This window comes from Achromobacter sp. ACM03 (assembly GCF_014851665.1).
Lineage (GTDB): Bacteria > Pseudomonadota > Gammaproteobacteria > Burkholderiales > Burkholderiaceae_B > Achromobacter > Achromobacter aegrifaciens.
Map to the genome: position 1 here is coordinate 1 of NZ_JACVAD010000001.1, position 56898 is coordinate 56898.

General features: G+C 66.6%; 50 protein-coding genes (1 of these 50 only partly in view). 26 read left to right on the top strand and 24 right to left on the bottom strand.

Features of this window, described 5'->3' with window-relative positions:
• The 5 genes from IB257_RS00005 to IB257_RS00025 form a co-directional block, all read left to right on the top strand.
• The coding region (locus IB257_RS00005; protein ID WP_192491685.1) for an NTP transferase domain-containing protein at window positions 1–502 on the top strand (502 nt) is incomplete at its 5' end.
• A 249-nt stretch (window positions 503–751) separates the two neighbouring features.
• Window positions 752–1714: an amidohydrolase family protein gene (locus tag IB257_RS00010; protein ID WP_059378445.1), complete on the top strand. Its 963-nt coding sequence runs from the start codon at window positions 752–754 to the stop codon at window positions 1712–1714.
• A gap of 20 nt (window positions 1715–1734) precedes the next feature.
• Window positions 1735–2559, top strand: a complete 825-nt coding sequence (locus IB257_RS00015) for an alpha/beta fold hydrolase (RefSeq protein ID WP_054459033.1) — start codon at window positions 1735–1737, stop codon at window positions 2557–2559.
• 30 nt (window positions 2560–2589) lie between these two features.
• Entirely contained in the window at window positions 2590–3639 is a 1050-nt protein-coding gene (locus IB257_RS00020) for a 2,5-dihydroxypyridine 5,6-dioxygenase (protein ID WP_054459034.1), read from the top strand.
• A gap of 30 nt (window positions 3640–3669) precedes the next feature.
• Window positions 3670–4290 carry an N-carbamoylsarcosine amidohydrolase gene (locus tag IB257_RS00025; protein ID WP_119451813.1) on the top strand — a complete coding sequence of 207 codons (621 nt, stop codon included), beginning with the start codon at window positions 3670–3672 and terminating at the stop codon, window positions 4288–4290.
• Window positions 4291–4367: 77 nt separating this feature from the next.
• On the opposite strand, the gene IB257_RS00030 is transcribed toward IB257_RS00025, so the two are convergent.
• The 4 genes from IB257_RS00030 to IB257_RS00045 are packed head-to-tail and all read right to left on the bottom strand — an operon-like array spanning window position 4368 to window position 7847.
• The gene (locus tag IB257_RS00030; protein WP_054459037.1) at window positions 4368–4886 is read right to left on the bottom strand and encodes an aromatic-ring-hydroxylating dioxygenase subunit beta; all 519 of its coding nucleotides are present in this window, start codon (window positions 4884–4886) and stop codon (window positions 4368–4370) included.
• Between the two features lie 17 nt (window positions 4887–4903).
• Window positions 4904–6193: an aromatic ring-hydroxylating dioxygenase subunit alpha gene (locus IB257_RS00035; RefSeq protein ID WP_119451812.1), complete on the bottom strand. Its 1290-nt coding sequence runs from the start codon at window positions 6191–6193 to the stop codon at window positions 4904–4906.
• A 38-nt stretch (window positions 6194–6231) separates the two neighbouring features.
• Window positions 6232–7530: an NAD(P)/FAD-dependent oxidoreductase gene (locus IB257_RS00040; RefSeq protein ID WP_192491686.1), complete on the bottom strand. Its 1299-nt coding sequence runs from the start codon at window positions 7528–7530 to the stop codon at window positions 6232–6234.
• Window positions 7531–7532: 2 nt separating this feature from the next.
• Window positions 7533–7847: a non-heme iron oxygenase ferredoxin subunit gene (locus IB257_RS00045; protein WP_054459045.1), complete on the bottom strand. Its 315-nt coding sequence runs from the start codon at window positions 7845–7847 to the stop codon at window positions 7533–7535.
• A 403-nt stretch (window positions 7848–8250) separates the two neighbouring features.
• Here IB257_RS00045 and IB257_RS00050 point away from each other — a divergent pair, with 403 nt between their 5' ends.
• The 9 genes from IB257_RS00050 to IB257_RS00090 all read left to right on the top strand — a co-directional run bounded on the left by IB257_RS00050 (window position 8251) and on the right by IB257_RS00090 (window position 19023).
• On the top strand, window positions 8251–9354 hold the full coding sequence (locus tag IB257_RS00050; protein ID WP_054459047.1) for a TRAP transporter substrate-binding protein: 1104 nt from the start codon (window positions 8251–8253) through the stop codon (window positions 9352–9354).
• A gap of 185 nt (window positions 9355–9539) precedes the next feature.
• The gene (locus IB257_RS00055; protein ID WP_175163642.1) at window positions 9540–11942 is read left to right on the top strand and encodes a xanthine dehydrogenase family protein molybdopterin-binding subunit; all 2403 of its coding nucleotides are present in this window, start codon (window positions 9540–9542) and stop codon (window positions 11940–11942) included.
• Window positions 11939–12766, top strand: coding sequence for a xanthine dehydrogenase family protein subunit M (locus IB257_RS00060; protein ID WP_119451809.1), 828 nt, complete (start codon window positions 11939–11941; stop codon window positions 12764–12766). The genes IB257_RS00055 and IB257_RS00060 overlap by 4 nt, the downstream gene beginning before the upstream one ends.
• Before the next feature lie 5 nt (window positions 12767–12771).
• Window positions 12772–13992 carry a 2Fe-2S iron-sulfur cluster-binding protein gene (locus IB257_RS00065; protein WP_054459058.1) on the top strand — a complete coding sequence of 407 codons (1221 nt, stop codon included), beginning with the start codon at window positions 12772–12774 and terminating at the stop codon, window positions 13990–13992.
• Between the two features lie 64 nt (window positions 13993–14056).
• A complete protein-coding gene (locus IB257_RS00070) occupies window positions 14057–15082 on the top strand; it encodes an ABC transporter substrate-binding protein (protein WP_192491687.1) in 1026 nt (341 codons plus the stop codon).
• Window positions 15079–15888, top strand: a complete 810-nt coding sequence (locus IB257_RS00075) for an ABC transporter ATP-binding protein (RefSeq protein ID WP_054459062.1) — start codon at window positions 15079–15081, stop codon at window positions 15886–15888. The genes IB257_RS00070 and IB257_RS00075 overlap by 4 nt, the downstream gene beginning before the upstream one ends.
• Entirely contained in the window at window positions 15885–16661 is a 777-nt protein-coding gene (locus tag IB257_RS00080; RefSeq protein ID WP_054459065.1) for an ABC transporter permease, read from the top strand. The genes IB257_RS00075 and IB257_RS00080 overlap by 4 nt, the downstream gene beginning before the upstream one ends.
• A gap of 74 nt (window positions 16662–16735) precedes the next feature.
• Window positions 16736–17362 carry a TRAP transporter small permease subunit gene (locus tag IB257_RS00085; protein ID WP_054459069.1) on the top strand — a complete coding sequence of 209 codons (627 nt, stop codon included), beginning with the start codon at window positions 16736–16738 and terminating at the stop codon, window positions 17360–17362.
• Between the two features lie 2 nt (window positions 17363–17364).
• A complete protein-coding gene (locus IB257_RS00090; RefSeq protein ID WP_054459071.1) occupies window positions 17365–19023 on the top strand; it encodes a TRAP transporter large permease subunit in 1659 nt (552 codons plus the stop codon).
• Between the two features lie 35 nt (window positions 19024–19058).
• Here IB257_RS00090 and IB257_RS00095 read toward each other — a convergent pair whose 3' ends face one another.
• Complete coding sequence (locus IB257_RS00095) at window positions 19059–19856, bottom strand: class I SAM-dependent methyltransferase (protein WP_192491688.1); 798 nt, start codon at window positions 19854–19856, stop codon at window positions 19059–19061.
• 301 nt (window positions 19857–20157) lie between these two features.
• On the bottom strand, window positions 20158–20982 hold the full coding sequence (locus IB257_RS00100) for a class I SAM-dependent methyltransferase (protein ID WP_054459075.1): 825 nt from the start codon (window positions 20980–20982) through the stop codon (window positions 20158–20160).
• A 295-nt stretch (window positions 20983–21277) separates the two neighbouring features.
• Here IB257_RS00100 and IB257_RS00105 point away from each other — a divergent pair, with 295 nt between their 5' ends.
• Both IB257_RS00105 and IB257_RS00110 read left to right on the top strand, forming a co-directional pair.
• On the top strand, window positions 21278–21535 hold the full coding sequence (locus IB257_RS00105; RefSeq protein ID WP_013393124.1) for a helix-turn-helix transcriptional regulator: 258 nt from the start codon (window positions 21278–21280) through the stop codon (window positions 21533–21535).
• A 3-nt stretch (window positions 21536–21538) separates the two neighbouring features.
• A complete protein-coding gene (locus IB257_RS00110; protein ID WP_192491689.1) occupies window positions 21539–22885 on the top strand; it encodes a type II toxin-antitoxin system HipA family toxin in 1347 nt (448 codons plus the stop codon).
• Window positions 22886–22966: 81 nt separating this feature from the next.
• On the opposite strand, the gene IB257_RS00115 is transcribed toward IB257_RS00110, so the two are convergent.
• A complete protein-coding gene (locus IB257_RS00115) occupies window positions 22967–23632 on the bottom strand; it encodes a GntR family transcriptional regulator (protein WP_192491690.1) in 666 nt (221 codons plus the stop codon).
• 11 nt (window positions 23633–23643) lie between these two features.
• Complete coding sequence (locus IB257_RS00120; protein WP_192491691.1) at window positions 23644–25419, bottom strand: IlvD/Edd family dehydratase; 1776 nt, start codon at window positions 25417–25419, stop codon at window positions 23644–23646.
• Between the two features lie 219 nt (window positions 25420–25638).
• On the opposite strand from IB257_RS00120, the gene IB257_RS00125 reads away from it, so the two are divergent.
• Together IB257_RS00125 and pdeR are read left to right on the top strand one after the other, a co-directional pair.
• On the top strand, window positions 25639–26634 hold the full coding sequence (locus tag IB257_RS00125; protein WP_192354110.1) for a tripartite tricarboxylate transporter substrate binding protein: 996 nt from the start codon (window positions 25639–25641) through the stop codon (window positions 26632–26634).
• 287 nt (window positions 26635–26921) lie between these two features.
• On the top strand, window positions 26922–28919 hold the full coding sequence (pdeR, locus tag IB257_RS00130; protein WP_125471618.1) for a cyclic di-GMP phosphodiesterase: 1998 nt from the start codon (window positions 26922–26924) through the stop codon (window positions 28917–28919).
• A 24-nt stretch (window positions 28920–28943) separates the two neighbouring features.
• Here the strand turns inward: pdeR and IB257_RS00135 are convergent, their stop codons facing one another.
• Window positions 28944–29828 carry a crotonase/enoyl-CoA hydratase family protein gene (locus tag IB257_RS00135; RefSeq protein ID WP_054459094.1) on the bottom strand — a complete coding sequence of 295 codons (885 nt, stop codon included), beginning with the start codon at window positions 29826–29828 and terminating at the stop codon, window positions 28944–28946.
• Window positions 29829–30174: 346 nt separating this feature from the next.
• Window positions 30175–30918 carry an SDR family oxidoreductase gene (locus tag IB257_RS00140; RefSeq protein ID WP_119451801.1) on the bottom strand — a complete coding sequence of 248 codons (744 nt, stop codon included), beginning with the start codon at window positions 30916–30918 and terminating at the stop codon, window positions 30175–30177.
• A 114-nt stretch (window positions 30919–31032) separates the two neighbouring features.
• Between IB257_RS00140 and IB257_RS00145 the strand changes: the two genes are divergently transcribed.
• Window positions 31033–31944 (top strand): LysR family transcriptional regulator, encoded by a 912-nt coding sequence (locus tag IB257_RS00145; protein WP_054459096.1) that lies wholly within the window; start codon window positions 31033–31035, stop codon window positions 31942–31944.
• On the opposite strand, the gene IB257_RS00150 is transcribed toward IB257_RS00145, so the two are convergent.
• From IB257_RS00150 to IB257_RS00165, 4 genes are all read right to left on the bottom strand, one after another.
• Window positions 31923–33317 (bottom strand): GntP family permease, encoded by a 1395-nt coding sequence (locus tag IB257_RS00150; protein WP_119451800.1) that lies wholly within the window; start codon window positions 33315–33317, stop codon window positions 31923–31925. The two genes, IB257_RS00145 and IB257_RS00150, sit on opposite strands and share 22 nt — an antisense overlap.
• 86 nt (window positions 33318–33403) lie before the next feature.
• Entirely contained in the window at window positions 33404–34213 is an 810-nt protein-coding gene (locus tag IB257_RS00155; RefSeq protein WP_175163624.1) for an aminoglycoside phosphotransferase family protein, read from the bottom strand.
• Between the two features lie 28 nt (window positions 34214–34241).
• Window positions 34242–35507: an MFS transporter gene (locus tag IB257_RS00160; RefSeq protein WP_192491692.1), complete on the bottom strand. Its 1266-nt coding sequence runs from the start codon at window positions 35505–35507 to the stop codon at window positions 34242–34244.
• An 8-nt stretch (window positions 35508–35515) separates the two neighbouring features.
• The gene (locus IB257_RS00165; RefSeq protein ID WP_192354112.1) at window positions 35516–36940 is read right to left on the bottom strand and encodes an amidase; all 1425 of its coding nucleotides are present in this window, start codon (window positions 36938–36940) and stop codon (window positions 35516–35518) included.
• Window positions 36941–37064: 124 nt separating this feature from the next.
• On the opposite strand from IB257_RS00165, the gene gcvA reads away from it, so the two are divergent.
• On the top strand, window positions 37065–37961 hold the full coding sequence (gene gcvA / locus IB257_RS00170; protein WP_175163620.1) for a transcriptional regulator GcvA: 897 nt from the start codon (window positions 37065–37067) through the stop codon (window positions 37959–37961).
• A 4-nt stretch (window positions 37962–37965) separates the two neighbouring features.
• On the opposite strand, the gene IB257_RS00175 is transcribed toward gcvA, so the two are convergent.
• Complete coding sequence (locus IB257_RS00175) at window positions 37966–38409, bottom strand: NUDIX hydrolase (protein WP_175163618.1); 444 nt, start codon at window positions 38407–38409, stop codon at window positions 37966–37968.
• Window positions 38410–38558: 149 nt separating this feature from the next.
• Here IB257_RS00175 and IB257_RS00180 point away from each other — a divergent pair, with 149 nt between their 5' ends.
• The 4 genes from IB257_RS00180 (at window position 38559) to IB257_RS00195 (ending at window position 42323) form a co-directional block, all read left to right on the top strand.
• Entirely contained in the window at window positions 38559–39434 is an 876-nt protein-coding gene (locus IB257_RS00180; RefSeq protein WP_119451795.1) for a LysR family transcriptional regulator, read from the top strand.
• A gap of 130 nt (window positions 39435–39564) precedes the next feature.
• Window positions 39565–40350, top strand: a complete 786-nt coding sequence (locus IB257_RS00185) for an aldolase (RefSeq protein WP_054459111.1) — start codon at window positions 39565–39567, stop codon at window positions 40348–40350.
• A 45-nt stretch (window positions 40351–40395) separates the two neighbouring features.
• Entirely contained in the window at window positions 40396–41733 is a 1338-nt protein-coding gene (locus tag IB257_RS00190; protein ID WP_082401350.1) for an MFS transporter, read from the top strand.
• Window positions 41730–42323 carry a 2-hydroxychromene-2-carboxylate isomerase gene (locus IB257_RS00195; protein ID WP_119451794.1) on the top strand — a complete coding sequence of 198 codons (594 nt, stop codon included), beginning with the start codon at window positions 41730–41732 and terminating at the stop codon, window positions 42321–42323. Before IB257_RS00190 ends, IB257_RS00195 begins: the two co-directional genes overlap by 4 nt.
• Window positions 42324–42334: 11 nt before the next feature.
• On the opposite strand, the gene hutH is transcribed toward IB257_RS00195, so the two are convergent.
• From hutH to IB257_RS00225, 6 genes are all read right to left on the bottom strand, one after another.
• Entirely contained in the window at window positions 42335–44071 is a 1737-nt protein-coding gene (gene hutH / locus IB257_RS00200) for a histidine ammonia-lyase (RefSeq protein ID WP_192354113.1), read from the bottom strand.
• Between the two features lie 107 nt (window positions 44072–44178).
• Entirely contained in the window at window positions 44179–45258 is a 1080-nt protein-coding gene (locus IB257_RS00205) for an MBL fold metallo-hydrolase (RefSeq protein ID WP_175182220.1), read from the bottom strand.
• On the bottom strand, window positions 45251–46591 hold the full coding sequence (locus IB257_RS00210; protein ID WP_054459118.1) for an MFS transporter: 1341 nt from the start codon (window positions 46589–46591) through the stop codon (window positions 45251–45253). The genes IB257_RS00205 and IB257_RS00210 overlap by 8 nt, the downstream gene beginning before the upstream one ends.
• Window positions 46592–46711: 120 nt before the next feature.
• Complete coding sequence (locus IB257_RS00215; RefSeq protein ID WP_192491693.1) at window positions 46712–48388, bottom strand: urocanate hydratase; 1677 nt, start codon at window positions 48386–48388, stop codon at window positions 46712–46714.
• 10 nt (window positions 48389–48398) lie between these two features.
• Entirely contained in the window at window positions 48399–49490 is a 1092-nt protein-coding gene (locus IB257_RS00220; RefSeq protein ID WP_175182222.1) for a DUF917 domain-containing protein, read from the bottom strand.
• 219 nt (window positions 49491–49709) lie between these two features.
• Entirely contained in the window at window positions 49710–50600 is an 891-nt protein-coding gene (locus IB257_RS00225) for a LysR family transcriptional regulator (RefSeq protein WP_054459123.1), read from the bottom strand.
• Window positions 50601–50699: 99 nt separating this feature from the next.
• On the opposite strand from IB257_RS00225, the gene IB257_RS00230 reads away from it, so the two are divergent.
• Both IB257_RS00230 and IB257_RS00235 read left to right on the top strand, forming a co-directional pair.
• A complete protein-coding gene (locus tag IB257_RS00230; RefSeq protein WP_125473084.1) occupies window positions 50700–52055 on the top strand; it encodes a dihydroorotase family protein in 1356 nt (451 codons plus the stop codon).
• A gap of 11 nt (window positions 52056–52066) precedes the next feature.
• On the top strand, window positions 52067–53329 hold the full coding sequence (locus IB257_RS00235) for a Zn-dependent hydrolase (RefSeq protein WP_192491694.1): 1263 nt from the start codon (window positions 52067–52069) through the stop codon (window positions 53327–53329).
• Between the two features lie 34 nt (window positions 53330–53363).
• Here IB257_RS00235 and IB257_RS00240 read toward each other — a convergent pair whose 3' ends face one another.
• From IB257_RS00240 to IB257_RS00250, 3 genes are all read right to left on the bottom strand, one after another.
• A complete protein-coding gene (locus IB257_RS00240) occupies window positions 53364–54602 on the bottom strand; it encodes an ABC transporter substrate-binding protein (RefSeq protein WP_054453748.1) in 1239 nt (412 codons plus the stop codon).
• Between the two features lie 124 nt (window positions 54603–54726).
• Complete coding sequence (locus IB257_RS00245; protein ID WP_119449196.1) at window positions 54727–55470, bottom strand: GntR family transcriptional regulator; 744 nt, start codon at window positions 55468–55470, stop codon at window positions 54727–54729.
• A 2-nt stretch (window positions 55471–55472) separates the two neighbouring features.
• Window positions 55473–56898, bottom strand: partial view of an AMP-binding protein gene (locus tag IB257_RS00250; RefSeq protein ID WP_370540080.1) — the 3' portion only. 191 nt of this gene lie beyond the right edge of the window; only the last 1426 of its 1617 coding nucleotides appear in the window; its start codon lies off the right edge, out of view — the gene reads right to left on this strand; its stop codon occupies window positions 55473–55475.

Here is a 56898-nt window from a genome sequence, read left to right on the forward strand (position 1 = left end):
GCCGCAGGGCGCGCGCGTGGCGGCGGCCAGCGCGCGCACGCTGCGCGCGGCGGTGGACATGGTCGTCGCCGTGGTGCGGCCCGGCAGCGCCGCGTTGGCCGGATTACTGCGGGCCGAAGACTGCGTGGTGTTGGAGACCGACCGGGCAGAGGAGGGCATGGGCGCCAGTCTGGCCGCGGCGGCGCAGTATTTGCAGGGCCTGCCCGGCACGCCTGCCACGGTGCTGGTCGCGCTGGCCGACATGCCCTGGATCCAGCGCGCCAGCCTGGCGAGCGTGCTGGAGGCGCTGCGCGATGCGCCCATGGCCGCGCCCTCGTACCAGGGGCATCGCGGCCACCCGGTGGGATTCCGCGGAGACCTGCTGGCGCAACTCGCCGCGCTGAGCGGGGACGAAGGCGCGCGGCGGCTGCTCAAAGGGCCAGGCCTGCAATTGGTCCCCGTCGATGATCCCGGGGTGTTGCGCGATGTCGACACGCCTGCCGACCTGGATGAAGACGGCTGAACGCCGCCTGCGGGCAAGGCCGCCGCGGCGGCCTTTTTTTTGCGCTTCGGGATTTCCCTAATTTGTCAGTACGCTGACTATAAAGTCAGTATACTGACGTAAATTCGGAAGCCCTCGCAGGGCTTTTCCCAATGGGAAAGCGGCTGCGCACGATTCCGGTTGTTCCGATGTAATAGTCAGTGTACTGATAAACAATGCTGACGCGCCGTGGCAGGACAGGGTCCGCGCCATCAAACTGGGAGTAGGGGAATGAGCAAAGTACGCAAGATCGCGTTTGAGGAGCACTACACCGCGGTCGGATTCAAGGACTATTCGAAGAGCTTCGCGCAGCACATCGATCCCGCCGTGCTGGCCGACCTGGCCGCGCGCCTGGTGGATTTCGACGAAGTCCGGCTGGGCGAAATGGACCGCGGCGGCATCGACTATGTCATCCTGTCGCAGACCGGGCCGGGCGTGCAGGCCGAAGCCGACGCCGCCGTCGCGCTGCGCCGCGCCAAGGAGAACAACGATTTCCTGGTCGAGCAGGTGGCCCGCCACCCGACGCGCTACGGCGCCTTCGCCACCGTGCCCATGCACGATCCTCTGGTCGCCGCCGCAGAACTGGAGCGCTGCGTCAAACAGCTGGGCTTCAAGGGCGCGCTGATCAACGGCCACACCAATGGCGTGTACTACGACGGCCGCGCCTATGACCCGTTCTGGGAAAAGGTGCAGGAGCTGGACGTGCCCGTCTACCTGCACCCGTCCGATCCCTACGTCATTCCGCAGGCCTACTCGGGCCACCCCGAGCTGGTGGGGGCATGCTGGGGCTGGGGCGTCGAAACCGCCACCCATGCGCTGCGTTTGCTGTTCGGCGGCGTGTTCGACCGGTTCCCCGCCGTCAAGCTGATCCTGGGCCACATGGGCGAAGGCCTGCCGTTCCTGCGCTGGCGCTTCGACAGCCGCTTCGCGGTCTATTCGCACGGCATCAAGCTGGCGCGCGCGCCTTCCGAATACCTGGGCAGCAACATCCTCATCACCACGTCCGGGGTCTGTTCGCCTCCCACGCTGATGGCCGCCATCGCCGAAATGGGCCGCGAGGCGGTGATGTTCTCGGTCGACTATCCCTACGAATCGACCGCGCTGGCCGTGGAATTCATCGAGCAGACGCCGATGGACGACGCGACCCGCGAACTGATCTGCAACGGCAACGCGCGACGCCTGTTCAAACTCTGAGTCCAGCCCGGGAGACCGACATGAGCAACTTCCTGTACGGCGGCAACGTCCATGCCAACGGCATCCGCCAGCATTACCTGCGCTACGGCGGCGAACGTGGGGCGGGGCGCGATCCGGTCATCATCGTGCCGGGCATCACCAGCCCGGCGGTCACCTGGGGCTTCGTCGGCGAGCGCTTCGGGGCCGCCTTCGACACCTATGTGCTGGACGTGCGCGGTCGCGGCCTGTCCGCAGCCGGCGCGACGCTGGACTACAGCCTGGACGCGCAAGCCGCCGACGTGCTGGCCTTCGCAGAGGCGCTGGGCCTGGCGCGCTACAGCGTAGTTGGCCATTCGATGGGCGGACGCATCGGCGTGCGCGCCGGGCGCGGCAAGCCGGCAGGACTGAGCCGCCTGGTCCTGGTGGACCCGCCGGTGTCCGGTCCCGGCCGCCGGCCGTATCCCGCCAAACTGCCCTGGTACGTCGATTCCATGGCGCAGGCGCGCCACGGCATGGACGCCGAGGCCATGCGCGCGTTCTGCCCGACCTGGACCGAGGAGCAGCGCCAGCTGCGCGCCGAATGGCTGCACACCTGCGACGAGCGCGCCATCATCCAGAGCTTCGAGGCCTTCCAGAGCGACGACATCCATGCCGACCTGCCGCGCCTGGACGTGCCGGTGCTGCTGATCACGGCGGAGCGGGGCGACGTGGTGCTGGACGCCGACGTGGCCGAGATCCAACGGCTGGCGCCCGGCACGCAACACCACCGCGTGCCCGCCGCCGGCCACATGATTCCGTGGGACAACGAGGAAGGCTTCTATGCCGCCTTCGGCGATTTCCTGGGCGCGCCGCTGGCGCGCGGCTGAAGCGCGCGACCGTCAAGCAAGGAGGGCATCATGCCTATAAGCGACTATGAAATGGTGAAGGCCTGGCAGCAGGTGCTGACCCTGTCCAAGCTGCAAGCGGGGCAGACCGTCACGGTGCTGACCAGCGCGGCCACCCATCCGCAAACCCTGGCGACGGCGCTGATCGCGACGCAAGCCATGGGCGCCATCGTGAACCGCCTGGACTTGCCGCCCGTCAATGGCGAGCGGGCGCTGAGCCGGGACTCGCTGGCCTACCTGGGCACCACGCCGCTGACCGGCAACAAGGCCGCCATTGCGGCCTTGAAGGAAAGCGACCTGGTACTGGACCTGATGACGCTGCTGTTCTCTCCGGAACAGCACGAGATCCTGGCGACCGGCACCAAGATCCTGCTGGCGGTGGAGCCGCCGGAAGTGCTGGCGCGGCTGGTGCCGACCGAGGCCGACCGTGCGCGGGTCAAGGCGGCCGCCGCGCGCATCGGCGCGGCGCGCGAGATGAGCGTGGTATCCGAGGCGGGTACGGACCTGCGCTGCCCGCTGGGCGAGTTCCCGGCCATCAGCGAATACGGCTTCGTCGACGAACCCGGGCGCTGGGACCATTGGCCCAGCGGCTTCGTGCTGACCTGGCCGAACGAAGGCGGCGCCAACGGCAAGATCGTGATCGACGTCGGCGACATCCTGCTGCCGCAGAAGCTCTACGTGCGCTCGGCCATCGAGCTGACGGTCGAGAACGGCTACGCCACGCGCATCGACGGCGGCGTGGACGCGGAACTGCTGCGCGAGTACGTGGCCTCGTTCAAGGACCCGGAAGCCTACGCGATTTCGCACATAGGCTGGGGCCTGCAACCGCGCGCGCACTGGACCACGCTGGGCCTGTACGACCGCGAGGCCACCATAGGCATGGACGCGCGCGCCTACGAGGGCAATTTCCTGTTCTCGCTGGGTCCCAACAACGAGGCCGGCGGCAACCGGACCACCACCTGCCACATCGACATCCCCCTGCGCGCCTGCACGGTGCGGCTGGACGGGGAGGACGTGGTGCGCCAGGGCAAGGTGCTGGACGGTGCCGGCCTCCAGGCTTAGCACGCAATCACCGTACTAGGAGTTCCCTACATGAATGACGATATCTCGGCCTACGCGCGCCAGGGTTTCGGCACGGCGATGGCGCCCAAGGCGCCCTATGGCCTGCTGATCGTGGACCTGGTCAACGGCTTTGCCGATCCGGCTGTGTTCGGCGGCGGCAACATCCCCCAGGCCATCGAGCAGACCGTAGGCCTGCTGGCGCATGCGCGCAAGCAGGGCTGGCCGGTGGCGCACAGCCGCATCGTGTTCGCCGACGACGACGCGGACCACAACATCTTCACCTTGAAGGTGCCGGGCATGCTGACCCTGAAGGAAGCGGACCACAACAGCGCCATCGTGCCGCAGCTTGCGCCCGCGGCCGGCGAACTGGTGGTGCGCAAGACGGTGCCTTCGGCGTTCTTCGGCACCAGCCTGGCGGCCTGGCTGTCGCAACGCGGCGTGCAGACGCTGCTGGTGGCGGGCGCGGTCACCAGCGGCTGCGTGCGGGCCAGCGTGGTGGACGCCATGCAGTACGGCTTCCGGCCGCTGGTGGTGTCGGATTGCGTGGGCGACCGCGCCATCGGCCCGCATGACGCCAACCTCTTCGACATGCAGCAGAAGTACGCCACCGTGTTGACGCGGGACGAAGCCATGCGCGCTACGCAGGCCTGAGCTGGCGCCGCAGACCGGCACAAAAAAAGGGTTGCGCCCCGTGGCGCAACCCTTTTTTTACATTGCTCTTCCGCGTTCTAGACGGGATAGACCAGGTCGTTGGCCAGGATGGTGGTGTCATACACCACCTGCCGTTCCTTCAGCTTGAGCACGCCGTCCTGCCGCGTGTAGCGGTCGTAGTAGGTGCCGGCCAGGTGCAGGGTGGTGGGACCTTCCACCAGCGTCTGCATCAGCATGAATGCCGCCTGGGACTCGATCTCGCCATCCGCGGATTCGCTGATGACGCGGGTGTTGCTGACCAGATGCAGCATGTAGCGCGGGGCGAACATCTGGGTGCGAGAAATGGCCACGGCGCGGTCATGCATCATGGCGCGGCCTTCGGAGTACACCAGGCCGACGGGCAGGCCCAGTTCGGCGTTCTCGCGCGCGGTGACGCGGTACAGGCCGTCCTCGGTGAAGAAGTCCGGCCAGGCCTCGACCTGGCCCGCGTCCAGGGCGGCGCAGTAGTCGGCGTGGAATTCCTCGATCTCCAGTCGCAGCGCGATGGCGCGCGCGGGATCGATCTTGCGGGGGGAGTATTCGAATCGGGTTCTCATGTTTCCTGGTTCCTGCCTCAGAAGCCCATCACGCTGCGGTAATAGCTGTACATGGAGCGGATCGCAGCTTCCGAGATCAGCGTGTTGGAGGTGCCTTGCTTGCCGGACTCCAGCTTCAGCACGTTGACGTCGGTGCTGGCGCGGCGCACGCCTTCCTGCACGAACTTCATGGCTTCGTTGTCTTCCAGGCCGAGGAAGCCCGCCGGCCCCATCAGGTTGCCCTGGCGCAGACGATGGCGCTCCATCTCGGGCGTGTCGTCCTCGTAGCCGAACATGGTCCATTGCATGATCATGCTGTCGGGCCCGTTGGGCACGATCTGGCGCACGCCCAGCGTGTTCATTTCACGTTGCACGATCAGGTTGGGCCAGACGGTCTGCATGGTGACCGACCAGGGCGAGTCGAATTCCTTGACGAACTCCAGGAAGCGGTCGTCCTGCAGGTGCAGGCCGTCGTGGAAGGAGCGCATTTCCTTCTTGTTCTCTTCGCTGACGTTGGCGTACTTGTCCTCGCTCTTGGCTGAAGCCATGGTGCCATGGCGGCCATGCACCGGATCGACCAGCATGGCGGATTTGTTGCCCGCCACCAGCAGCCCGAACACCACCAGGAACGAATGCAGCAGGGTTGCGTGGTACGGATCCTTCAGGTTCTCGTGATACATCTTCCAGTTGCACGGCAGCTCGTTGCGGTAGTAACCGTGGATCTTGAGCTTCTTGCCCGGGAAGACGGTGTCGAAATCGGCCAGGATTTCGGGTGTCAGGTATTCCTCGATGGGTTCGACCTCATCGCTGTAGGACGCGAAGATGACGCCGTTGCGCGTGGTGACGCGCAGCTTGCGCAGGCCGTGGTCTTCGTTCTTGAAGTCCTTGGGCATGCCGCCCTCGCGGTTCACGCCGCGCTTGAAGGGGATGCCCTGCAGATTGCCCTTCAGGTCGTAGGACCACTGGTGGTAGGGGCAGACGAATTCCTTGGCGTTGCCCTGGCTGTGGCGGCAGAACTCCGCGCCGCGGTGGGCGCAGCGGTTCTCGAACACATTGACCGAGCCGTCTTCGGCGCGCGACACCACCACCGGGGTCGGCCCCACATAAGACCGCTTGTAGTCGCCCGGGTTCGGCAGCTCGGCTTCCAGGGCCACGTAGTTCCAGGTCTTGCCGTGGAAGATCTTTTCCACTTCCTGGTCGTAGACGGCGCGGCTGGTGTAGACCCAGTCGGGGATGTAGTGCAGCGCGTCTTCCGGCCAGACACAGTCGGCCAGGGCGGTGTCCTTGGACGCCATCGTAAGGCCGATGACGGTTTGCGATTGATACATGAAAAGCTCCTGTCGATGCGGGGGCGGTAATGGTGGGGTCAGGACGCGGCGGCGTTTTGCTGGCAGGCTTTCACCAGCGGCTTGAGCGCCACGGTCTCGTCGGCATAGCGCTCGGGATCGATGGCGATGCCTTGTTCGAACAGCACGCGCAGCTGGCGCAGGTCGCCGCCGGCGTTGATGGCGATGGCATGCACCGGCACGCCGTCGCGGTGGCCAAGCCAGATGAACTTGGGCGCCTCGGCCTGCGCCTGGGGCACGCCGCGGCAGGCATAGACCAGGTCCGGCTGGGGCAGGCCCAACATCTGTACGTTGCAGCCATACTGGTCCGTCCAGAACCACGGATAGGGCTCGGCCGGCGCGGGCTGGTCCAGCATGCCGGCCGCGGCCGCGCGCGCCTGTTCGTTGGCGTTCTGCCAGGATTCCAGCCGCAGCGCCATGTTCAGGTGACGCCGGTGCTGGCTGGCGCAATCGCCGGCCGCATATATATTTGGGTCGCTGCTACGGCAGGCGGCGTCCACCGCGATGCCGCCATTGGCGGGATCCAGCGCCAGACCGGCTTGCGCGGCCAGCGATACGTCGGGCACCAGGCCGATGGCCACCACCACGACGTCGGCCTCGATAGAGGAAGCGTCTTGCAGTTCTATATTGAAGCGCGCCTGATGCCGCACAGCGGCATCCGCATGGGGCTGCCAGTCGGTGCGCGCGATGCGCGCGTCCAGGCGCAGGTCCACGCCGGCGTGGCGGGCGCGTTCGGCCAGCCAATCCGACAGGGCCGCGGGCAGCACGCGTTCCAGCAAGCGGGGCGCGCTTTCCAGCACGGTGACTGTGGCGCCCAGGGCGCGCGCAGTGGACGCCACCTCCAGGCCCAGGAAGCCGCCGCCGATGACGGCCACGCGCGCCTGCGGCGCGAGGGCGGCGCGCAGCGCCGCGGCATCGTCCAGCGTCCTGATGTAATGCACGCCCGGCGTGCCGCGCGGCAGGCTGGGCAGTTCGCGCGCCCGCCCGCCGGTGGCGAGCAGGCAGCGGCTATAGGGGAGGCTGCGGCCGTCGGCCAGTTCGACCAGACGGTTGGCAGCGTCGATCCGCAAGGCCTGCATGCCGGTCAGCAGGGTGACGCCTTGCTGCGCATAGAAGTCTTGGGGGTGCACAGCGGTCTGGCCATGCGCGCCGGGGCTTTGCAGCACGTCCTTGGACAGGGGCGGGCGCTCATAGGGCGCGTGCGCTTCCTGGCCGATCAGCGTGATGGGGCCGGCATGGCCCAGGCCGCGCAGCGTGGCCGCCGCCACCGCGCCGGTCTGGCCGGCGCCGATGATGAGGATCGGATCTGCGTCAGCCATGGTCAGCCTTGCAGGTTGGCATAGATGTCCTGGCCTTCGACCTTGACCGGATAGATGCGGATGCCAGTGGTGGCGGGTGCGCACATGGCCTGGCCGGTGCGGATGTCGAATTTGGCCTGGTGGAGCGGGCATTCGATGCAGCCGTCTTCCAGATAGCCGTCGGACAGCAGCGCGTAGGCGTGGGTACAGACATTGTCGGAGGCGTGGAACTCGCCTTCGATGCGATACAGCGCAAGCTGCTTTTCGCCGGCGGCGACGGGGATCACCTCGTCGTCTTCGGTCAGTTGGTCGGTAGAGGCAATGCGGATCCAGTTCATATCAACTCGCTCGTCAGTATGCTGAGTAATTGTCGTCAGTGTACTGCCTAAAAAAACAAGTCAGGAGCTAGGGATTTCCCCGACAGGCGGCGGGTCGAAGGGCGGCGGCGCGGGCCTATTATGCACGGCGTTCGCGGTGCGCAATCGCGACCGTCCGCTATATGTAAGGAGTACCCGCAAATAGCCCTCGGACCCGTGAAAAAAAACCGCCGGAATGAGTGGAAACCCAGGCGTTTCGCGGGCGTCGGCAGTGGGGATTTACCTTGTTGACACTCAAAATTACTGTCAGTATGCTGATCAACAATTCAGTGTGCTAACGTTTTTTTCGGATGTACGCGAGTGGCGTTGGCATGAGTTGAGGCGGGTCCAAGGGGACTCAATCGAACCAGATCGGGAGCAATGAATGCAACGACGCCGTTTCCTCGCACAAGCCGCCGGCGCAGCCGGCGCGGGCCTCGCCACCGTGGGCATGCCCGCCGTCGCGCAATCCGCGCCGTCGGTGCGCTGGCGCATGTCCACCAGCTGGCCCAAGAGCCTGGACACTATCTACGGCTCGGCCGAAGAACTCTGCAAGCGCGTGGCGCAGCTGACCGACGGCAAGTTCGAGATCCGCGCCTTTCCCGGCGGCGAACTGGTGCCCGCGGCGCAGAACATGGACGCGGTCAGCAATGGCACGGTGGAATGCAACCACGTGCTGAGCACGGCCTACATCGGCAAGAACACCGCCCTGACCTTCGACACCGGCCTGTCCTTCGGCCTGAGCGCGCGCCAGCATAACGCCTGGATCGCCTACGGCGGCGGCTTGAAGATGCTGCGCGCGCTCTATAAGAAGTACAACATCGTCAACCACGTCTGTGGCAACGTCGGCGTGCAGATGGGCGGCTGGTATCGCAAGGAGATCAAGTCGGTCGCCGACCTGAAGGGCCTGAACATGCGCATCGGCGGCATCGGCGGCATGGTGCTGTCCAAGCTGGGCGCGGTGCCGCAGCAGATCCCGCCGGGCGACATCTATCCCGCGCTGGAAAAGGGCACCATCGACGCGGCCGAATGGATCGGCCCCTACGACGACGAGAAGCTGGGCTTCAACAAGGTGGCGCCGTACTACTACTCGCCGGGCTGGTTCGAAGGCAGCGCCTCGATCACCAGCATGGTGCACGACAAGGCATGGGAAGCCCTGCCGCCGGCCTACCAGGCAGCGTTCGAGGCGGCGGCCGGCGAGCAGACCATGCGCATGCTGGCCAACTACGATGCGCGCAATCCGCTGGCGCTGCGCAAGCTGATTGCCGGCGGCGCCAAGGTCAGTTTCTTTCCCAAGGAAGTGATGGACGCGGCGTACAACGCCTCGCAGGAACTGTGGGCCGAACTCTCGGCCAAGAACCCGGACTTCGCCGCCATCTTCCCCGATTGGAAGAAATTCCAGGCCGAGCAGGCGGCTTGGTTCCGTGTGGCTGAAAGCCCGCTGGACAACTACACCTTCGCCGCCGTGGCGAAGGCCCAGGCCAAATAACCAGTGTCCTGCCCCGCAGATACGCCCGCACGAAATCCCCCCATGAACGTCAGGGCGTCGTTGCAAATCCTCGCGATACCTTCGGGTATCGCTGCGGTTTGCGCCTAGCCCCGATGCTCGTGGAGGAATTTCGCCAGGCGGGCGCATCTACGGGACAGGACACTAACAGGAGATAAAGGGTAGTCATGACGACAGCAAACGCCGATACGCACGGCCGGCCAGGCAAGCCGCAGGGAGTGGGCGCGCGGGTGCCGCGCAAGGAGGACGCGCGCCATCTGCACGGCAAGGGCAATTTCGTGGCCGACATGGCCATGCCCGGTCTCTGCGAGGTGGCCTTCCTGCGCAGTCCGCTGGCGCATGCGCGCATCGCTTCGGTGCGCGTGGCCGAGCAGATCGCGGACAAGGCGTTTGTGCGCCAGGCCATGGCCGATGCGCGCGACATCGTGGCGGATTCCACCTTGCCCAGCTACCAGGTGTCGGCCCAGCCGCCGCTGGCCTCGGGCAAGGTGCGCTTCGTGGGCGAGCCCGTGGCCATGGTGTTCGCGCCGACCCGCGCCGAAGCCGAGGACTACGCCGAGATGATCGAGGTCGACTACGACGACCTGCCGGTGTATGCGGACGTCGTCAGCGCCCAGGCGGCCCAGGGCGATTTCGTGCACGAGCAGTGGCGCGACAACGTCTTCGTCACCCTCAATGTCGACAAGCAGTTCGATGAGCTGGCAGCGCAGGCGGACGTGGTCGTGCGCCGCAAAATCGACCTGTCGCGGCAATGCATGGTGCCGATGGAAGGCAAGGCGGTGCTGGCCTACTGGGACCACCAGGCCGACCAGCTGGTGGTGGTCAGCGCGACCCAGGTGCCCCATATGATCCGCAGCGTGCTGGCCCAGTGCCTGGACCTGGAGCAGGGCCGGGTGCGGGTGGTGTCGCCGGACGTGGGCGGCGCCTTCGGCTACAAGTGCGTGCTGCAGCAGGAAGAGCTGTGCGTAGCCTGGCTGGCCAAAACCTTCAAGAAGCCGTTCCGCTTCATCGAAGACCGCCGCGAACACCTGACCGCGGGCGCCAATTCGCGCGAGCACCATTATGAAATGGTGGCCTATGCGGATCGCCGCGGCAAGCTGCTGGCGTTGGACGCCAAGATCACCATCGACGGCGGGGCCTATTCGGTCTGGCCGTTCACCATCGGCCTGGAACCGGGCCAGGCCATCGGCAACCTGCCGGGACCGTATGCATTCAAGGGCTATCGCTGCGTGACGCGGGCGGTGGCCACCAACAAGCCGGGCTTCGTGCCGTATCGCGGCGTGGCGCGCACGGGCGTGTGCTTCGCCATGGAATTGACGATGGACGCGATCGCCCGCGAGGTCGGACGCGAGCCTTGGGAAATCCGCCAGGAAAACCTGGTGCAGGGCGAGCAGATGCCCTACGTCAACGTCACCGGCAAGCACCTGGACAGCGGCGATTATCCCGCCAGCCTGCAACAGGCCATGGACATGATAGGGGTGGACGCGATCCGCGAACGCCAGCGCCAGGGCGAGGCCGACGGCCGCCTCATTGGCGTGGGGCTGGCGACGTACACCGAACAGGCCGCGCACGGCACCTCGGTGTTCGCGGCCTGGGGCACGCCCGTGATACCGGGCTTTGACCAAGCCACCGCGCGGGTCACGCCGGACGGCGGGCTGGAACTGCGGGTCGGCGTGCATTCGCACGGGCAGGGCATGGAGACCACCTTCGCCCAGATCGCCAATGAAATCCTGGGCGTGGACGTGGCCAGCATCAAGCTGCTGCATGGCGACACCGGTCAGACGCCGTTCTCCACCGGCACCTACGCCTCGCGTTCGCTGGTGATGTCCGGCGGCGCCGTGTCGCAGGCCTGCAAACGCCTGCTGCCGCGGCTCACGCATATCGGCGCGCATCTGCTGCAGGCCGATCCCGCCAGTGTGACCTGGAACGGCGACCGGCTGGAAGCCGGCGGCAAGTCGGTGTCGGTCAAGGACGTGGCCGACGCCTGGTACTTGCGGCCGCAATTGTTGCCGCCCGACGTGGACGCCGCTGGCCTGGAAGTCACCGTGGGCTACAAGCCCAAGGTCGACACCGGCTGTTTCACCTATGCGACCCATGCGGCGGTGGTGGCGGTGGACCCGGGCACGGGCGGCGTGGAAATTCTGGATTATGTGGTGGTGGAGGACTGCGGGACCATGATCAATCCCATGGTGGTCGAAGGCCAGACCATAGGCGGCGTGGCCCAGGGCATAGGCACCGCGTTCTACGAGGAAACACCTTACGACGACAACGGCCAGCCGCTGGCCTCGACCCTGGCGGACTACATGCTGCCAGGCGCCACCGAGGTTCCGAACATGCGCCTGCACCACTTCGAGACGCCGTCGCCGCATACGGAGTTCGGCGCCAAGGGCATGGGCGAGGGCGGCGCCATCGCGCCGCCGGCGGTGCTGTTCAACGCGGTCAACGACGCGCTGCGGCCATTGGGCGCAGTCGAACTGCTGCGCACGCCGCTGTCTCCAACCCGGGTGCTGGCCGCCATCGCTCAGGGCAGCCGCAAGACCGCAACCGTCGCCACGGAGGTGACGGCATGAAGGCCGCTGCATTCGAATACTCCCGCCCGGACACCCTGCAGGACGCTTTGCGGGCGCTGCGCGGGCACGAGGGCCGCGCCAAGCTCATGGCTGGCGGCCAATCGCTAGGCCCCATGTTGAATCTGCGCCTGGCGCGTCCGCCCGTCGTCATCGACATTTCCGGCCTGTCCGAACTGCGCACGGTGTCGCGCCAGAATGGCAAGCTGCGCGTCGGCGCGGCCGTGACCCATGCCGAGATCGAGGACGGCGTGCACGAACTGCTGCGCGGCACGCCCATGCAGCAGGTGGCGCCGGGCATCGCCTATCGCGCCATCCGCAACCGCGGCACGCTGGGCGGCAGCCTGGCGCATGCCGATCCGGCGGCCGACTGGGTGCTGACCGTGGTCGGCCTGGGCGCGACGCTGGAGATCGCGGGGCCGGACGGCGTGCGCATGCTGCCGGCGGAAGACTACATGCAGGGCGCCTATACCACCGGGCTGCGCGAAGACGAGCTGATCGCCGCCGTGCACATCCCGGAAGCCGGGCCGCAGGCGCGCTGGGGCTACTACAAGTTCTGCCGCAAGACCGGCGAGTTCGCCGAGGCCAGCTGCGCCGCGTGGTTCGATCCGTCCTCGAAGACGGCGCGCATCGCGGTGGGGGCCCTGGACGGCGCGCCCAGATTGCTGCCCCAACTGGCCGCGCGCATCGCGCAGCAGGGGCTGGCGGGCCTGGATGAAGCGCTGCTGGCCAGCGAGCTGGCCGGGGTCATGCAGGACAAGGATGAACACCATCGCAAGCTGCACGGGACCGCGGTGACGCGCTGCCTGGCGCAGGCCTTGGGTTGACAGGAATGAGCATGGTTCAGGTGACATTGGAAGTAAACGGCAAGCGCGTATCGCACGAGGCGCCCGCGCGCATGCATCTGGGGGATTTCCTGCGGGATCAGGCACGCCTGACCGGCACCCATCTTGGCTGCGAGCACGGCGTCTGCGGCGCCTGCACGGTGCTGGTGGATGGCGCACCGGTGCGCTCCTGTATCTCGTTCGCGGTGGCCTGCGAAGGCCGGCAGGTGACCACCATCGAAGGCTATGACGCCGATCCGGTGATGCAGCGGCTGCGCGCCGCCTTTACCAAACACCACGCCCTGCAATGCGGTTATTGCACCCCGGGCATGCTGGCGACCTCGCGCGATATCGTGCTGCGCCTGCCGGATGCGGACGAAGGCCGGGTGCGTGTGGAGCTGTCCGGCAATCTGTGCCGCTGCACCGGATACATGGGCATCGTCGCCGCCGTCATGTCGGTGCTGGCCGAACTCAGGGAACAGCCCGATCCCGCGGTAGAGGCGCTGCGCGCCGCTCAGGCGCAGGGCCGGGGCGCCGCGCCAGCAGCGGAAAAGCCGGTGGCGTTCGCGGGGTTCACGCCTGCGGCGGCCAGCCAGCCGGCCGCAAGCGCCGCTGCGGCGCCGGCTCCGGCTGCCGCCCCGGCCGGTAAGAAGGAAGGCAAGAAAGAGGGCCGTGGCAGCCAGATCGACGGCGGCTTCAAGGTGCCTTTCCCGGCTGCTGACGTCTGGGCCTTCATGGTGGACCTGCCAGCCCTGGCCAGCTGCCTGCCGGGCGCGTCGATCGAGGAACACGAAGGCGACCGGGTCAAGGGCAAGATCGCGATCAAGTTCGGCCCCATGTCCGCCGCCTTCAATGGCGCGGCCCGCCTGGAACGCGACGACGCGGCCATGCAGGCGGTGTTTCGCGGCGCGGGGCAGGACTCGCTCAGCCAGTCGCGCGCCAACGGCGACATCACGTATCGCCTGGAGGCGCTGTCGGCCAACGAGACGCAGGTCCACGTGAACCTGCTGTATTCGCTGCAGGGGCCGCTGGCGCAGTTTTCGCGTTCGGGCCTGGTGCAGGACTTCGTGCGCCGCATGATCGCGGACTTCGGCAACAACGTCACGGCCAGACTGCGTCGACCCGCTGCCGCGGGTGAGGCGCCGGTCCAGGCCAGCTTCAATCCCACGGCCATGTTCTTCAGCGTGCTGTGGGCGCGCATCAAGCGGTGGTTCGGCCGCGGCGGCTGAACACGCGGGGTACCAGCGGCCGCGGGGCGCGGCCGCGCTGTGTCGGCACATAACGGGGAAAATCATGCTCGCGGTATTCGCAAGAAACTGGCGCAACGCGTTGTTGGGCCTGGCTGCTGTCGCGCTCAGCGCGCCCGCCTGGTCCCAGGCTTTGGAGCCTTTGAAGGTGCGGCTGGACTGGACGCCCTGGGGCGTGCACGGCGCATTCCATCTGGCGCAGCAGAAGGGCTGGTACAAGCAGGCCGGCCTGGACGTGACGCTGGAGGACGGCAATGGATCCGTGACGACGGTGCAGATCGTTGGCGCCGGCGACAGCTTCGATCTGGGGCATGCCGCCCTGGCCTCGGCCATGATCGCCCGCGAGAAAGGCATGCCGGTCAAGGCCGTGGCTGTGTTCGCCAGGCAGAGCGACATCGGGCTGCTGGTGCCGTCCGATGCCGGCATCACCGGCCCGGCGCAGCTCAAGGGCAAGAAGGTGGCCTATACGGCGGGCTCCTTGGAAGCGCCGTTCATCGATGCCTTCCTGGCCGCGGGCAAGCTCAAGAAGAGCGACCTGGAACTGATCAACGTGGACGCCGCCAGCAAGGCGTCGACCTATGCCGTGGGGCGGGCCGACGCGGCATTCTCCACCATTCCGTTCTTCCTGCCCGTGGTGTCGCAGAATCGCCCGTCCAGCGAGGTGCGCTTCGCCGATTTCGGCCTGAACATGCCCAGTTTCGGCCTGTTCGCCAATGAGTCCAAGCTGGCGCAGCGGCGCGACGCCATCGCGCGCTTTGCGAGCGTCAGCGCGCGGGCCTGGGAGTACATCTACGCCGGTCACCAGGACGAGGCGGTCGCCGCCATCCTGGCGCAGCGGCCGCAGGCCCGGTTGGACAAGAAGGTGCTGCGCGGGCAGATCGACGCCTTGCAGCCGTATTTCGGCCAGCCGGCGGCGGGCGCGCGGCTGGGCGCCATCGTGCCGCAGGACTGGACGCAGGCCGTCGCCACCTTGTCGACGGTCGGCCTGATCAGCGCCAGCGCGCAGCCCGCCACGTTCTATGCGCCCGACCTGGTGCATCCGGAACGCTACGACTGCCTGGTGCAACCATGACGCAGTGGGCCGTGTCCGCAACGGACGTGCGCAAGCGCTACCCCGGCGCGGCGGGGGTGGAAGCGCTGGCGTCGGTGTCGGTCGACGTGCCGCGCGGCCGCTTCGTCAGCATCCTGGGACCCAGCGGCTGCGGCAAGAGCACCTTTCTGCGTTGCGTGGCCGGGCTGGAGACCGTTTCCAGCGGCGAGCTGCGGGTGGAGGGCGTGCCCGTGCAGGGGCCGCCGGACGGCATGGGCATGGTGTTCCAGCGCGACGCGCTGCTGGAGTGGCGCAACGTGCGCCGCAACATCCTGCTGCCGGTGGAGTTTGCGCACAAGCCGGTGGCCGCCTATGCCGACAAGGTGCGCGCGCTGCTGGCCCTGACCGGGCTGGAAAAGTTTGCCGAAAGCTATCCGCGCGAACTGTCCGGCGGCATGCGGCAGCGCGCCGCCATCTGCCGGGCGCTGGTGGACGATCCGAAGCTGCTGCTCATGGACGAACCGTTCGGCGCGCTGGACGCGCTGACGCGCGACCAGATGAACGTCGAGCTGCAGCGGATCTGGATGGAAACGCGCAACACGGTGTTGTTCGTGACGCACGGCATCGCCGAGGCGGTATTCCTGGGCGACGTGGTGATGGTGTTCTCGCCGCGCCCGGGCCGGATCCTCGAAACCATAGAAATCGACCTGCCGCGGCCCCGGCCGCTGGCGTTGCGCGAGACGCCGCAATTCGGCGAATACGTGCGGCACATCCGCGGCATGTTCCAGAGCATGGGCCTGATAGATGAGGGCGCGCGCGCCGCGTCCGGACTGGAGTCCGTCCAATGAGCGCGCTCTTGAAAGGGGCGGGCCGGCGCATGGCCGGATTGGTGTCGGTGCTGGTCTTCCTGCTGCTGTGGGAAGCCGCCGCGCGGATCTTCCATGTACGCGCCATCATGCTGCCGCTGCCCGGCCAGGTGGCGCTGGAGCTGGCCGCGGAATGGAGCTGGTATGCCGGCCACGCCGCCTACACACTGATGACCACGCTGGCGGGCTTTGCGCTGGCAGTGGTGGCCGGGGTGGCGATTGCCGTCATGCTGGTGGGGTCGCGCTGGTTCGAACGCTTCATCTATCCCCTGATCGTGGCGCTGAACAGCGTGCCCAAGGTCGCCATCGCGCCGCTGTTCGTGATCTGGATGGGCACGGGCGCGGAACCCAAGATCGCCATCGCCTTCCTGATCGCCGTGTTCGCGATGATCGTGGACACCGTCCATGGCCTGCGCTCGGTGCCGCAGGACGTGCTGGACCTGGGGCGCGTGCTGAAGGGTTCGCGGCGCGATTTCTTCTTCAAGGTGCGGCTGCCCAGCGCGTTGCCTTCGATCCTGGCGGGCATGAAGGTCTCGATTTCGCTGGCGCTGGTGGGCGCCATCGTGGGCGAGTTCGTGTCCTCGCAGCGCGGTTTGGGCTACGTGATCATGAGTGCCCAGGGCACCTTCGACACGGTGCGGGTGTTCGCCGCGATCTTCGTGCTGGCCCTGATGGGCATGCTGCTGTTTGCCTTGCTGGTGTGGCTGGAACGGCGCCTGACGCCCTGGCTGCGCCACCACCGCGAAGACGATTGACAGGTTCTAGCCCGGGGCACCACGGGCTGAATGTGGGGCAGGTGCGTGATTAGAAACGATTCTGGGGAAAACAGATGCAAGCACTACTCGCCTTGTCGCGTGGCATAGACGCGATCAATCTACGCATGGGCCGGGCCGTGTCCTGGGTCACGCTGCTGGTTGTGCTGGTCAGCGCCGGCAACGCCATCATGCGCAAGATATTCCACGACAGCTCCAACGCCTGGCTGGAGCTGCAGTGGTACATGTTCGGCGCCATGTTCCTGCTGACCGCAGGCTACACCCTGCTGAAAAACGACCACGTCAGGGTGGACATCATTGCGTCGCGGCTGTCGCGCCGCGCGCAGATCGGGATCGAGATCTTCGGCGTGCTGTTCTTCCTGATGCCGGCCTGCCTGCTGATCATGTACCTGTCCTGGCCGGTGTTCATGGATTCGTACCTCAGCAACGAATATTCCTCCAATTCGGGCGGACTGATCCGCTGGCCGGTGAAGCTGCTGATTCCGGTGGGCTTCGCGCTGCTGGTGCTGGCCGGGCTGTCGCATCTGATCAAGTGCGTGGGCTTCCTGATGGGACGTTGCCGCGACCCGCGCGAACGCGAGGGAGCCAAGAGCGCGGAAGAAGAACTGGCCGAGGAAATCGCCCGCGAAGCGCAGGCGCGCGAGGCGGCCGCGCAGAACGAACTGAACAACAAGGGTCGCTGATCATGGAGTTTCTCATTGCCAATCTGGCGCCGATCATGTTCGCGACGCTGATCATCTTTCTACTGTTGGGCTTTCCGGTGGCGTTCGCGCTGGCGGCCAACGGCATCCTGTTCGGCCTGGTCGGCATGGAGCTGGGCCTGCTCAACTCCTCGCTGTTCCAGGCGCTGCCGCAGCGCGTGTTCGGCATCATTTCCAACGACACGCTGCTGGCGGTGCCGTTCTTCACGCTGATGGGCCTGGTACTGGAGCGATCCGGCATGGCCGAGGACCTGTTGGAGACCATAGGCCAGCTGTTCGGCTCGATCCGCGGCGGCCTGGCCATCGCGGTGGTGTTCGTGGGCGCGATGCTGGCCGCGACCACGGGCGTGGTGTCGGCGTCGGTCATTTCCATGGGCTTGATATCGCTGCCGATCATGTTGCGCAACGGCTATGACCGCAAGCTGGCCAGCGGCGTGATCGCCGCGTCCGGCACCTTGTCGCAGATCATTCCGCCTTCGCTCGTGCTCATCATCCTGGCGGACCAGCTTGGACGTTCCATCGGCGACATCTACCGCGCCGCCATGGTGCCGGGCTTCATCCTGGCCGGCCTGTACATCGTCTATGTCGTCATCATGAGCCTGCTGAAGCCGGATTCGGCGCCCGCGCTGCCGGAAGAGGCTCGCCGCTTCCAGGAGCCGAATGGTGGCCGCGGCGGACGTTCGCTGCTGGTACTGATGACGATTTCCGCCGTGTCGGCATACTTTCTGGGCCGCTGGGTCGAGAACCACACCGCGCCGATGGACGAGCGCATCGTGGTGGCGCTGCTGTTCTGGGGCGCGACCGCCTTCGTCATCGCGCTGGTGAACAAGGCGCTGGGCCTGGGCCTGTTGTCGGCCCTGGCCGAGCGCGTGACCTTCGTGATGATCCCGCCGCTGGCGCTGATCTTCCTGGTGCTGGGCACCATCTTCATCGGCGTGGCCACGCCGACCGAAGGCGGCGCCATGGGCGCGGTGGGCGCCATCCTGATGGCGGTGGCGCGCCGCCGCCTGTCGCTGGACCTGCTCAAGCAGGCCATGGACACGACCACCAAGCTGTCTTGCTTCGTCGTGTTCATCCTGGTGGGTTCCACCGTGTTCGGCCTGACCTTCCGCGCCGTCAACGGCGACCTGTGGGTCGAGCATCTGCTGACCGGCCTGCCGGGCGGACAGTGGGGCTTCCTGATCGTGGTCAGCATCCTGACCTTCGTGCTGGCATTCTTCCTGGACTTCTTCGAACTGGCGTTCATTATCGTGCCGCTGCTGGGGCCGGTGGCCGACAAGCTGGGCATCGACCTGATCTGGTTCGGCGTGATCCTGGCCGTCAACATGCAGACCTCGTTCATGCATCCGCCGTTCGGATTCGCGCTGTTCTACCTGCGGTCGGTGGCGCCACGGGACCGCTACAAGGACCGGGTCACGGGCAAGATGATCGAGCCGGTCACGACGGGGCAGATCTACTGGGGCTCGGTGCCGTTCATCGTGATCCAGCTGCTGATGGTGGCCGCGGTGATGGCCTTCCCGGGCATGGTGATGCACTACAAGGGGACGGCTGCGGTGGTCGACCCGAGTTCGGTCTCGCTGGAGGTCGGGGGCAGCGGCTACGGGGGCAGCGCCTACGGCGCGGACGCCAATCCGTTCAAGTGAGGTGGCAGGGGCGTCCAGGGGACGCCCCTTGATCTTTAGGGCTTGACTGCGTATGTGGCCAGGAACGTCGGCAGGAAGCGGTCGATCAGGAAGCGCGGCTGGGGCTGTTCATCTTCATAAAACCCCTTCAGCAGGAATCCGGCTTCCAGCTGGCCGCCGATCTGTTCGTCCAGGCTGTGCCCGAACACCAGCGCGTCGCCCCGGCCCTGCTTTTCCGCCAGTTCCGATGCGCTCAGGTCGCGCAGGTCCGAGTAGGGCAGCCGGAAGCGCGGCCGGATCAGGCCCTGCTCGGCCAGTTCCGGCGCGCGGTCGCCGACGAACACGACCGGGTTGTAGAAGCTGCTGAGCAGCCTGCCGCCATGCTTCAGCACCCTGAAGCACTCCCGCCAAACAGGCCGCACGTCGGGCACGTACAGGTTGGAGATCGGATGCACGATGCAGTCGAAGGACGCGTCGGCGAACGCCGAGAGATCCCGCATGTCTCCCTGCACGGTTGCGAGCGCCAGGCTGTCGCGGCGTGCGACCATGTCGTCCTGGGCCAGTTGCAGCGGCGAAGCGTCGAACACGGTCACGTCCGCGCCGGCCGCGGCCAGCACGGGCGCCTGTTGGCCGCCGGCGGAGGCCAGGCACAGGATGCGCGGAACCGGATACATCGCCGGCAGCCAATCCGCGGGCAGGGCGCGCGGCGTGATGTGCACCTGCCAGTCTCCGCGGCGCGCGGCGTCGATCGTTTCGGGGCCGACCGGTTGCGACCAGGCGCATTGCTGCGCGGCCTGGCGGTCCCAGGCGGCGCGGTTGTGTTCATAGATATCGATGGTGTCAGTCGCAGGCATTGCGTTTTCCTTCTGTCAAAAGGGGAAAACTGCCGATGGACACGCGATCCGCGAGCCTGTGCCTGAAGGGAGCAGGACGCGGCGCGCCGATAGGGGCCAGGTCCTGCAAGACATCAGAATCGAACAAGCAATGCGGCTCGCGCGCCAGGCAGCGAGGGGGGCAAGATGCGTGGGCATCCCGGCATTTACTTGTTCACTCTGAGTGCTCCGGTGGAAGGGGAGAAGGTTGCAAGCTTAACCGGGACGGCGCGGCGGGACAAACGGCCGCCCGCCGCCGGTTCATCGCGCGGCCGTCGCGCAGCTATGCGCCGCGCGGCGCCGTGATCACATGCGCCTGGATCTTTCCTGCGATGGGCCCCGCGCCGTAGCGCGCACGCAGCGCATCGGTCGCGGCATGGACCGCCTGCCCCAGCATGTCCGCGCCGCGGGCCTCGATCTCGTTGCGCAGCGGCGTGCCCTGGCAATAGGCGATTGCAGCCGTCTGCGGCGTGTCGGCGCGGCTTTCGAATGCAATGGTTTCCAGCGTCTGGCGGCCGGTGAATCCGGCGCGGGCCAGGTCGGCTCTGATGACGGCCGCGTCGTAATAACCATGCGGAATCCGGCTCATGAACCTGGGAGGATCACCGGGGAACAGCCGCGCCAGGGCCTGTTCCACCGTATCGGCAAACGCGTTGTCCTCGATGCGGTCCCAGACGTTGAACAGGAAGGCGCCGCCCGGCCGCAAGACCCGGCGCGCTTCGGCGTAGGCCGCAGCCTTGTCCGGCAGGAACATGTAGCCGAACTGGCACACCACGGTATCGAAGGCCTGGTCCTCAAAGGGTAGCTGAAGGGCGTCGGCCTGGCGCCAGGTGATGGCGCGGCTTGCGCCCAGCGTCTGGGCTTGTTCCAGCATGGCCGGGTTCAGATCGGTGGCGACGATGGCCGCGCCGGCGGGCAACTGCTCCGCGAGTTGGCGCGTCACTACGCCTGTGCCTGCGGCGATCTCCAGCACGGCCGCAGGATGCAGCGCCGCCGTTCGCGCGGCGATGTCTGCGGCATAGGGCTGGAAGACGAGAGGAACCATGTACCGCTGGTAGAACTGCGGGATGGATCCGGAGAAAACACGATCACTAGGAGCAGTGTTCATGATGTTCGACTCCAAAGCGGCCGCGCGGGGCGGTCTTCAGATTGAACTTGCCCTCGTCCGGTGTCGGACGGGAATTCCATTTTAGGCAGTGCGAGTAGGTATGGCGAAGAGAGGAATGATGCGAGAGGCTCACATCCTTGTGGCCCCTGGGCCTCATATTCCGGGAGTCAGCCTGATTTTGTAGCCTTTGGGGCGGAATAATTGGCTGGCGCATATAGTCTAGTGCGATCCATTTTGTGCCTTTTGGGCTACAAAATGGATAGAATGTTCTTATTTTGATGCCCAGGGGCTACAAATGACGACTTTAGGTGATGTGGCGGAAATGCTGAAGAACGTCCGTAAGCAGAATCGCCTTTCCCAAGACGAACTGGCCTCTCGCGCTGGCGTTGCTCGTACGACGGTTACGCGCATGGAAACGGTGGCGCGAGGGGACATGAGTGTGTCCGCGCTGGTTCGTTTACTGGATGCCGCGGGTTATGACCTCAAATTCGTAAAGCGCGGCCATGGCCGAACCGTTGAAGACATACTTGCTGAACAGCGACGCGGAGAGTGAGCTATGCGGCTGGACGTGTACGTTCTCGGGCAGCAGGTCGCCAAGCTCTATCGCGAGGCCGACGAGTATGTTCTTCAATATGAGCCGGACACTCCGGACAGCAGTTTCGTTAGTCTGGCGATGCCGGTACGTCAAGAAGCGTGGCGTTGGCCACGGGATCTGCATCCGTTCTTTCGCCAGAACCTGCCCGAAGGCTATCTGCTCGGCGTGATCCGCGAACTGTTCGGCCCTCTTCTGGATGGGACTGATCTTTCACTGTTGGCCGTGGTCGGGGCAGCCGGTATCGGCCGGGTGGCGGTGACGGTGGAAGGTGCTGCGCCGGGTGTCGACTTCAGTCCGTTGAACATTGAAGAGTTGCTTACCGCCGAGAAATCCGCTGCCCTTTTTGAAGAGCTGGTGCGCCGTTACGCGCGTAGTGCGGTATCAGGCGTGGTGCCAAAATTTCTTGCACCAGAAGAACGGTTGGGCGCGGGGAAGGACACAGGCAAGACGACGTTGCGCACTGCCCAACACATCATCAAAGGTTCGGATAAGGCTACCGACTTCCTGGGTTTCAACGAGCACTACACATTGAAGGTGCTCGCACGCCTGAACGTTGTGCCGGTGGTTCAAACACAGATGTCCGCGGATGGGCGGATCCTGGTGGTGGATCGCTTCGATGTGGACGCCGAAGGACGTCCTGCCTATGGGGTGGAAGACGCCTGCAATCTGCTCGGCCTGCCGCCGCACGAAAAATACAGTCCGTCGACAGAACGGGCGCTGAGCGCGACCAGGGCATATATTCCGTCTGCCATCAGACGCCAGCAGAACTTGCTGTTTGCTTGGCAGACGCTTGCAAACTACGTCGTGCGAAACTCCGATTGCCACGCCAAGAACATTGCCGTGTACTACTCAACCCTTGGGGATGTGCGCTACACGCCGGTGTATGACGTGGTGACGACCCAGGCGTATCCGCAATTCAGCAGCGCGCCCGGCTTGGCCGTGGCTGGCCGGAAGACCTGGTCGCCGGGCAAAGCGCTCTCGCGATTTTGCACCGCTCGGCTGGATATCTCGCCCAGGGACTACCAGGACATGGTCGAACAGCTCTGTGAGTCTGCTGTGGAGGTCGGCAAGGAGATCATAGAAGCGGCCAGGAATGAACCGCGGTGGAAATGGATCGCCAGACAGATGGTGCATGCTTGGAATGAGGGCATGTGCTCGCTTCGGAGCGTTCAACTGGAAAGGAAGTATCGCGGACTTGAAGCTGCCATAGAGAATGCCGGGCTCGGGGCGCCAGATGTTCCAGCATCTGCCAATGCGGCTATAGGACGTTCTGAAATGATCGCTCGGCCCGCCCGAAAGCGGACATGACGAACGAGGGGAGCGGCGTCATGTCCATGCACGGAAGTCGAGGTCTCCCGTGCGATGGACAAGAATGGCGGTTGCGGCCGCCTATCCCCCCAGCCGCGCCTGTTCCGCCGCCAGATAAGCGTCCCGCGACGGCAGCAGATGCTCCCGGCACAGCGCCATCAACCCCTCCCGGTCGCCATCCCGCAGTGCGTGGATCATGGCCCAGTGTTCCTGGCGGGCGCGTTCGCGGTAGCCGGCGGCGGCCAGCGAACCGAAGCGGATGGGGTGGGTGCGGCGGGCATATTCCTCGATGGCCTGGCCCAGCACCGCGTTGTCCAGCAAACCGAAGAACTCGCGATGAAAGCGCTGGTTGCTGCGGAACACGCGGCGCGCGTCGCCATCGGCTACCGCCGCATCGTGTTCGCGCTGCACGGCCACCAGCGCCGCCAGCCGCGCCTGCGGCACGGGCAGCGGGATCTGGCTGGCGGCATGCACTTCCAGCATTTGGCGCAGCGCATACAGCTCCATGACTTCGCGCACCGCGTATGCGCGCACGACCGCGCCGATGTTGCGCTTTTTTTCCACTACGCCCAGCGCCTCGAGGTCGGCCAGGACCTGGCGCACCACATGGCGCTTGAGCGAAAAGCGCGCCATGAGTTCATCTTCGGTCAGGCGCTGGCGCGGGTGCAGCCGGCCGAAGACAATGTCTTCTTCCAGGATGGCGACCGCGGCCTGCATCGGCATGGAGTCGGGTGCGATGGCGTCCATGGGCTTGCCGCCTACTTTTTCGGCACGGTGTCGCGCGTGACGGCGGCGCGCAGGAAGTCGAAGTCGACGCCCTGGTCGGCCTGGGTCACGGTCTGCAGGAACAGCTTGCGGTAGCCGCGTTCGGCGACGGGGCGGACGATGGGCTGGGCCGCGGCGCGGCGCGCCAGTTCGGCGTCGTCCACCAGCAGCGCGATCTCGCGGTTGGCCACCGACAGGCGGATGCGGTCGCCGTTCTGCACGTAGGCCAACGGGCCGCCGATGGCGGCTTCGGGCGTGACGTGCAGCACGATGGTACCGGCGGCGGTGCCGCTCATGCGGCCATCGGAGATGCGCACCATGTCCTTCACGCCGGCGCGCGCCAGCTTCCTGGGGATGGGCATGTAGCCGGCTTCGGGCATGCCGGGCGCGCCGGTCGGCCCGATGCGCTTGAGCACCAGGATGTCTTCGGCGGTGACATCCAGCGCCTCGTCGTCGATGCGCCGCGCCATGTCCTCGGCGTCCTCGAACACGACGGCGCGGCCCTCGTGCTCCATCAGCTTGGGATTGGCGGCGGATTGCTTGATGATGGCGCCGCCCGGCGCCAGATTGCCGCGCAGCACGGCCAGGCCGCCCACCGGGTAGATGGGCGAGGCCGCGGTGCGGATCACGTCCTGCGCGAAGGCGGGCGGGGCGTCGTCGAGTTCCTCGCCCAGCGTGCGGCCCGACACGGTCAGCGCGTCCAGGTGCAGGTAGGGGCGCAGCTCGCGCAACAGGGCCGGCATGCCGCCGGCGTGGTGGAAGTCTTCCATGTAGTGCTGGCCGGAGGGCTTCAGGTCGACCAGCACGGGCGTTTCGCGGCTGATGCGGTCCAGGCCGGCCAGGTCGATGTCTATGCCCAGGCGGCCGGCGATCGCCGTCAGGTGCACGATGCCGTTGGTGGAGCCGCCGATGGCCAGCAGCACGCGCAGGGCGTTCTCGATGGATTTGCCGGTAAGGATGCGGTCGGGCGTCAGGCGCGAGGCGGCCATGGCGACCGCCGTGGCGCCGGTCTTCTCGGCGACGCGCACGCGGTCGGCGGTGACGGCCGGGGCCGACGCGCCGCCGGCCACCATCATGCCCAGGGCTTCGGTGATGCAGGCCATGGTGCTGGCCGTGCCCATCACGGAACAGGTGCCCACGCTGGCGACCAGCTGGTTGTTCACGTCCGAGATCTCGGCCGCGTCGATCTCTTCGGCGCGGTAGCGGCCCCAGTAGCGGCGGCAGTCGGTGCAGGCGCCCACGCGCTCGCCGCGGTGCGAGCCGGTCAGCATGGATCCCGTGACCAGCTGGATGGCGGGCACGCCGGCGGACGCCGCGCCCATCAGCTGGGCCGGCACGGTCTTGTCGCAGCCGCCGATCAGCACCACCGCGTCCATGGGCTGGGCGCGGATCATTTCCTCGGTGTCCATGGACATGAGGTTGCGCAGGTACATGCTGGTGGGCTGGGAGAAGCTCTCGTGCACCGAAATGGTGGGGAAGTCCATGGGCAGGCCGCCGGCCAGCATGACACCGCGCTTGACCGCTTCGATCAGTTGCGGCGCGTTGCCGTGGCAGGGGTTATAGCTGCTGCCCGTATTGACGATGCCGATGATGGGGCGCGACAAGGCGTCGTCGGTCAAACCCGCGCCCTTGATGAAGGCCTTGCGCAGGAACAGCGAAAAGCCGGTGTCGCCATAGTTGGTGAGCCCGCGGGCCACGCCGTGCGCGCTGGCGCCGTCACTGCTGAAAGGGCCGGGCGCAGCTGCGTTGTTCTTGGTTTCGTCCTTCATTTTGATCTCGATAATATTATTGATAATCCGACGACGGCATCATAGCCAGCCTTTGAAAACGGCTGCAAGCGATTTGTCGGCGTCTTTCAATTGATCCTTCATATGGATCAGTCGATAGAAAAATTCTGATTCTTCAATCAAGTTGTCGAACCTACACTGGCGCGGTTGACGAGCCGGGCGTCCGTTTCATTCCTATACCCATCCCGGCAGGAGACCTACATGTCAGACCTGCGTCTGCGGCCGCGCCGCGCCGTGTTGTTTTCCCTGCTGGCCTTGTGCGCCGGCGTGTCCGCTCCCGCCCTGGCCGCCGACGCCTACCCCGACAAGCCCATCCGCATGATCGTGCCGTACCCGCCCGGGGGCGCGACCGACGTCATCGGCCGCGTGCTGGCGCAGGAGCTGACCGGCGCGCTGGGCCAGTCGGTGATCGTGGAGAACCGCGCGGGCGCCGCCGGCAACATCGGCGCCGACCAGGTTGCGAAGGCGCAGCCCGATGGCTACACACTGCTGATGGGCGCGCTGACCAGCCATTCCATCAACGCCGCCCTGTACCGCGGCCGCGTCACCTATGACGTGGAGAAGAGCTTCGCGCCGGTGTCCATCGTAGGCACGGTGCCGCTGGTGTTCGTGGTGAATCCGTCGGTGCAGGCGAAAACGCTGGCCGAGTTCATCGCGCTGGCCAAGTCCAAGCCCGGCTACATCACCATGGGTTCTGCCGGCAATGGTTCGCCGCAGCATCTGGCCGCCGAAATGTTCAAGCGCACCGCGGGTGTGGACGTGCTGCACGTGCCCTACAAGGGCAGCGGCCCGGCCATGACCGACCTGATGGGCGGGCAGGTGCTCAGCATGATCGAGACCGTGCCCGCGGCGCAGGGCAGCATCAAGGCCGGCAAGCTGCGCGCGCTGGCGGTGACCTCGGCTGCGCGCGTGGACGCGCTGCCGGACGTGCCGACCGCGGCCGAAGCCGGCCTGAAGGATTTCGAGGTCAGTTCGATGTTCGGCATCGTGGCGCCGGCCAATACCCCGGCGCCGGTGATCGAGCGTTTGAATGGCGAACTGAAGAAGATCCTGGCCAAGCCTGAGGTCCAGGCCTCGCTGCTGAACCAGGGTGCCATCGCCACCTGGACCACGCCGGCCGACGCCGGCGCCCGCGTGTCGGCCGAGTTGGCGCGTTGGACCAAAGTCATCGACGAAGCGGGTGTGAAGGGGGATTAATACCCCTAAAGTTGTGGCTATACGTCACACGCCGGAAGTTCCGCCTGGAACCTCCGGCGATTTTGTTTGTGCATGCGCTCACGAAAGACGCAACAAGGCTTGCGCGCAAACTGGGGAATACGCACTGAAAAAAGGGTGGATGCAAACTTTTGCGCTATGAACCGCCAAAGGGGACGCAATAAACCGCAATAAAGCTCTCGCGAGATTGTATACAGTGGTTGACCCCGAATAGACTAGGCCGTAATGTAGTTTGCGGGCCTTCCCAGGACGGCAGAAGGGGGATAACAATGACAGACGACCAGGACGAAAAGTCGATTCTGTACACGCATTTCGGAACGCACAGTCCGTATTGGCGTCTGTCCGCCGATAGCGACGCGTTCGAACTTGCCGCAGTCAAGGGCGCAGCCAATATCGCGATGGCGTTGCGCCCGGAACAAGCCGAGACGATACGCAGCCTGACGGGCATCACGTCCAGTGTGCGCATCGACATCTCGTTGTATGGCGACATGCTCAGGCTCCACCTGGTGGGCCGCAAGATCAATCCCAACGAATGGGCCGGCACCGCGTCCGCCCATTCCGATACTGAATCCGTGGCCAAGGATCTGGTCGAAGGCCTGTCCTTCGCCGAGACGGTGGTGTCCGAGGCCAACTCGGTCATCGTCATCGTCGACCAGAACGGCCGGGTGCAGCGCTTCAACAAGCTCAGCGAGGAATACACCGGCAAGCGCGAGCAGGACATCATCGGCCGCAGCGTGTTCGAGATGTTCATGACGCGCGAAGAGGCGATCGCCTCGCGCCGCAATATCGCCGAGTTCTACAAGCGCGGACAATCCTACGAGGCCGAGCGCCTCATCAATACGGTCAAGGGGCCGCGCCTTTTCCTGTTCCGCAACAAGTTCGTCACCAGCGGCAGCGGCGAAAAGCGCGTCTACCTGATCTGCTCGGGCACCGACATCACCGAGGAACGCCAGGCGCAGGAGCGCCTGCGGGTGCTGGCCAACACCGACATGCTGACCAACCTGCCCAACCGCCACGCGATCACCACGCGGCTGAAGGCGGCGCTGGCGGCGGGCCAGGATGGGCGCGGCGGCGTGCTGTTCCTGGACCTGGACAATTTCAAGCGCATCAACGACCACTACGGCCACGGCTTCGGCGACCGTCTGCTCAAGTCGGTGGCGGTCGCGATCTCGTCCTGCCTGGCAGAAGGCCAGACGCTGGCGCGGTTGGGCGGCGACGAATTCATCGTGCTGCACGAGGCCGCGCAGACCTGGGAACTGGAGGCGACCGCCCAGCGCATCATCGAACGGCTGCGCGAGCCTTTCCGTCAGGGGCTGATCGAGGTCTACACCAGCTGCTCCATCGGCATCGCCATGTATCCCGACCACGGCGCCGACCTGGACAGCGTGGTGCGCAGCGCCGACATCGCCATGTATGTGGCCAAGGAAGCGGGACGCCATACCTACCGCGTATTCCAACCCGAGATGGACCGCCGCAACGCGGACTACGTCTGGCTGGACACCAACCTGCGCAAGGCGCTGGCCGAAGACCATCTGATGCTGTACTACCAGCCCAAGCTGGCCGGCCGCAACGGCGAGGTCGACGGGGTCGAAGCCCTGGTGCGCTGGCGCTCGCCGGAGCGCGGCATGGTCGGCCCCGCCGTCTTCATTCCGTACGCCGAGGAGTCGGGCCTGATCTCGCCGCTGGGCGTGTGGGTCATGCGCGAAGCGGCCCGGCAGGCCGCGGCCTGGAAGCGCGACGGCCTGAATATCCGCGTTGCCATCAACGTGTCGCCGCGGCAGTTGAACGACAAGGGCGTGGTCAGCGACTTCATGCGCGCCATCAACGACGCCAGCCTGGATCCCTGCCTGCTGGACATCGAACTGACCGAAAGCTGCCTGATCGACGACGAAGGCGCCGCCATCGAACTGATCAAGCAGTTCCGCCAACTTGGCGCGCGAGTCCATCTGGACGACTTCGGCACCGGCTATTCCTCGCTGTCGCAGCTTGCCCGCATTCCGCTGGACGCGATCAAGCTGGACGCCAGCTTCGTGCGCGGCGTCAACGAGAACCCCGTGTCGCAGGCGCTGGCGCGCGCCATCGTCGCGGTGGCGCGCACGCTGGAGTTGAAGGTGATCGCCGAGGGCGTGGAAACGACCGAAGAGGCCGTGTTCGTCGACACCCTGGGCGTGGACGCCAAACAGGGCTACCTGTACGCCAAGCCCATGCCGGCGGCGGAGTTCACCGCCTGGCTGGCTCAGCGCCGCCGGCTGCATCTCATTGCCTGACGCAGCCGGCAGCGCCTTACCGCATCAATGCATGGTGGCTTCCAGCGCGGACTCCGCGCTGGAAGAACTGCGGCGGTTCTGCGCCATCACCAGGCGTTCCATGTAGGCGCGGTCCTTCGGGTCGATCGAGAACGCGGCTTCGACCCAATCTTCCGTGATGTCCATCAGCTCCGAGCGCGACAGGCTCAGCACGCGCTGGCGCGCGCGCAGCATGGCGCGCATGCCGTTGAGCTTGGGCCGCATCACGTCGATGAAGGTGCGCGTGGCCTTGTAGGCGTCGCCCGGCTCGAACAGCACGTCGACCAGGCCGCGGCCATGGAACCATTCGGCGGTATGGGATTCGCCCGTGCCGATCAGCTCTTCGGCCAGCTTCATGCCCGAACGCCGTGCCACCAGCGAGTAGCCGCCCATGCCAGGGAAGAGGTTGAACGCCATTTCAGGAAAGCCCATGCGGGCGGTGTTCTGCGCCAGCACGAAGTGGTGGGCCAACGCGGCCTCGAAGCCGCCGCCCAGGGCGGTGCCTTCGATCATCGCCAGCGAGATCGCGCCGGTGTCGAAGCCGCGGGTGGCGGCATGCACGCAATCCACGCAAGCCCGGGCGTACGCCCGCAGCGCTTCGCGCTTGCCGGTGCGTATGGCTTCCGCGAAGAAATTCAGATCGCCGCCCACGTTGTAGATCTGAGGAACGAGCGAGCCGGTGACCCAGAAATCGATGGGCAGGCCGGAGTCTTTGGCGGCGCGCGCCAGGGTCATGATCTCGTCGATCAATTCATGGTTGAAGCACGGACGCGGTTGAGCGCGCAGCATCATCCACATGACCCGACGTCCCTCCTCGTAGAACGCCGAGAGCTGCTTCAGGTTGCCTGCGGCGGTGAAGGGGTGGCAATCCGGATGAATGAGTTGATTCATTTACTTTCGTCCAATTGATCAAGGTGAGTCGGAGTACTACGGGATCAGCCTAATACAGACCTTCCGGCTCTCGTCTCATGCAAACCTCGTCCAGCTGGCCAGACTTGTCCGTAAGTCAAAGGCCCGAGTGATCAATGGAGAAACGCGGCGAGCGGGCGCAGCCGCTCAACCCATCAGGCGATGGGGGCATGGGTAAAACGGATGAGGGATACACGCAAATTCGCGGCTGTCGGGGCGATGCGCCGCGCACGCGCCGAAAGCGGCGCGCTCATGCGTAGGGATGAGGGATGGCGCGGCCGAATGGCCGCGCGCGGACTTGCGTTGTACCGCTTCGGAATGCGGCGGATCAGGCGACGCCGCCGTTGGCGCGCAGGATCTGCCCGTTGACCCAGCCTGCCTCGGGGCCTGCCAGGAACGACACCACGTTGGCGATGTCATCGGGCTGGCCCAGGCGTTCCAGCGGGGGCATCTTGGCGTAGTGCTCGATCAGCTCGGGACTCTTGCCGTTCAGGAAGAGGTCGGTGGCGACGGGGCCGGGCGCCACCGCGTTGACGGTGATGCGGCGGCCGCGCAATTCCTTGGCGAACACTTGGGTCAGGCTTTCCACCGCCGCCTTGCTGGCGATGTAGACGGAGTAGTTCGGCAGGTTGAGCGCGATGGTGGTGCTGGACACGTTGACGATGCTGCCTCCGTCGGCCAAGCGCGTGGCAGCTTCGCGCAGCGTGTTGAAGGTGCCGCGGGTGTTGATGCCGAAGGTCTGCTCGTAGAGCTCGTCGCTGGTCTCGGCCAGCGGCACCATCTTCAGGATGCCGGCGCTGTTGACCAGGACGTCGATGCGGCCCAGTCCCGCTTCCACCTGGTCGAACATGGCGCGCACCTGGTCCGCCCGGGACACGTCGGCGCGCACTGCCAGGGCGCGGCCGCCCGCGGCGCGGATTTCGTCGGCAAGCGCCTCGGCCTCGGCGGCGCTGGAGGCGTAGTTGATGGCGACGGCGTGGCCGTCGCGCGCCAGGCGGCGGACGATGGCGGCGCCTATGCCGCGCGATCCGCCGGTGACGAGCGCGATGCGTTGCGTGGCCTGGGTGTTCATGTCGTATCTCCGGTTGGATGGGGGTGAGGCGTATCTTGAACTATTCCAGAAAAAAGATAATTACTCTATATTCGCTAACATAATTTCATCTGCATTAATAATGGGCGAGTGACAATGGACCGGTTCCAGGAAATGCAGGTGTTCGTGCGCATCGCCGAAAGGCGTAGCTTTTCCAAGGCGGCAGAGGACCTGCAGATTCCGCGGCCCACGGTCACCAATCTGGTCAAGCGGATGGAAGCGCGCCTCGGGGCGCGGCTGCTTGAACGCACCACGCGCCAGGTGCGGCTGACCCATGATGGCGAGGCCCACTACCAGCGCTGCGTGCGGCTCCTGGCGGATCTGGAAGAGGCCGACGGCGCCTTCCTGGACACCTCGCCCAAGGGCCTGTTGCGCGTCAATGCGCAGGGCACGCTGGCCAGGTTCTTCGTCATGCCCGGCCTGCCGGCCTTTCTGGAACGCTATCCCGACATCGTGCTGCAACTGGGCGAGGACGACCGGCTGGTGGACCTGGTGCGCGAAGGCGTGGACTGCGTGCTGCGCACCGGCACGCTGCAGGATTCCTCGCTGGTGGGGCGCCAGATCGCGCTGATGCCGCAGGTCACGGTGGCCAGCCCCGCCTATCTGGCGCGCCACGGCGAGCCGCGGCGGCTGGAAGATCTGGAAGGCCATCGGGCGGTGGACTACCTGTCCAGCGCCACTGGGCGCAGCCTGCCGCTCGATTTCATGGTCGACGGCAAGAACGTGCAGGTACGCCCCAGGGCCGTGGTCAGCGTGACTGGCGCGGAGCTCTACACCGGTGCGGCGCTGGCCGGCCTGGGATTGGTGCAGGTGCCGCGCTACCGCGTCGAGCGCGAGCTGGCGGCGGGCGAGTTGAAGATCGTGCTGCCCGGCGCGCCGCCCGCGCCCATGCCTGTGTCGGTGCTGTATCCGCAGAACCGCCAGGTGTCGGCGCGGGTGCGCGTCTTCACGCAATGGCTGGCGGAGGTCATCGCAGCCGGCCTGGCTCAGACGATGCCGGTCAGGTAGTACACCGCGATCGCCAGGAAGACCGAAGTGGTCGATATCAGCGTGATGGCGAAGATGTCGCCGTAGGACTGCCGGTGCGTCAGGCCCGTGACCGCCAGCAACGTGATCACCGCGCCGTTGTGCGGCAGCGTGTCCATGCCGCCGCTGGCCATGGCGGCGATCCGGTGCAGCACTTCCATCGGGATGCCCGCCGCGTGGGCGCTGTCGATGAAGGTCTGCGCCATGGCCGCCAACGCGATGCTCATGCCGCCCGAGGCGGAACCCGTGATGCCGGCCAGCGAGGTCACGGCCACCGCCTCGCCCACCAACGGGTCGGGAATGGCCTTGAGCGCGTCGGCCACCAGCAGGAAGCCGGGCAGGGCGGCGATGACGCCGCCAAAGCCGTATTCCGCTGCGGTGTTCATCGAGGCCAGCAACGCGCCCGACACCGCGCTCTTGCTGCCTTCGGCGAAATGCGCCTTGATGCCGCGGAACGAGAACAGCAGGATGGTGACGATGCCCGCGATCAGCGCGCCCATCACCGCCCACAGCGCCACCTGGTCCTCGGCGTTGACGGGCATGGGCTTGGGCAGGCCCGGCAGCGCGACTTCGGAGCCGGCCGGATACCAGCCCGGTATCCAGCGCGTCAGCAGGTAGTTGGCGACGCCCACCACCACCAGCGGCAGCAGCGCGATCAGCGGATGGTGCTCGCGTTCATTGGGCGGCGTGACCGGTTCGTTGCGCAGGTCGGTGCCGTAGGTCTCGCCCGCGGCTGCCGCGCGCTTGCGCCGCCACTCCAGGTAGGCGATGCCGGCGGTCAGCGTGAAGCAGGCGCCGATCAGGCCCAGCCACGGCGCGGCCCAGGTGGTGGTTTCGAAGAAAGTGGTGGGGATGATGTTCTGGATCTGCGGCGTGCCGGGCAGCGCGGTCATGGTGAACGTGAACGCGCCCAGCGCGATCGCGCCCGGCATCAGCCGTTTCGGGATGCCGCCCTGGCGGAACATCTCGGCCGCGAACGGATACACCGCGAACACCACCACGAATAGCGACACGCCGCCGTAGGTCAGCACCGCGCAGACCAGCACGATGGCCATGATGGCGCGTTCGGCGCCGATCAGGCGCAGCACTGCCTGCACGATGGCGCGCGAGAAGCCCGACAGCTCGATCAGCTTGCCGAACACGGCGCCCAGCAAAAACACGGGGAAGTAGAGCTTGGCGAAGCCCGCCATGCGCTCCATGAAGATGCCCGAGAACACGGGCGCCAGCGCCGACGGGTCGGTCAGCAGCACCGCGCCCATGGCCGCGATGGGCGCGCACAGGATCACGCTGTAGCCTCGATACGCCGCCAGCATCAGGAACGCCAGCGCCGCCACCACGATGAACAATCCGGTCATTCGGTACTCCGGGAATGAAGAGATAAGGGGTGTGGGGCTACACCTTACCGCATCGAGCCGAATGCCTTGTTTACAGCGGCGGCGATTCAGCGTTCCAGCAGCGCGTGCGCCTGGCGGGCGATGTCCAGGTCGATCGCGGCGTCTTCGCCGCCGCCCATGAACCAGGCGGCGGAGAGTCCGCACCAGGCCAGGATCCATTGCAGCAGCCTGCGGCGCTCCAGGCCCGACTGAGCAACGATGAGCTCCAGCCGCCGCTCGAAGCGCCCAGGCACGATGGCGACGGGCGGAACGGGATCTGCCAGGTCCGGGTTGCAGAAGATGTTGGCGTAGTCGAAGGCGCGCTCGCCATGCAGGCGCTTGGGGTCGATGACCAGCCAGCCGCGTTCGCCGAAGTCCAGGATGTTGTCGTGGTGTACGTCGCCGTGCAGCACCGTCAGGTCGCGCGGACTGTCGAGCAGGGCGCGGGCGTGGCGCGCGCTGTGCGCCAGGATGCCGCCTTGCGCCTGCGCCATGGGCCACAGTTCCTCGAACCATTCTTCCAGCGGACGCAGCGCGGGCAGCGGCTGGGCACGTGGGGCATGCAGGTCCCGCAGCACGCTGCAGATGATGCGGGTGGCCTCGTCGTCGCGCCCGTTGCGGGCGTAGTCCGCCAGCGAGCGCGTGCCGGTGGCCCGCTCCAGCAGGATGGCTGCGTCGTCGTGAGCCAGCACGCGCGCCGCGCCCTGGCCGTCCCACCAGCGCATCAGCACGCCGCCTTGCTTTTCGTCTTCCTCGTGCGAGACCTTGAGCATGGCGGGCAGGCCGCGATGGCGCACGGGCAGCAACTGGGCGGCGTGCGTGATGACGGGAGCGCCGTCGGGAGTGAGTTGCCAGCGGGAAAGGTAGGTGTCGAACATGGGGCGCCGGAAGTGCCTGGATGGACCCCTATAGTAGAGCTGGGCGCGGCGCGGCCTGCGTCGCGCCTTGCCGCGGCAGCAGTGCCGTGATCGCCGCCGCCAAAGCGTTGCCCGCCGCACTGGCGACGATGGGCAGCAGATAGGAGCCGCTGAGGTCGTACGCATGGCCCGCCGCCACCGGACCGATCAGCGTTCCGAACGCCACGCTGGTGTAGAGCGCGCCGATGATGCCGCTGACGTGGCGGCCGCCGAAGTAATCCATGACCACCGCCGGCATCAGCGCCACCCAGCCGCCGTAGAACGCGCCGAACACCAGGGCGAACAAAGCCAGCGTCCAGAACTGGCCGCAAGCGCCCCATAGCGCCAGCGACGCCGCCATGCCGCCATACATCGTGGCGAGCGAGGCGCGCCGGCCCAGGCGGTCGGCCAGCGTGCCCAGCAGGAATCGGCCGGCCGTGCTGCCCACGCCGACCAAGCCCAGCAGCAGCACGGCCAGCCCCGGCGCGATCCCATGATCCAAGGCGTACGGGATGAGATGCACGAAAGGCACGAAGACGCCGAAGGCGCCGGCCATGGCTGCCAGGTACAGCAGCAGGAAGACCCTGCTGCGGATGGCGGTGAGCACCGGCACGCCGGCGGGCGGGGAGGCCGGCGCTGCGCGGACTGTGGAGGCTGCGTCGCCGTCGGGTTGCAGTCCGCGGTCTTGCGGCGAATTTTCAACCCAGCGCGCCGCGGCGCAGCCCAGGACAGCCACCGCCGCGGCCAGCGCCAGATACGCGGCGCGCCAGCCCCACAGTTCGATCAGCGCCGACGCCAGCGGCGGCACCAGCAACGTGCCCACGCCGATGCCGCTGATGGCCAGCCCCGAGGCCAGCCCGCGGCGGCGCAGGAACCAACGCTGCACCGCGCCCACCACCGGTACATAGGCGCAGCCCACGCCCAACCCGACGCCCAGGCCGTAGGCCAGGTAGATCTGCATCATGCTCTGCGCGGCGCTGGCAAGCGCCAGGCCCAACGCCACCAGCAGCATGCCTATCCAGGCCATGCGACGCGAGCCGTAGCGGTCCGCCAGCGGACCGCTGACCACGCCGAAACCGAAGTAGAGAAAGCCCGCCAGCGAGAACACCAGCGACACCGCGCCGCGCGTGGCGGAAAAGTCGCGTTGCAAGGCGTCGACGAAGGCGCTGAAGGAATAGGCGCTGCCAAAGCCGAGCAAGGTGATGGCGAAGGCCGCGGCCACCACCCGCCAGCCGTGGAAGATCCGGCTGGCGCCGTGCCGCGCATGCGTGTTCATCTTCGGCCTCACAGTGCCGGCCGGCGCAGATGCCAGCTTGTCGCCGCCTGGAAAGCGGCGCCCAAGCGGAACAGCACGGGCTCGCCCAGATGGGCCGCCACCAGTTGCAGGCCCATGGGCATGCCGGCTTCGCACTGCCCGGCGGGCAGCGTCAGGCAGGGATGCCCGGTCATGTCGAACACGCAGGTATAGCGTTGCAGCGCTTCGACCAGCCCGGGCTGTAGTCCCAGGACGCTGATGGCTTCGAGCGTGAGCGGCGCCATGGGCTGCACTGGCGTCAGCAGCGCATCGACGCGGCCGAACAAGGCGTCGACCTTGCCTCGCATGGCCATGCGACGCAACAGGATGCGCTGGTAGTCGAGGCCGGATAGCGAGCGTCCCGCTTCGATCACGCCGGCCAGCACCGGTCCGTACTCCGCCTTGCGGGATGGATAGGTGCTGGCGTGAGCCACCGCCGCTTCGACCGCGCAGAGCGGCGCCCAGTCGCGCACGGCCTGCGCCGCGTCTTCGATGGGGAACTGCAGCGGCACCAGGGTTGCGCCCAGCTGTTCGAAGGCCTGCATTGCCGATTCCATCATGCGTTGGGTCTGCGCATCGACGTTGCGGTGGTTCCAGTTCATATCCACGCCGATCCGCAGGCCGGCAGCGGGAACGGCGGCCTCCAAGGCGTAGCGCGGCACGGGCGCTTGCAACGCGGTCGGATCCTTCGCGTCGGGTCCGGCAATCGCTTCCAGCAGCGCCGCGGCGTCGGCCGCGCTGCGCGCGATGACGCCGGCGTGATCCAGCGAGGCCGCCAGTTCGAACATGCCGTGGCGGCTGACACGGCCCCAGGTCGGCTTGATGCCGGTCAGCCCCGCGGCCGCGCAAGGCCAGCGGATGGAACCGCCGGTGTCCGAGGCTGTCGCGCCGAAGCACAAGCCCGCGGCCGTCGCCGCCGCCGATCCGCTGGATGAGATGCCGATCCAGTAATCCGCGTGCCAGGGGTTGCGCGGCGGCGCGACGTCGGGGTGATGGTCGGAGTACGCGCCTTCGGTCATTTGCAGCTGCCCCAGCAGCACGGCGCCCGCGTCGCGCAGGCGGCTGGCTACCGTGGCGTCATGGTCGGCGGGCACGCCCCGGTGGAGCGCGGCGCCGGCAGCCGTCGGCACGCCCTTGCGCCGGAACAGGTCCTTCAGCGCGAGGGGGACGCCATGCAGGGGGCCGCGGTAGCGCCCCTGGCGTATTTCGATTTCGGCGGCCTGGGCTTCCTGCAGCGCAGAGGCCGCGGTCACATGGGCGTAGCTGCGCAGGTCGCCGTCCAGCGCTTCGATGCGCCGCAGTTGCGCGCGCGTGATCTCCACGGGCGAGACCTCGCCCGCCCGGATCAGGGCGGCGAGCGCCAGCAGATCGAGTTGGTACAGGTCGGCGGCCTTGATATCTTCCGTATAGTTCATCTATTCTTTATCCATCTTCTATTCGTCACAGATCCGATCAAGTTAATGTCTGCTGGACCAGCGTACAAACCATGATTTCTATTCGATTTGAATTAGAAAAACTAAATCATTGAACTCTTCGGAAATGAGCTCTTCGCGACTGCCTCCGCTCAACGCGTTGCGCGCCTTTGAAGCCGCGGCCCGCCATCTGTCGGTGAAGGACGCGGCGCAGGAGCTATGCGTGACGCCCGGCGCGGTCAGCCAGATGATCAAGTCGCTGGAGCAGCATCTGGGCGTGGCGCTGTTTCTGCGCGTGAACCGCGGCATTCAGTTGACGGATGCCGGCCACGGTTACCTGCCGCCGGTGCGCAATGCCTTCCGCCAGATCCTGGCCGCGTCCGCCCGTGTCGCCCAGCCGCCCGAGAGCCGCGTGCTCACCCTCAGCACCACCGCGTTCTTCGCGTCGGCCTGGCTGATCCCTCGATTGCATGACTTCCATGCCCGCCATCCGGAGATCGACCTGCAGCTCGTCACCAGCAACGCGCTGGCGGCCTTCGGCCGGGACGGCGCGGACATCGCGATCCGCCACGGACTGGGCCGCTATGCGGGATTGCAAAGCGAACACCTGCTGACCGTGGAAGTCGTGCCGGTGGCATCGGCCGGCTTGGTGGCGAAACTGGGGATGCCGGCTGGCGCGCGGGAACTGCTGCGCTGGCCGCGCGTGCATGACGAAGCGCGCAACGGCTGGCAACTGTGGTTTGCGGCGCAGGGCGTGGAGGACGCGGGCATGCCGCGTGGGCCCGCGTTCGATGATGGCAGCCTGCTGCTGCAGGCCGTGGCCGCTGGCCAGGGCGCAGGACTGCTGCCCGTGGCGATGGTGCAGGATGACGTGGCTGCTGGACGCCTGGTCCGGCTGGCCGGCGACGCCTGGCTGGAGGAGTTTGGCTACTACCTCGTGTGGCCGGGCAGGGGCGCCATGCCGGAAAAGGCGCGGGTGTTTCGCGATTGGCTGCTGGAAAGCGGCCTGGGGGAGCCAGCCTGAAACGCTACGGCGCGGCCGATGATAGCGCCGCCGCCTTGCGCGCCAGTTCGGCCACGCCGAAGCTGGTCGCGAGCGAATGATTGTCCAATGCTTCCAGCGGCACCCAGCGGGCGTCGGCGGCATCGTCGCCCGCCACCGGCTCGCCGGATTGCCAGCGGCACAGCACCGCGATCAGGATGAAGTGGCGGCGTAGCGCGCCCGCGTCGTCGCGGTCGTAGACGTCCACCGCGTCGAACACGTGCAGCGGTTGCGCGCGCACGCCGGTTTCTTCCAGCAGTTCACGCGCGGCGGCGGCAAGCACGCCTTCGCCCGCGTCGATCTTGCCGCCGGGAAAGGCCCAGCGGCCCTGGTCAGGCGGGTTGGCGCGTTGCACCAGCAGCACGCGGCCGTCGCGCACGACTGCTGCGATGGTGGCGGCGATGGGACGCTGGGGCGGGGACGCGGTCATGCGAGGTTCCTTTTCGTGGCAGAGGCCTGGGTATGCCAGGGTACGCCAACCCGGCCTTAGCGCAAATCCCCGTAGTGCCGGACCGGTCGCTGGTGCACACTGTCAACCGCGCCAGCATGAGCGCATCAAAAAGGGGGCGGGAGGGCAGCATGGATACACCGGACCGGCAGTTGCGCTATTTCTTGCGCATCGCGGAACTCAAATCGCTATCGCGTGCTGCGGAGGACCTGGACCAGACCCAGTCCGGGCTGAGCCGGCAACTGGCGGCGCTGGAGGCCCACGTGGGCAAGCCGCTGTTCGTGCGCACAGGCCGCGGCGTGGAATTGACCGAGGCCGGCGCGCGGCTGTTCGACGGCATCCAGCCCGCGTACAGGAACATCGACCGGGTGCTGGAGGCCGTGCGCCAGCGCGAAGGCGTGACGCAGGGCACGGTCCGGCTGGCCACCGTGCATACGCTCAGTTACTACTTCATGGCAGAAGTGGTGGCCAGTTTCGTCAGCAGCCATGAACACGTGAACCTGTCCGTAATGGGCCGCAGTTCGCCCGAGGTGGTGGCGCTGGTGGAGAGCGGCAAGGCGGACGTGGGCTTCGTCTACGACGCGGCTGTGGCTTCGGACAACCTGGCGTCGGCCACCCTGTTCGATGACGACATGTGCCTGATCGTGCGCGGCGACGTGCCCATGCAGGACGACGTCGACCTGGCCGGCATGGACCTGCGGCTGGTGGGCTTTCCGCCGCATTATGCGCTGCGCAAGATGATCCATAGCGCGGGGCTGGAGCCGGAGTTCGTGGCCGAGGCCGAAACCATAGACGCCATGCTCAAGCTGGTGTCCTCGGGCGTGGGCGCCTGTATCCTGCCATCCCGCATCCCCGACAAGCTGCTGACCGAGTACGGCCTGCGCAAGGTCCGGGTCCAGAGCCCCATCTTGCGGCGGCGCGTGGTCGCCATCACGCTGGCCAACCGCCAGCCCCTGCCGCTGGTGAGCGAGCTGCTGGCCGTCGCCCACCGCATCGCGGCGCAATAGCCGGCCTGGCGGGTCGAATAGCAGCTATGACCGTGGCTGCATGGCTGTATTGCGCATGGCTTTCCATACTGTGCATACCTCGCGCGGCGTCCGGTGGCGCCGATGGCGCGGGCATTACACAGGGGAAGACATGAGCACCGCATTACGAGAGAAATCCTATTTCGACACCCGCGCCACGCAGGAAATGGCGCACCATCTGCGCGCCGTGCCGCGCAGCATCCAGGAAACCATGGCCTATGCCTGTCGCATCCTGGCCATGACCGAGCAGGAAGCCGGGCTCGCCGGCCAGATCAGCGTGCGTTCGCAGCGCCCGGGGGCCTACTGGACCCTGCGCTTCGGGCTGGGCTTTGACGAAGCCACGCCGGCCGATTTCATCGAAGTGGACCGCGACCTGCACACGCTGACGGGCGAGGGCATGGCCAACCCGGCCACCCGCTTTCACCTGTGGGTATACGAAGCGCGGCCCGACGTGCAATCCATCATCCACACGCATTCGCCGTGGGCCTCGGCGCTGGCCGCGGCGCGCCAGCCGCTGGTGATCTCGCAGATGGACATGACGCCCTTGCACGACGACTGCGCCTTCCTGGGGGAATGGCCAGGCGTGCCGATCGCTGACCAGGAAGGGGTGATCATCTCCGGCGCGCTGGGCAAGAAGCGCGCCATCATCCTGGCGCATCACGGCTACCTGACGGCCGGCGTGTCTTGCGAAGAGGCGACCTACCTGTCGGTCTACCTGGAACGCGCGGCGCGCATGCAGATCCGCGCGCAGGCCTTCGGCCCGCTGACGCCGGTGGACGACGCGCTGGCGCGCGAAGCGCACGACTATCTGCTCAAGCCCTCGATCGTCAATGCGACGTTCAATTACTGGGCCCGGCAGACGCATGGCATTGCGCCCTTGCCGCTGCCCGCCGCCTGATACCGCGCAGCCCCATTCCTCCAGAACTTTTTTCGGGGAGTCATGATGATGACGACCAAGCCTGCGGCTGCGCGCTCGCGCCGCGATTACGTGACGGCCGGACTGGCCAGCATGATGGGCACCACCATCGAGTGGTACGACTTTTTCCTTTACGGCACCGCTGCCGCGCTGATTTTCAACAAGATCTTCTTTCCTTCCTTCGATCCGCTGACGGGCACGCTGGCGGCGTTCGCCACCTATTCCGTGGGCTTTTTCGCGCGGCCGCTGGGCGGCGTGATCTTCGGCCACTACGGCGACAAGATCGGCCGTAAATCCATGCTGCTGATCACCCTGTTGCTGATGGGCGTGCCCACCATCCTGATCGGACTGATCCCTTCCTATGAACAGATCGGCTACTGGGCCGCGGTGCTGCTGGTGCTGATGCGCTTCCTGCAAGGCATCGCGGTCGGCGGCGAATGGGGCGGGGCAGTGCTGATGGCGGTGGAGCATGCGCCGGATGGCAAGAAGGGCTTTTTCGGCAGCCTGCCGCAAGCCGGCGTGGCGCCGGGCCTGATCCTGTCGTCGCTGGCGATGGGGGCGGTCGCGACCTTGCCCGAGGCCGACATGCTGGCCTGGGGCTGGCGCCTGCCTTTCCTGGCCAGCGTGGTTCTGCTGCTGGTGGGCTGGTTCATCCGGGTCAAGGTGGCCGAGTCGCCAGACTTCGAGCAGATGAAAGAGAAGGGCGCCAAGGTCGAAGTGCCGGTGGCGGAAGTCCTGAAGCACCATCGCCGCGCGCTGCTGGTGGTGGTGGGCGCAAGGCTGGCGGAAGTGACCTGGTTCTATACCGTGGTGACGTTCTCGCTGGCCTACGCCACGGGCACGCTGGGCATTGCGCGTTCCGTGATGCTGGACGCCACGATCTGGGGCGCGGCCGTGGCGCTGTTCACCATGCCGCTGTTCGGCATGCTGGGCGACAAGATCGGGCACAAGTGGGTGTTCATGGCCGGCACCCTGGGCATCCTGGCGTGCGCGCCGGTGTTCTTCCATCTGCTGGGCACGCGGGACACGGGCTGGATCATCCTGGCGGTTTGCCTGGCGGTCGGCCTGGTCTACGCTTGCCTCTATGGGCCGGAAGGCACCTTGTTCTCCAGCCAGTTCCCGGCCGAGGTGCGCTACACGGGCATATCGCTGGCGGTACAGGTGTCCGGCGCCATCGGCGGCGGCCTGGCGCCCATCGTGGCGACCTGGCTGCTGGCCAAGGGCGGGGGCGATCCCCAGTACGTGGTGTGGTACCTGAGCATCCTGGGTGTGATCGCCCTGTTCAGCGCCTGGCTGATGCGCAGCGAGGCGCCTGCGGTTGCGGCCTTGCGGGTGCCGGCCCGCGCCAACCTGAGGACGCCATGAAGACCATCGACTATTACTTCTGGATGAACTCCGACTGGGCCTACCTCGGCGCCGACAGGCTGGAGGCGCTGGCGGCGCGCCAGCAGGCGGTGATCCGCTACCTGCCGGTGGACCTGCCCGAGGTCTACGCCCGCACCGGCGGCATCCTGCTGGGCCTGCGCGCACCTGAGCGCCAGGCTTACCGCGTGACGGAGCTGGCGCGCTGGTGCCGCAAGCTGGACATCCGCGTCAATCCGCAACCGGCCTATATGTGCCCGGATGCCAGCCTGGCTTCGCGCATCGTCATCGCGGCGGACCATGCCGGCCTGCCGGTGGCGGCGCTGTACAAGGCGATCCTGAAAGCGGAGTGGTGCGACGAGCAGGACATCTCCGACGAGGCCACCCTGCGCGCCATCCTGGCACAGCAGGGGCTGGACGCTCCGGCGCTGCTGGCCGCGGCGGCCGAGCCCGGCATCGAGGCCGTCTACCGCCGCAACACCAACGACGCGGTCGCGGCTGGGGTGTTCGGATCGCCGTCGTATGTGTACCGGGGCGAAGTGTTCTGGGGGCAGGACCGGCTGGAGATGCTGGAGGAGGCGGTGGCGGCGTAGGCTGGGAGGCGTCAGCGCGCCGTAGAGGCCGCTGCCGGCTGCTGCTGCCTGGAGTGAGCCAGGAAATCGGCCGCAACGACGATGTCTTCGTCGTTGCGGCGGTCTTCCTTCATGTAGGGGACGCGCTCGCGGAAGTCATGCCGCAACGCACCAGTGCCTGTCCCGACGGCGAAATCGGGATGCTTGGCCACGCGCAAGTCCACCGCCTGGGCGGCGTGCATCAGTTCCACCGCGAGCAGGGTGGTCAGCCGGTCGATCTGAGCGGCCACTCTGCGGCCCGTGGCGGGGGCATTGGTCCCCACGTCTTCGATATTGCCGGCCTGGGGCTGCACATCGGTGGCGATCGGCAGCGCCAGTACCCGTATCTCGGCGGCAAGCGACGAGACGGTTTTCTGGATCGGGCCATATCCGATCGAGCCATTGCCCGGGCTGAGAAACCGCGGCAGCCCGGTGAACGCCGTATCGGTCAACCGAAGCGTGCGCTGCGCCGACAACTGGGCCACCTGTGACAAGGCCACGCCCATGCTCTGCAAGGGCAGCGCCCAGGCGCTGGGATCGAATCCGGCGTTGGGAATCACGGCGCCCTGGACTGGACCCTGCGTGACGTAGAACTGCAATTCATAAGGCTGGGCATCGCTTGCGGGCCGGGCATCCAGCGCCACGGTAGGGTTGTCGTCGGAACTATTGATCTGCAGCAGCAGTTGTCGCTGCAGCAGCTCCAGCATGTCCCGGGCGGCCCCATGGGCCTGGCTCACCGTGCGAAAGCTCAACGGATCCTGCAGCGCGCGTTTCGGGTCCTGCCGCCACAGCGAGCTGCCACGCAACAGCGTGAGGATATGTTGGGCCGTGCTTACCTGTCCGTCATACGGGCGTTGGGCCTGGGACGCGGACAACAGCGGAGCGAGGTTGCCGTCCAGCCCTTCAAGCGACAGCGCGGCGACCGCATCGGCCTGGGAAAGCAGCCTGGCGGCGTCCAACGCCGCCAGCGACGCGACGGCGGCGCCATAGGCATTGGAACTGACGATGGCCAGCGCGTCTTTGCCGAAGGGTTGTATCGGCGTCAGGCCCGCCTGACGCAATGCCTGCGACGCGGGCAGGCGCTGACCGCCGTAGTAGGCCTGGCCTTCGCCCATCATCGCCAGTCCGATCTGCGGAAGAATCGTAATGTCGGCCTGCCCGACCGAGCCCTCGCCGAACATGACGGGGGTCACGCCGCGATTGAGAAACTCGGCGTACTGGCGCAGCACGGCAGGCTGCAATCCGGCGCCGCCGAACAGGGCCGTGTTCAGCCGGATGAGCATCGCGGCCCGCGTGACTTCCTGGGGCGCCTCGCTGCCGTAGGCGGCGCTGTGCGAGCGCAGCAGGTTGCGGTTGAACTGCTCCGACAGCTTGCGGACCTCGGGCGAAATCGCGCCGCCCTGGAATATGGTCTGGTCCTTGTTCAGACCCACGCCCCGGTTCAATCCGTACACCGGGCGGTCCAACCGGGCATACGCCAGCAGCAGCTCATAGGAGCGTTCCGCCCGCTGCATTGCGTCATCGGCCACCGTCACGCGGCAGCCTTGCCTGGCCACGGATTCGATCTGCGCCAGGGTCAGCGAGCGGCCGTCCAGCTCGACTGGCGCGCAGGCGGCTGCGGTGGCGGCCAATGGCCAGAGCAAGGCGCCGAGCAGGGCGGCGCCCAGTGAACGGCGGATGAGTGCGCCATGGAGGCGGGTAGGGGAGAACGGTGAGTTCAGCGTGGGCATTGCGACTCCTGGCATGACGGAAGCTACGGATGCTGTGGATGCGGCGCGCCCCGCGGACCGACTGGCGGTCCGCGGAGGAAAGCGTGCAAATGGGGGTGGGTCGGGCGTTAGGGACCGAGGGGCAGGCGCAGCAGGTCCTGTCCCAGCACTACCGGTCCCTGGAAGGTCTGCCGTGCCTGGAGCCAATGCTCCGCCGGGGCGTCGCCCGGGACCAGGTGCGACAGCACCAGCGTCTTGACGCCAGCGCGGGTGGCGACTTCGCCGACCTGTTGCGGCGTGGTGTGGGCTTCCAGCAGTTGGCGGGCCAACGCTTGCTGGCGGGCATCCCAGGGCTTGGCGCCGACGATGTGGTCGACCCAGGCCGGATCGATCGCCTCGTGCACCAGGAAGTCCGCGCCGCGGGCCAGCTTGATCAGGTTTTCGCTGACCGCGGTATCGCCGGAGAACACCACGGAACCCGCCTTGGTGTCGAAACGGTAGGCGAAATTGGGATACACCAGCCCGTGCGGAACCAGGATGGCGCTGACCTTGACGCGCTCGTCCTGCCAGACGGGGAACGGGTCCATCGGCGGGGCCGGGTCGGTGTTGGGGTCCTTGACCACGCCGTCCGGAACCTCGATGTCGTGCGCCTGGAAGAACTGCCGGATGTCCGGCACGCCTTCGCTGCGCACCCGGATGTTCAGATCGGCCGACATGCCGGCAATGACCGATTCGACCAGGTCGCGAGTCCCCGCGGAAGGATTCTCCGAGTGGATCACGGGGGCGTCCTTCATGCCAGGCGCGAGCGGCGGCAGCGCGCCGCGCCGGCCAGGCCCGTAAATCTGCATCGATGCCTTGGCGCGGCGGCGGGCGCTGGGGTCATACATGAGCAGGTTGGCCAGATCGATGATGTGGTCGGTATGCAGATGCGTCAGGAAGACGGCCTGCTCCGAGCCGGGCTTGACGCCCGCGCGGCGCAACTGGCGATAGGCGCCCGAGCCCAGGTCGACGACGTAGGCCTTGCCATCCACCAGTACGGCCGAGGATATTCCGTGCGGCGAGTCATCCCCGTACCAGGTCGGGCCGCCGGCGACCCCCAGGAGCACCAGCTCGGCCGAGCCGGGCGGTTCAGCCGCGAACGGCGCCGAACAAAAGCCGGCCAGGGTCAGGGCGGCGGCTGCGATCCATGTCTTGCGCGCGTCAAACATGGCGGCCCTGCGGAAGAAGGGTCAGCGCCACCAGTGCGACCACGCAGGCGCCCATCACGTAGAGCGCGGGCGCAAACGCCACGCCCGTGGTGTAGGTGATCCAGGTAAGAATGGCGGGCGCGAATCCGCCCAGCACCGTGACCGCCGTGTTGTACGACAGGGACATGCCCGAAGACCGGACTGCCGTGGGAAACACTTCCGACAAGGCCGCGGGGGCCACGCCCACGTACATCGCCACCATCAGGCAGAACAGCGATTGCACCACGATGAGTGCGCCCAGGGTGTGTGTCGCCTTCAGCCACATCATCAGCGGGTAGACGGCGATCAGCAGGATCAGCGCCGCTGCGCGCAGAACGGTGCGGCGCCCGTAGCGGTCCGACAGCGTGCCGGAAAATACGCAACCGCCGATCAGAAACAGATTGCCCACGAGCGCCGCCGTGAAGGCCTGTGAACTGGAGAAGCCCAGCGATTTCTGCACATAAATGGGCATGAAGATGATCAGCGCGTAGGGGCCGACCGCCCACAGCACCGACATGCACAGGCCGGTCAGAAGCTCCTTGGGGTAGTTACGCAGGACCGCCAGCAGCGGCGCCTTGACGTGGTCGCCCTGGCGCTCCTGGCGCGCCTGTTCCTCGCGGAAATGCGGCGTTTCGTCCAGCGCCCGGCGCATCCACAGACCCACCGGCGCGATCGCCAGCCCGATGATGAACGGCACGCGCCAGCCCCATTCGCCCACCTGTTGTTCGGTCAGCAGCGTGGTGACCAAGGTCGCCACCAGCGCGCCCAGCAGGTTGGAGATGCCCATGCTGGCCTGCAGCCACGAGGCATACTGGCCGCGTTTGCCCTCTGGCGCATGTTCGACCAGGAAGGCGGTGGCGCCGCCGACCTCGCCGCCGGCAGAGAAACCTTGCAGCACGCGGCCGCAGACGATCAGCAGCGGGGCGCCCACGCCGATCGCGGCATACGGCGGAGCTGCCGCGATCAGCAGCGTGCCCACGGCCATCAGCATGATGGTCAGGGTCAATGCCGCCTTGCGGCCGGCGCGGTCGCCATAGGAACCCAGCACCAACGCGCCCAGGGGACGCACCACGAAGCCCAGGCCGAAGGCCAGGAACGAGGCCATCAGTTGCACGGTGGGATCGGAGTTGTGGAAAAAGTTCTGTCCGATGTAGACAGCGAAGAGGGCATAGACGGTGAAGTCATACCATTCGAGGGCATTGCCGGCCGACGCGGCAATCACTGCCTTGCGGCCGCTGCGCTCCTGCGCCGTGGCCTGATGCGCCGGACGGCCGGGTGGAGCTCCGGCTCCCGGATTGATCGTGATGTCTTTCATTGCTTTCCCCTGGAATCATGCGTGCTTGGAGCACGCTCTGAATAAACTGAAAATGAACCGCCGCCCCTTGGCCCTGCGGCGGCACGCGCACGCCTTCAAGCATCGTGCCGCCCACGGTCGCTAGTCGCTCTGTCCAGGGCTGTTGTGGCTGTATCGGGTGGTGTCGATTCGTGCGATGTTCTTCTTGCGCACTTCGTCCAGCGCGTCTTCGTAGCCCGCATCCGCATAGCGCAGTACGCCGCTGGCCGTGTCGTTGGTCATCGACAGGCGCAGGCGCTGGTCGGCGGCCTCGGTGCCGTCCGCCACCACGGTTACGCCGGCGCTGGTCATGTAGCCGCTGTATCCGCCGCCGCCCGAATGGATCGCCACCAGGTCGGCGCTGGACGAGCAATTGATCATGGCATTGAGCAACGGCCAGTCGGCGATGGCGTCGGAGCCGTCGCGCATGTTTTCCGTCATGATGTTCGGATGGGCCATGGCGCCGGCGTCCAGGTGGTCGCGTGTGAAGGCCACGGGCCCGCTCAGCACGCCTTCGCGCACCATCCGGTTCACTTCCAGCGCCAGCTCGGTACGCTCGCCGTGGCCGAGCCAGGCGATGCGCGCGGGCAGGCCCTCGAACGGCACTTCCTTGCGCGCCAGCCGGATCCAGTTGGACACGATGAAGTTGTCCGGGAAACGTTGCAGCAGGAAGTCGTCGATCTTGCGGATGTCGTCCGCGTCGTTGGACAGCGCGATCCAGCGGAACGGACCGATGGCGCGCGCGAACAGGGGCCGCAGGAACGCCTCGGTGAAAACCGGGATTTCGAACGCGCGCTCGACGCCGCCCTGTTTCGCATGGGTGCGGATCAGGTTGCCGTTGTCGAAGACGATCGAACCGCGGTCCTTGAATCCCAGCATCGCGGTGACGTGGCGGACGATGGAGGCGCGGCTGGCGTCCATCAGCCCAGGCACGTCGCTGCGGCGCATGTCGGCCACCTGTTCGAGCGTATGCCCGGCGGGAATGTAGCCGTAGACCAGGTCGTGCGCCGAGGTCTGGTCGGTGACGATATCGGGCACGATGCCGCGGGCCAGGATTTCGGGGTAGACGTCCGCGGCATTGCCCAACAGGCCGACCGAAACGGGTTCGCGGCGGGCCTGTGCCGCCTGGATCAACTCCAGGGCTTCGTCCAGGGTGTCGGCGCGCCGTTCAAGAAAGCCTGCCTTGATGCGTTTTTCGATGCGCTCGGGGTTGATCTCCACCGTGAGGATGGCGGCATTCGCCATGCGGCCGGCCAGCGGCTGCGCGCCGCCCATGCCGCCCATGCCCGCCGTCAGGATGAAGCGTCCCCGCAGATCGTTGTCGAAGTGGCGTTCAGCGATGCGCGAGAAGATCTCATAGGTGCCCTGGATCACGCCTTGCGAGCCGATGTACTGCCAGTCGCCCGCCGTCAGTCCGCCCCAGCAGATCAGGTTGTCGCGTTCCATCTGGTAGAAGTTCTCGGCATGCGCCCACTGGCCGACCATGTTGCAGTTAGCCATGATCACGATCGGCGCTTGCGGATGCGTGCGCAGCACGCCTATGGGTTTGCCCGACTGGACGATGAGGGTCTGGTCCTCCTCCAGTTCCATCAGGGCCTGCACCATGGCGTCATGCGCGGGCCAGTCGCGCGCGGCCCGGCCCAGCGCGGCGTAGACCACCAGGTTGGCCGGGTCTTCGCCCACCGCCAGCACGTTTTCCAGCAGGCGCAGCAGCGCTTCCTGGCGCCAGCCTTTGCAGCGCAGGGTGTTGCCGCCGGGGATGTTGAATTCTCGTTTCACGCCGTTTACCTCAGGATGCCAATGCGTAGTCGGTGAAGTTCATGCCCAGCGCCTTTTCCACGATGGGATAGACGGAAGGATCCGTCACACTGGAAGACAGGGGGATGTGTTGCTTCTGCACGTGCAGCACGCTGACTTGCAGGCCCTCGCGTAGCTTGCCCGCGCTGACGGGGTTGCCGTCGCTGTCCAGCGTGGTGATCACATCCGGATAGCAGGCCACCCGTTCTCCCTGGCCGTCGGTCACCGCCATGTGTTCGTTCATCACATGGATGACGCGCTTGGAGGCGCCTTCGCCGATTTCGACGGTGCCGATGTCGAAGGCTTCGTCGGTGTAGCGCAGCGTATTGCGCACCACCTTGCCGGAAGCGATGATCTCGCCCTGCGTGGCTTTGCAGATCGCGTCGATGACCGCGCTGCCGCCGCGCGCTTGTGCGGCGATGATGGCCTCGCCCAGCGCCAGGGCCTTGCTGATGCCGCCCAGCGCTGCATGGCGGCGCACATAGGAAGCGCGTATGGGGTTGCGGCAGCTGGCGATGAAGCCGCCCGCCATGTCGGCCGCCTTGCGCAGCACCGGCGATACCTTGCCGGTGGCGCCATGGACGGTCAGCTCCATATAGGAATTGCTGGCGCGGTTGCCACCCACCGCGCACTGGATCATCGGTTCCGGGCTGCCCGCCAATCCCAGCGAACCCATGTCGCCGGTGGGGTGGGCGCGGATGTCGCCGACGGCGTCGACGACCTTGGTTCCCAGCACGGCCGAAGGCAGCCAGCCGTTCAGCGTGCTGGACATGCCGTTCTGGCCGATGATCAGCCCGTAGATCCGCTCTCCGAGCGCGTCCTGCAGCCGTTGCGCGGCCTTGACGTAGTCGATGCCCAGCATTTGCCAGTCGGTGAGCCCGCCCGGCGCGCCAATCGCGGCCGCCGTGGCGATCCAGGCGTCGTCCGGCACCTCATCCATGGTTACCAGTTCAGGGCGGCCTATGGTGACGGCAAGCGAGCCCAGCTCACGCCCATGCTCGGCCCAGCCGCCTCCGCCGCAGGCGAATACCGACCCGCCCCGAACCGCAGCCTCGACATCTTGCATCGTCAAAATTCTTCCCATGACGCCTTTCCTCCCGGTTGCTCATTTCAATGATTCCCGCAACGGTTGCGGGATGGACGGGGGATCATAGGAAGCAGCCCTGATAATGTCGTATTACCTTTTATGCTTTGTACATAACATGATGTTAATTGCTGGACGCGCTCATAGCGGAGCGGTTGGGCAGCGGGAAAAGGGTCTGAGGGATATCCCCTAGGCGCGTGATCGAGGCGCCGGGCTGATTCAGCCGCGCTGGTCGAGCTTGTGGAGCACGTCGATGAAGGCTAGCGCCAGCCGGGACAGGGGCTGGAGCGCGAGATGAAACACATTGACCGGCGCGTTCACGGTGCCGATGATCGGCAGGGTCACCACTTCCGACCAGATCGGCCCGGCTACCGTAATCTCGTCCACCAGCGCCACGCCTGCGCCAGCTTGGACCAGGGCGCAGGCGACGTGCGCCTGCTGGACCTCGATGCGCGGTTCGGGTTGTGCATGTTCGCCGCCGAACAGCTTGTTGATCAACATGCCGAAGGGAATGTCCGCGCTGTAACCGATCAGCGGCTCTTCGGCCAGATCGTGCACCGTCACGCGGCCGCGCGCCGCCAGCGGATGCCCTTTGGGCAGCACCGCCACGATCTGGTTTTCATACAGCGGCTGCCACGCCAGGCTGGGGTGTTCCACCGGCATGTAGGCCACGCCCAGTTCCACCTGTTGCGTCAACAGCGATTGCTGCATCACCGTGGGGATCAAGGTTTGCAGGACGATGCGCACTTCCGGGAATTGCCGCCGGAACTGCGCGATCGCGCGGGGCAGCAGGGACTGGCCGAGGCTGGGGCTGCACGACAGCCGCAGTTGGCCTTCGCGGTTCTCCGCAAGGTTTTCGGCGACCTCGTTCACGCGCTGCACGTTCTGGTACAGCGCCGTGACCTCCACGAACAGCCGGTGGGCCTCAGGGGTGGGGTACAGCCGGCCCTTGATGCGCTGGAACAGCATCAAGCCCAGGCGCTGCTCCGTATAGGCGATCAGCCGGCTGACCGCGGGCTGCGAAACAAACAGCAGCTTGGATGCGCCGCTGATGGAGCCGCTGAGCATGATGGCCCGGAAGACTTCGATCTGCCGCAGATTCAATTTCATATGCTTAACCTGATGTTAATTCTCACGCACATATAAGCATAAGACGTTTTGGATGGCCGCTCCTACACTGCCTGCACTCAACACAGGATGGAAGCGGTCATGAGCGATTTCGATTTGGTGGTGCGCGGCAACATCGTCGACCCGGATGGCGTGGTGATGGACGGCTGGCTGGCGGTCAGGGACGGCAAGGTCGCGGCGCGCGGCGCTGGCGAGGCCCCCGCGGGCCGCGACAGCGTGGATGCGCGGGGCCAGTGGATCGTGCCCGGCGTGGTCGACGGCCAGGTGCATTCGGGCAGCCAGCTGAACCAGGAAGGACTGGGCTGGGCATCGCGCGCGGCTGCCGCCGGCGGGGTGACGGTCATGGTCGACATGCCCTACGACGATCCGGAACCCGTGGCTTCGCGTCCGCAGCTCGACGCCAAGATCGCCGAGGTGGAGCGCGATTGCCATGTGGACGTGGCGCTGTTCGGCACCCTGAACACCCAGCACGGCGTGGCGGCCGCGGCGGGGCTTATCGAAGGCGGCGTATGCGCCTTCAAGTTTTCGACCTTCGAAGCGACCCCGGGCCGATTTCCCCGCATCGAGGAAGACGATCTGTACGCAGCCTTCCGCCTGATCGCTCCATCCGGACTGGTTTGCGGCGTGCACAACCAGATGCAGGAACTGACCCGCAAGAACATCGCGCGGCTGGTCGAGGCCGACGACACCGGCTGGGACGCGTTCATGCGCGCGCATACGCCGCTGATCGAGAACCTGGCGACGGCGCTGATCTATGAGATCGGCGCCGAAACCGGCGCGCGCGCCCATGCGGTACACGTGTCGACTTCCCGCGGTTTCGAGATCTGCAACATGTACCGCCGCAACGGCCATCGCGCCAGCATCGAAACCTGCGTGCAGTATCTGATGCTGAACCACGAAGAGCACACCCGCCGCTTCGGCGCGAAGACCAAGCACTATCCGCCGATCCGTCCCAAGGCCGAGGTCGACCTGCTCTGGACCCATATCGCCAAGGACGAATGCACCTTCGTGTCGTCGGACCATGTCAGCTGGGGCCTGGAGCGCAAGCAGAATCCGAACGTATTCAAGAACTCGTCCGGCGGCCCGGGCCTGGAAACGCTGTTGCCCGCTTTCTGGACCGGCTGCGAAGAGCATGGCATCGCGCCGTCCATGGTGGTGCGCCAACTGAGCCGCAACCCCGCGCAGCACTTCCTGCTGGATGACCGCAAGGGCTCGTTGGAGGTGGGCAAGGACGCCGACATCGTCATCCTCAAGCCGGAACGTTATGCCTTCGATCCGTCTACCAGCCTGTCGGCGGTGCAATGGAGTTCGTTCGAAGGCCGCGAGTTCACCGTGCGCGTCGCGGGCACCTGGTGCCGCGGCCAGCAGGTCTACGATGGCAAGGGCATCGTCAATCAGAAGGGCGACGGCCGCTTCCTGCGTCCGCGCCAGGCCTGAGGGAAACGGCAATGTCTGTGCAGTTTCCTCCCCTGAACGCCGAGCGCCTCTGGGCCCGCGTCGAAACCCTTTCCCGTTTCACCCTGCCCGACGTCCCCTGGACGCGCCGCGCGTTCTCGCCGTTGTTCGACGAGGCCCGCGCCTGGCTGCGCAGCGAATTCGAGGCCGCGGGCCTGGCGACCCGCCTGGATGCCGGCGGCAACCTGATAGGCACGCTGGCCGGGCGCGATCCCGCGCGCAAGCCCATCGCCACCGGCTCGCATTGCGACACCGTGATGGCCGGGGGCCGTTTCGACGGCATCATCGGCGTGCTGGCCGGCATCGAAGTGGCCCACACCTTGCGCGAGCAAGGCGTGCAGCTGGAACATCCCTTCGAGGTCATCGACTTCCTGTCCGAGGAGCCCAGCGACTATGGCATTTCCTGCGTCGGCAGCCGCGCGCTCTGTGGCCAGCTGACGCCCGACATGCTGGCGGCCCGCAATCCCGAAGGCGAGACGCTCGCGGCCGGCATCGCCCGCATCGGCGGCGACCCCTCGGCGCTGGGCGCGCCGCTGCGCGGCCCTGACGGCACCGCGGCGTTCGTCGAACTGCATATCGAACAAGGCCCGGTGCTGGAAAGCCGCGGCCTGCCTATCGGCGTGGTCACCAACATCGTCGGCATCCGCCGCGTGCTGATCACGGTGGAAGGCCAGCCGGATCATGCCGGCACCACGCCCATGGACATCCGCCGCGACGCCCTGGTGGGCGCGGCCCGCATCATCGATGCCGCCCACCGTCAGGCCAGCGCCGCCAGCGGCAATCCGCATTACGTGGTCGCCACCGTGGGCCGGTTGTCCATGACGCCGAACGCCGCCAACGCGGTGCCAGGCCGGGTCGAGCTGACGCTGGAAATGCGCAGCGACAGCGATGCCGTGCTGGACGCCTTCCCGGAAACGCTGATGGCCGGCGTGGCCACCGACCTGACCGCGCTGCGCCTGTCCGCAAGCTTCACGCAGCTAAGCCGCGCGCGGCCGACGGACTGCACGCCGTTGGTGATGGACGCGGTGCAGGCCGCCGCCGACCAGCTCGGCTACGCCTCCATGCGCCTGCCCAGCGGCGCGGGCCACGACGCGGTCTACATGGCGCCCACCGGCCCCATCGGCATGATCTTCATCCCCTGCCTGAACGGCCGCAGCCACTGTCCGGAAGAGTGGATCGAACCCGCGCAGCTGCTGGATGGCACCCGCGTGCTGTACCAGTCGGTGCTGGAACTGGACCGCAAGCTGCGGGCATGACATGGCGGGCGCCCACCGGGCGCCCGCGTCACCGCTACTTCTTCACCAGCGGGCAGGACGAGCGCGACAGCGGCATGAAGGCCTGGTCGCCGGGCAGGGTGGCCACCAGCTTGTAGTAGTCCCAGGGCCGCTTGGACTCGGACGGCTTCTTGACTTCGAACAGGTACATGTCATGCACCATGCGGCCGTCCTCGCGGATGCGGCCGTTGGTGGCGAAGAAGTCGTTGATGGGCATGGACTTCATCTGCTTCATCACCGCCGTGGGCTCGTCGGTGCCGGCTGCCTGCACCGCCTTCAGGTAGTGCATCACCGACGAGTAGGTGCCGGCCTGGCTCATGTTGGGCATTTTCTTGAGCTTGTCGTAGTAGCGCTGGGACCAGGCCCGGGTCTGGTCGTTCATGTCCCAGTAGAAGGCCTCGGTCAGCGTCAATCCGGCGGCGGCGTCCAGGCCGATGGCGTGGATGTCATTGATGTAGAGCAGCAGCCCGGCCATTTTCTGGCCGCCCTTGGTCAGCCCGAATTCGCTGGCGGCCTTGATGGCGTTGACCGTGTCGCCGCCGGCGTTGGCCAGGCCCACGATCTGCGCGCGGCTGGCCTGGGCCTGCAGCAGGTACGAGGCGAAGTCGCTGGAGCCCAGCGGGTGGCGCGATGCGCCCAGCACGGTGCCGCCGTTGGCCTTGACGACTTCGGTGGCGGACGCTTGCAAGGTGTGGCCGAAAGCGTAGTCGGCCGTCAGGAAATACCAGCTCTTGCCGCCTTGCTCGACCGTGGCGCGCGCCGTGGTGTTGGCCAGCGACCAGGTGTCGTAGGTGTAGTGCACGGAATAGGGCGAGCACAGGTCGTTGGTGATGCGCTCGGTGCCGGGTCCGCTGAACACCACGATCTTCTTTTTCTCGCGCGCCACTTCCAGCACGGCCAGCGCGGGGGCGGAGCCGGCCACGTCCATGATGGCGTCGACCTTCTGGGTGTCGTACCACTCGCGTGCCTTGGCGGCGGCGATGTCGGCCTTGTTCTGGTGGTCCACCACCATCAGGTCGATCTTCTTGCCCAGCACCTTGCCGCCGAAGTCGGCGATGGCCATTTCGGCGGCGGTCGCGCTGCCTTTGCCCGTGACGTCGGCGTACACGCCGCTCATGTCCAGGATCAGGCCCAGGCGGACCACGTCGTCGGAGATCGCCTGCGCCATGGCGCAGGGCGCGGCGGCAAAGGCGGATAACAGGGCTAGCGTGCTGCGCAACTTCAGGGAAATCCGGGGGGTTCTACGGCATTTCATGGTGGGTCTCCTTTATGCCGGATCTTGTTCGGATACTGCTGGCGCTTGGGGATCTGCTGCGGCGCTCTGTTCTGGGTTGACGCTGGCGGGTCGAGGTGGGATGCCTCCTTGTCTTGAATGTGGTCTAGCGATGGGACAGCAGGTCGAATTCCATCCGCACCTTGCTGAACGGGAACTCCAGCCGCGCGAAGTACACCACGCGGCCATCGATGCAGGCGTAGCGGCGTATTTCCGCCACGGGCGAGGACACGGGAATCTGCAGGGACTCGGCGGATTCCTGGCCGGCCTGGATCACGTTCAGCACCTGGCGCGCTTCGCTGATGCGTGCGCCGTAGTACTGGTCCAGCACCGGCGCCACGGTGCTTTTGCGGATGCGGGCGCGATGCTTGCGGAACAGCGCGCTATCCAGGAAGACCTCGCTATAGCAGAAGGGGGCGCCATCGGTCGTGTGCACCCGCCGCAAGTATTGGAAGCTGCCGCTGCGGTCGGCGCCGCAAGGCATGCCCAGCGTGTCGGGCAGGGGCGAATCGGCGTTGGACTCCACCAGTGAAACCGTGCCCAGCTGATTGCTGAGTTCCACGGTTTCGGCCCAGGTCTTGGGGATCAGCAGGGTGGGCGTTTCGGGCAGTTCGGCATTGACGAAGGTGCCCGATCCGCGCGAGCGGCGGATCAGGCCATCGTCTTCCAGCAGGCCGAACGCCTGGCGGATGGTCGCCCGCGAGATTCCATAGGTTTCCATCAGCGCTTCCAGCGGCGGGATCTGCTGGCCGGGCCGCCAGGTGCGGTTCTGGATATTGCTGCGAAACAGCGCCGCCGCCTGCAGATACAGCGGCTGGGGACTGCGCGAGAAGAGCTTGGGGTCGGGCATGTTCAGGCGGAAGGCGTCGTGGTCGGGGCCGCGAGTATGGCATCGGCCATTTCGCGCAGCCGGTGCTTCTGGATCTTGACCGAGTTGGCGCTTTCCACCGAGGGGAATGCATCCAGCACGGTAAAGCCCGCCGGCGTCTTGAAGCCCGCCATCGCGGCTTTGCACGCGGCGGTCCAGCCCGCGGGGTCGGCGGCTGCGCCCGGCTGCAGCAGCACGAAGGCATAGGGCACGGTCTTGCCCTTTTGCGTGGCGCCGACCACCTGGCAGGCGCGCACGCCCGGCAGGGTTTCGACCACCTGTTCGATTTCCACCGGATTGACCAGAAAGCCGGACAGGCGCAGCGAATCGCCCATGCGGGTCTGGAACACGAACTGGCGCGGATTCAGCGTGTAGCCGAGATCGCCGGTCTTGAAGTAGCCGTCATCCGTGCAGGCGCCGCGGGTGGCCTCGGGATTGTCCAGATAACCCTGCATCAGGCTGGGCGAGAGGATTTCGAGTTCGCCGGATTGGCCATGCGGCAGGATTTCGCCCGTGGCGGGATCGCGGGCGCGCACGCGCGCCTCGGGGTAGATCAGCGTGCCGCCGGGCTGGTGGCGCGCGGACACGTCGCCCTCGGCGGGATCGCGCGGCTGGCCGGCGACCAGGGCCACCAGCTCGCTGGAACCATACAGGCCGGTCAGCGGCACGCCGGCCTCGCGGGCCAGGTCCAGCATGTTGTCCAGCGCCGGCGTGAAGCTGGCGAAGCCAAACAGCCGTACCGAGGCGAAGTCGCCTTGGGCTCCCGCCCGCATCATGCCGACCAAGGCCTCGTTGTTGGCGTAGGTGTGCGTCACCGCGTGGCGGCGCACCGCTGCGGCGGATTGGGCGGCGTCGAACACCGGCGCGCAGACCACGGGCGCGCCTTGCGCCAGCCCGCCGACCAGCGTCGCGAAGCCAAAGGCGCCGCAGAACGGCGCGCTGGCGAGTACGCAGCTTCCCTCGTCATAGCCATAGGCCCGCGCCACGGCCGCGCCGTGGTTCAACAGGGTGCGCTGGTCGTGCAGCACGAACTTGGGCTTGGAGGTGGTGCCGGACGTGGTGAAGCACAGCACGCCCGCATTGGGCTGGGCCGGCGGCGCTGTGTCGGTGCAGGACTGCAGGTCCTGGTAGCGGTGCGCCGGCTTGCCATGGAAGCTGGGGGGCAGCGCTTCGTCGGCATTCGTCAGCGCGATCACGCCTTGCAGGCGCTCCAGGTGTTCCGGCGCCGCTTCGCCCAGGATGCCCTGGAAGTCTATGCCCTTGAACCCCGGCCAGAACACCAGCCAGTCCGCCTTGCCGCGTCCCAGGATGTCGGCCAGCTCCAGCGCCCGGAAGCGCGTGTTGACCGCCAGCACCAGCGCGCCCAGGTGCGCGCAGGCCAGGAAGGATTCCACCCAGGCGGCGCAATTG

Coding starts and splice junctions, on each gene's coding strand:
- IB257_RS00010 (WP_059378445.1), top strand. CDS start 752: ATGAGCAAAGTACGCAAGATCGCGTTTGAGGAGCACTACACCGCGGTC.
- IB257_RS00015 (WP_054459033.1), top strand. CDS start 1,735: ATGAGCAACTTCCTGTACGGCGGCAACGTCCATGCCAACGGCATCCGC.
- IB257_RS00020 (WP_054459034.1), top strand. CDS start 2,590: ATGCCTATAAGCGACTATGAAATGGTGAAGGCCTGGCAGCAGGTGCTG.
- IB257_RS00025 (WP_119451813.1), top strand. CDS start 3,670: ATGAATGACGATATCTCGGCCTACGCGCGCCAGGGTTTCGGCACGGCG.
- IB257_RS00030 (WP_054459037.1), bottom strand. CDS start 4,886: ATGAGAACCCGATTCGAATACTCCCCCCGCAAGATCGATCCCGCGCGC.
- IB257_RS00035 (WP_119451812.1), bottom strand. CDS start 6,193: ATGTATCAATCGCAAACCGTCATCGGCCTTACGATGGCGTCCAAGGAC.
- IB257_RS00040 (WP_192491686.1), bottom strand. CDS start 7,530: ATGGCTGACGCAGATCCGATCCTCATCATCGGCGCCGGCCAGACCGGC.
- IB257_RS00045 (WP_054459045.1), bottom strand. CDS start 7,847: ATGAACTGGATCCGCATTGCCTCTACCGACCAACTGACCGAAGACGAC.
- IB257_RS00050 (WP_054459047.1), top strand. CDS start 8,251: ATGCAACGACGCCGTTTCCTCGCACAAGCCGCCGGCGCAGCCGGCGCG.
- IB257_RS00055 (WP_175163642.1), top strand. CDS start 9,540: ATGACGACAGCAAACGCCGATACGCACGGCCGGCCAGGCAAGCCGCAG.
- IB257_RS00060 (WP_119451809.1), top strand. CDS start 11,939: ATGAAGGCCGCTGCATTCGAATACTCCCGCCCGGACACCCTGCAGGAC.
- IB257_RS00065 (WP_054459058.1), top strand. CDS start 12,772: ATGAGCATGGTTCAGGTGACATTGGAAGTAAACGGCAAGCGCGTATCG.
- IB257_RS00070 (WP_192491687.1), top strand. CDS start 14,057: ATGCTCGCGGTATTCGCAAGAAACTGGCGCAACGCGTTGTTGGGCCTG.
- IB257_RS00075 (WP_054459062.1), top strand. CDS start 15,079: ATGACGCAGTGGGCCGTGTCCGCAACGGACGTGCGCAAGCGCTACCCC.
- IB257_RS00080 (WP_054459065.1), top strand. CDS start 15,885: ATGAGCGCGCTCTTGAAAGGGGCGGGCCGGCGCATGGCCGGATTGGTG.
- IB257_RS00085 (WP_054459069.1), top strand. CDS start 16,736: ATGCAAGCACTACTCGCCTTGTCGCGTGGCATAGACGCGATCAATCTA.
- IB257_RS00090 (WP_054459071.1), top strand. CDS start 17,365: ATGGAGTTTCTCATTGCCAATCTGGCGCCGATCATGTTCGCGACGCTG.
- IB257_RS00095 (WP_192491688.1), bottom strand. CDS start 19,856: ATGCCTGCGACTGACACCATCGATATCTATGAACACAACCGCGCCGCC.
- IB257_RS00100 (WP_054459075.1), bottom strand. CDS start 20,982: ATGAACACTGCTCCTAGTGATCGTGTTTTCTCCGGATCCATCCCGCAG.
- IB257_RS00105 (WP_013393124.1), top strand. CDS start 21,278: ATGACGACTTTAGGTGATGTGGCGGAAATGCTGAAGAACGTCCGTAAG.
- IB257_RS00110 (WP_192491689.1), top strand. CDS start 21,539: ATGCGGCTGGACGTGTACGTTCTCGGGCAGCAGGTCGCCAAGCTCTAT.
- IB257_RS00115 (WP_192491690.1), bottom strand. CDS start 23,632: ATGGACGCCATCGCACCCGACTCCATGCCGATGCAGGCCGCGGTCGCC.
- IB257_RS00120 (WP_192491691.1), bottom strand. CDS start 25,419: ATGAAGGACGAAACCAAGAACAACGCAGCTGCGCCCGGCCCTTTCAGC.
- IB257_RS00125 (WP_192354110.1), top strand. CDS start 25,639: ATGTCAGACCTGCGTCTGCGGCCGCGCCGCGCCGTGTTGTTTTCCCTG.
- pdeR (WP_125471618.1), top strand. CDS start 26,922: ATGACAGACGACCAGGACGAAAAGTCGATTCTGTACACGCATTTCGGA.
- IB257_RS00135 (WP_054459094.1), bottom strand. CDS start 29,828: ATGAATCAACTCATTCATCCGGATTGCCACCCCTTCACCGCCGCAGGC.
- IB257_RS00140 (WP_119451801.1), bottom strand. CDS start 30,918: ATGAACACCCAGGCCACGCAACGCATCGCGCTCGTCACCGGCGGATCG.
- IB257_RS00145 (WP_054459096.1), top strand. CDS start 31,033: ATGGACCGGTTCCAGGAAATGCAGGTGTTCGTGCGCATCGCCGAAAGG.
- IB257_RS00150 (WP_119451800.1), bottom strand. CDS start 33,317: ATGACCGGATTGTTCATCGTGGTGGCGGCGCTGGCGTTCCTGATGCTG.
- IB257_RS00155 (WP_175163624.1), bottom strand. CDS start 34,213: ATGTTCGACACCTACCTTTCCCGCTGGCAACTCACTCCCGACGGCGCT.
- IB257_RS00160 (WP_192491692.1), bottom strand. CDS start 35,507: ATGAACACGCATGCGCGGCACGGCGCCAGCCGGATCTTCCACGGCTGG.
- IB257_RS00165 (WP_192354112.1), bottom strand. CDS start 36,940: ATGAACTATACGGAAGATATCAAGGCCGCCGACCTGTACCAACTCGAT.
- gcvA (WP_175163620.1), top strand. CDS start 37,065: ATGAGCTCTTCGCGACTGCCTCCGCTCAACGCGTTGCGCGCCTTTGAA.
- IB257_RS00175 (WP_175163618.1), bottom strand. CDS start 38,409: ATGACCGCGTCCCCGCCCCAGCGTCCCATCGCCGCCACCATCGCAGCA.
- IB257_RS00180 (WP_119451795.1), top strand. CDS start 38,559: ATGGATACACCGGACCGGCAGTTGCGCTATTTCTTGCGCATCGCGGAA.
- IB257_RS00185 (WP_054459111.1), top strand. CDS start 39,565: ATGAGCACCGCATTACGAGAGAAATCCTATTTCGACACCCGCGCCACG.
- IB257_RS00190 (WP_082401350.1), top strand. CDS start 40,396: ATGATGACGACCAAGCCTGCGGCTGCGCGCTCGCGCCGCGATTACGTG.
- IB257_RS00195 (WP_119451794.1), top strand. CDS start 41,730: ATGAAGACCATCGACTATTACTTCTGGATGAACTCCGACTGGGCCTAC.
- hutH (WP_192354113.1), bottom strand. CDS start 44,071: ATGCCCACGCTGAACTCACCGTTCTCCCCTACCCGCCTCCATGGCGCA.
- IB257_RS00205 (WP_175182220.1), bottom strand. CDS start 45,258: ATGTTTGACGCGCGCAAGACATGGATCGCAGCCGCCGCCCTGACCCTG.
- IB257_RS00210 (WP_054459118.1), bottom strand. CDS start 46,591: ATGAAAGACATCACGATCAATCCGGGAGCCGGAGCTCCACCCGGCCGT.
- IB257_RS00220 (WP_175182222.1), bottom strand. CDS start 49,490: ATGGGAAGAATTTTGACGATGCAAGATGTCGAGGCTGCGGTTCGGGGC.
- IB257_RS00225 (WP_054459123.1), bottom strand. CDS start 50,600: ATGAAATTGAATCTGCGGCAGATCGAAGTCTTCCGGGCCATCATGCTC.
- IB257_RS00230 (WP_125473084.1), top strand. CDS start 50,700: ATGAGCGATTTCGATTTGGTGGTGCGCGGCAACATCGTCGACCCGGAT.
- IB257_RS00235 (WP_192491694.1), top strand. CDS start 52,067: ATGTCTGTGCAGTTTCCTCCCCTGAACGCCGAGCGCCTCTGGGCCCGC.
- IB257_RS00240 (WP_054453748.1), bottom strand. CDS start 54,602: ATGAAATGCCGTAGAACCCCCCGGATTTCCCTGAAGTTGCGCAGCACG.
- IB257_RS00245 (WP_119449196.1), bottom strand. CDS start 55,470: ATGCCCGACCCCAAGCTCTTCTCGCGCAGTCCCCAGCCGCTGTATCTG.